Source organism: Nonomuraea sp. LPB2021202275-12-8, from assembly GCF_037044575.1.
Lineage (GTDB): Bacteria > Actinomycetota > Actinomycetes > Streptosporangiales > Streptosporangiaceae > Nonomuraea.
The window spans coordinates 1-49,017 of sequence record NZ_JBAHWD010000051.1 but is presented as its reverse complement, the minus strand read 5'-3'; the positions used below and the strand labels follow the sequence as shown (position 1 = coordinate 49,017).

At 70.9% G+C, this 49,017-nt stretch carries 50 protein-coding genes, 1 tRNA gene and 1 pseudogene; 9 read left to right on the top strand and 43 right to left on the bottom strand.

Features of this window, described 5'->3' with window-relative positions; translation table 11 throughout:
- Nucleotides 1–7: 7 nt before the first annotated feature.
- From V5E28_RS45625 to V5E28_RS45595, 7 genes are all read right to left on the bottom strand, one after another.
- Entirely contained in the window at nt 8–547 is a 540-nt protein-coding gene (locus tag V5E28_RS45625; protein WP_336216505.1) for a Clp protease N-terminal domain-containing protein, read from the bottom strand.
- A gap of 4 nt (nt 548–551) precedes the next feature.
- Nucleotides 552–767: a helix-turn-helix domain-containing protein gene (locus tag V5E28_RS45620; protein WP_336216504.1), complete on the bottom strand. Its 216-nt coding sequence runs from the start codon at nt 765–767 to the stop codon at nt 552–554.
- Nucleotides 768–881: 114 nt separating this feature from the next.
- A complete protein-coding gene (locus V5E28_RS45615; RefSeq protein ID WP_336216502.1) occupies nt 882–1,640 on the bottom strand; it encodes a metal-dependent hydrolase in 759 nt (252 codons plus the stop codon).
- Between the two features lie 70 nt (nt 1,641–1,710).
- Complete coding sequence (locus V5E28_RS45610) at nt 1,711–2,931, bottom strand: CynX/NimT family MFS transporter (protein ID WP_336216500.1); 1,221 nt, start codon at nt 2,929–2,931, stop codon at nt 1,711–1,713.
- A 123-nt stretch (nt 2,932–3,054) separates the two neighbouring features.
- The gene (locus V5E28_RS45605; protein WP_336216499.1) at nt 3,055–3,660 is read right to left on the bottom strand and encodes an SRPBCC family protein; all 606 of its coding nucleotides are present in this window, start codon (nt 3,658–3,660) and stop codon (nt 3,055–3,057) included.
- A gap of 31 nt (nt 3,661–3,691) precedes the next feature.
- Nucleotides 3,692–4,072: a hypothetical protein gene (locus V5E28_RS45600; RefSeq protein ID WP_336216498.1), complete on the bottom strand. Its 381-nt coding sequence runs from the start codon at nt 4,070–4,072 to the stop codon at nt 3,692–3,694.
- Nucleotides 4,069–4,434, bottom strand: coding sequence for a hypothetical protein (locus V5E28_RS45595; protein ID WP_336216497.1), 366 nt, complete (start codon nt 4,432–4,434; stop codon nt 4,069–4,071). The genes V5E28_RS45600 and V5E28_RS45595 overlap by 4 nt, the downstream gene beginning before the upstream one ends.
- A 120-nt stretch (nt 4,435–4,554) precedes the next feature.
- Here V5E28_RS45595 and V5E28_RS45590 point away from each other — a divergent pair, with 120 nt between their 5' ends.
- Nucleotides 4,555–5,049 carry a DUF523 domain-containing protein gene (locus V5E28_RS45590; RefSeq protein WP_336216496.1) on the top strand — a complete coding sequence of 165 codons (495 nt, stop codon included), beginning with the start codon at nt 4,555–4,557 and terminating at the stop codon, nt 5,047–5,049.
- Here the strand turns inward: V5E28_RS45590 and V5E28_RS45585 are convergent.
- Complete coding sequence (locus tag V5E28_RS45585) at nt 5,025–5,405, bottom strand: hypothetical protein (protein WP_336216494.1); 381 nt, start codon at nt 5,403–5,405, stop codon at nt 5,025–5,027. The two genes, V5E28_RS45590 and V5E28_RS45585, sit on opposite strands and share 25 nt — an antisense overlap.
- Before the next feature lie 306 nt (nt 5,406–5,711).
- Here V5E28_RS45585 and V5E28_RS45580 point away from each other — a divergent pair, with 306 nt between their 5' ends.
- The gene (locus tag V5E28_RS45580) at nt 5,712–7,082 is read left to right on the top strand and encodes a Dyp-type peroxidase (RefSeq protein WP_336216493.1); all 1,371 of its coding nucleotides are present in this window, start codon (nt 5,712–5,714) and stop codon (nt 7,080–7,082) included.
- Between the two features lie 82 nt (nt 7,083–7,164).
- On the opposite strand, the gene V5E28_RS45575 is transcribed toward V5E28_RS45580, so the two are convergent.
- Nucleotides 7,165–8,688, bottom strand: a complete 1,524-nt coding sequence (locus tag V5E28_RS45575) for a M28 family peptidase (protein ID WP_336216491.1) — start codon at nt 8,686–8,688, stop codon at nt 7,165–7,167.
- A 155-nt stretch (nt 8,689–8,843) separates the two neighbouring features.
- Between V5E28_RS45575 and V5E28_RS45570 the strand changes: the two genes are divergently transcribed.
- From V5E28_RS45570 to V5E28_RS45560, 3 genes are all read left to right on the top strand, one after another.
- Nucleotides 8,844–8,984: a hypothetical protein gene (locus tag V5E28_RS45570; RefSeq protein WP_336216490.1), complete on the top strand. Its 141-nt coding sequence runs from the start codon at nt 8,844–8,846 to the stop codon at nt 8,982–8,984.
- 66 nt (nt 8,985–9,050) lie between these two features.
- Nucleotides 9,051–10,847 (top strand): Na+/H+ antiporter NhaA, encoded by a 1,797-nt coding sequence (nhaA, locus tag V5E28_RS45565; RefSeq protein WP_336216488.1) that lies wholly within the window; start codon nt 9,051–9,053, stop codon nt 10,845–10,847.
- Between the two features lie 39 nt (nt 10,848–10,886).
- A complete protein-coding gene (locus V5E28_RS45560) occupies nt 10,887–11,315 on the top strand; it encodes a hypothetical protein (protein WP_336216487.1) in 429 nt (142 codons plus the stop codon).
- On the opposite strand, the gene V5E28_RS45555 is transcribed toward V5E28_RS45560, so the two are convergent.
- Entirely contained in the window at nt 11,306–11,509 is a 204-nt protein-coding gene (locus tag V5E28_RS45555; protein ID WP_336216485.1) for a hypothetical protein, read from the bottom strand. The two genes, V5E28_RS45560 and V5E28_RS45555, sit on opposite strands and share 10 nt — an antisense overlap.
- Before the next feature lie 124 nt (nt 11,510–11,633).
- A pseudogene (locus V5E28_RS49890) lies at nt 11,634–12,080 on the bottom strand (SDR family oxidoreductase); the annotation flags it as partial.
- Nucleotides 12,081–12,165: 85 nt separating this feature from the next.
- On the opposite strand from V5E28_RS49890, the gene V5E28_RS45550 reads away from it, so the two are divergent.
- A complete protein-coding gene (locus tag V5E28_RS45550) occupies nt 12,166–12,438 on the top strand; it encodes a hypothetical protein (RefSeq protein WP_336216484.1) in 273 nt (90 codons plus the stop codon).
- Here the strand turns inward: V5E28_RS45550 and V5E28_RS45545 are convergent.
- Nucleotides 12,425–12,877 (bottom strand): hypothetical protein, encoded by a 453-nt coding sequence (locus V5E28_RS45545; protein WP_336216482.1) that lies wholly within the window; start codon nt 12,875–12,877, stop codon nt 12,425–12,427. The genes V5E28_RS45550 and V5E28_RS45545 overlap by 14 nt on opposite strands.
- A gap of 44 nt (nt 12,878–12,921) precedes the next feature.
- Here V5E28_RS45545 and V5E28_RS45540 point away from each other — a divergent pair, with 44 nt between their 5' ends.
- The gene (locus tag V5E28_RS45540) at nt 12,922–13,899 is read left to right on the top strand and encodes a helix-turn-helix transcriptional regulator (RefSeq protein WP_336216480.1); all 978 of its coding nucleotides are present in this window, start codon (nt 12,922–12,924) and stop codon (nt 13,897–13,899) included.
- Between the two features lie 16 nt (nt 13,900–13,915).
- On the opposite strand, the gene V5E28_RS45535 is transcribed toward V5E28_RS45540, so the two are convergent.
- The 8 genes from V5E28_RS45535 to V5E28_RS45500 form a co-directional block, all read right to left on the bottom strand.
- A complete protein-coding gene (locus V5E28_RS45535) occupies nt 13,916–14,938 on the bottom strand; it encodes an ABC transporter ATP-binding protein (protein WP_336216479.1) in 1,023 nt (340 codons plus the stop codon).
- Nucleotides 14,935–15,936: an ABC transporter ATP-binding protein gene (locus V5E28_RS45530; protein WP_336216478.1), complete on the bottom strand. Its 1,002-nt coding sequence runs from the start codon at nt 15,934–15,936 to the stop codon at nt 14,935–14,937. The genes V5E28_RS45535 and V5E28_RS45530 overlap by 4 nt, the downstream gene beginning before the upstream one ends.
- The gene (locus V5E28_RS45525; RefSeq protein ID WP_336216477.1) at nt 15,933–16,784 is read right to left on the bottom strand and encodes an ABC transporter permease; all 852 of its coding nucleotides are present in this window, start codon (nt 16,782–16,784) and stop codon (nt 15,933–15,935) included. The genes V5E28_RS45530 and V5E28_RS45525 overlap by 4 nt, the downstream gene beginning before the upstream one ends.
- The gene (locus V5E28_RS45520; RefSeq protein ID WP_336216476.1) at nt 16,781–17,761 is read right to left on the bottom strand and encodes an ABC transporter permease; all 981 of its coding nucleotides are present in this window, start codon (nt 17,759–17,761) and stop codon (nt 16,781–16,783) included. Before V5E28_RS45520 ends, V5E28_RS45525 begins: the two co-directional genes overlap by 4 nt.
- Entirely contained in the window at nt 17,758–19,362 is a 1,605-nt protein-coding gene (locus V5E28_RS45515; RefSeq protein WP_336216475.1) for an ABC transporter substrate-binding protein, read from the bottom strand. Before V5E28_RS45515 ends, V5E28_RS45520 begins: the two co-directional genes overlap by 4 nt.
- Nucleotides 19,363–20,067 carry a PIG-L deacetylase family protein gene (locus V5E28_RS45510; RefSeq protein ID WP_336216474.1) on the bottom strand — a complete coding sequence of 235 codons (705 nt, stop codon included), beginning with the start codon at nt 20,065–20,067 and terminating at the stop codon, nt 19,363–19,365.
- A complete protein-coding gene (locus V5E28_RS45505) occupies nt 20,064–20,999 on the bottom strand; it encodes a GNAT family N-acetyltransferase (RefSeq protein WP_336216473.1) in 936 nt (311 codons plus the stop codon). Before V5E28_RS45505 ends, V5E28_RS45510 begins: the two co-directional genes overlap by 4 nt.
- Nucleotides 21,000–21,153: 154 nt before the next feature.
- Nucleotides 21,154–22,083, bottom strand: a complete 930-nt coding sequence (locus V5E28_RS45500) for an MBL fold metallo-hydrolase (RefSeq protein WP_336216472.1) — start codon at nt 22,081–22,083, stop codon at nt 21,154–21,156.
- Between the two features lie 146 nt (nt 22,084–22,229).
- Between V5E28_RS45500 and V5E28_RS45495 the strand changes: the two genes are divergently transcribed.
- On the top strand, nt 22,230–22,814 hold the full coding sequence (locus V5E28_RS45495) for an AAA family ATPase (RefSeq protein ID WP_336216471.1): 585 nt from the start codon (nt 22,230–22,232) through the stop codon (nt 22,812–22,814).
- Nucleotides 22,815–22,828: 14 nt separating this feature from the next.
- On the opposite strand, the gene V5E28_RS45490 is transcribed toward V5E28_RS45495, so the two are convergent.
- The 4 genes from V5E28_RS45490 to nadD all read right to left on the bottom strand — a co-directional run bounded on the left by V5E28_RS45490 (nt 22,829) and on the right by nadD (nt 24,852).
- Nucleotides 22,829–22,901 (bottom strand) — tRNA-Ala (locus V5E28_RS45490).
- Nucleotides 22,902–23,020: 119 nt separating this feature from the next.
- Nucleotides 23,021–23,656: a histidine phosphatase family protein gene (locus V5E28_RS45485; protein ID WP_336216470.1), complete on the bottom strand. Its 636-nt coding sequence runs from the start codon at nt 23,654–23,656 to the stop codon at nt 23,021–23,023.
- A complete protein-coding gene (gene rsfS, locus V5E28_RS45480; RefSeq protein WP_336216469.1) occupies nt 23,653–24,048 on the bottom strand; it encodes a ribosome silencing factor in 396 nt (131 codons plus the stop codon). Before rsfS ends, V5E28_RS45485 begins: the two co-directional genes overlap by 4 nt.
- Before the next feature lie 183 nt (nt 24,049–24,231).
- A complete protein-coding gene (nadD, locus tag V5E28_RS45475; protein ID WP_336216467.1) occupies nt 24,232–24,852 on the bottom strand; it encodes a nicotinate-nucleotide adenylyltransferase in 621 nt (206 codons plus the stop codon).
- A gap of 87 nt (nt 24,853–24,939) precedes the next feature.
- Here nadD and V5E28_RS45470 point away from each other — a divergent pair, with 87 nt between their 5' ends.
- The gene (locus V5E28_RS45470) at nt 24,940–25,971 is read left to right on the top strand and encodes a M48 family metallopeptidase (RefSeq protein ID WP_442945982.1); all 1,032 of its coding nucleotides are present in this window, start codon (nt 24,940–24,942) and stop codon (nt 25,969–25,971) included.
- A gap of 99 nt (nt 25,972–26,070) precedes the next feature.
- Here V5E28_RS45470 and V5E28_RS45465 read toward each other — a convergent pair whose 3' ends face one another.
- The 19 genes from V5E28_RS45465 to V5E28_RS45375 form a co-directional block, all read right to left on the bottom strand.
- Complete coding sequence (locus V5E28_RS45465; RefSeq protein ID WP_336216464.1) at nt 26,071–27,981, bottom strand: protein kinase domain-containing protein; 1,911 nt, start codon at nt 27,979–27,981, stop codon at nt 26,071–26,073.
- 82 nt (nt 27,982–28,063) lie between these two features.
- Nucleotides 28,064–28,240, bottom strand: a complete 177-nt coding sequence (locus tag V5E28_RS45460; protein WP_336216463.1) for a hypothetical protein — start codon at nt 28,238–28,240, stop codon at nt 28,064–28,066.
- 66 nt (nt 28,241–28,306) lie between these two features.
- Entirely contained in the window at nt 28,307–29,587 is a 1,281-nt protein-coding gene (locus tag V5E28_RS45455) for a glutamate-5-semialdehyde dehydrogenase (protein ID WP_336216462.1), read from the bottom strand.
- A 59-nt stretch (nt 29,588–29,646) separates the two neighbouring features.
- On the bottom strand, nt 29,647–30,765 hold the full coding sequence (proB, locus tag V5E28_RS45450) for a glutamate 5-kinase (RefSeq protein WP_336216461.1): 1,119 nt from the start codon (nt 30,763–30,765) through the stop codon (nt 29,647–29,649).
- 45 nt (nt 30,766–30,810) lie between these two features.
- Nucleotides 30,811–32,163 carry a GTPase ObgE gene (gene obgE, locus V5E28_RS45445; protein WP_336216460.1) on the bottom strand — a complete coding sequence of 451 codons (1,353 nt, stop codon included), beginning with the start codon at nt 32,161–32,163 and terminating at the stop codon, nt 30,811–30,813.
- Between the two features lie 173 nt (nt 32,164–32,336).
- The gene (rpmA, locus tag V5E28_RS45440) at nt 32,337–32,594 is read right to left on the bottom strand and encodes a 50S ribosomal protein L27 (RefSeq protein WP_049575729.1); all 258 of its coding nucleotides are present in this window, start codon (nt 32,592–32,594) and stop codon (nt 32,337–32,339) included.
- A gap of 15 nt (nt 32,595–32,609) precedes the next feature.
- Entirely contained in the window at nt 32,610–32,912 is a 303-nt protein-coding gene (gene rplU, locus V5E28_RS45435; protein WP_189144683.1) for a 50S ribosomal protein L21, read from the bottom strand.
- 228 nt (nt 32,913–33,140) lie between these two features.
- Nucleotides 33,141–36,128, bottom strand: coding sequence for an Rne/Rng family ribonuclease (locus V5E28_RS45430; protein ID WP_336216457.1), 2,988 nt, complete (start codon nt 36,126–36,128; stop codon nt 33,141–33,143).
- A gap of 135 nt (nt 36,129–36,263) precedes the next feature.
- Nucleotides 36,264–37,031, bottom strand: coding sequence for a TIGR03936 family radical SAM-associated protein (locus tag V5E28_RS45425; protein ID WP_336216456.1), 768 nt, complete (start codon nt 37,029–37,031; stop codon nt 36,264–36,266).
- Nucleotides 37,032–37,182: 151 nt separating this feature from the next.
- On the bottom strand, nt 37,183–39,093 hold the full coding sequence (locus tag V5E28_RS45420; protein ID WP_336216455.1) for a TIGR03960 family B12-binding radical SAM protein: 1,911 nt from the start codon (nt 39,091–39,093) through the stop codon (nt 37,183–37,185).
- Between the two features lie 42 nt (nt 39,094–39,135).
- A complete protein-coding gene (gene rodA / locus V5E28_RS45415; protein ID WP_336216454.1) occupies nt 39,136–40,302 on the bottom strand; it encodes a rod shape-determining protein RodA in 1,167 nt (388 codons plus the stop codon).
- On the bottom strand, nt 40,299–42,344 hold the full coding sequence (gene mrdA / locus V5E28_RS45410) for a penicillin-binding protein 2 (protein WP_336216452.1): 2,046 nt from the start codon (nt 42,342–42,344) through the stop codon (nt 40,299–40,301). The genes rodA and mrdA overlap by 4 nt, the downstream gene beginning before the upstream one ends.
- Nucleotides 42,341–42,808, bottom strand: a complete 468-nt coding sequence (mreD, locus tag V5E28_RS45405) for a rod shape-determining protein MreD (protein ID WP_336216451.1) — start codon at nt 42,806–42,808, stop codon at nt 42,341–42,343. Before mreD ends, mrdA begins: the two co-directional genes overlap by 4 nt.
- A complete protein-coding gene (gene mreC / locus V5E28_RS45400) occupies nt 42,805–43,683 on the bottom strand; it encodes a rod shape-determining protein MreC (RefSeq protein ID WP_336216450.1) in 879 nt (292 codons plus the stop codon). Before mreC ends, mreD begins: the two co-directional genes overlap by 4 nt.
- On the bottom strand, nt 43,683–44,714 hold the full coding sequence (locus V5E28_RS45395; protein ID WP_336216449.1) for a rod shape-determining protein: 1,032 nt from the start codon (nt 44,712–44,714) through the stop codon (nt 43,683–43,685). Before V5E28_RS45395 ends, mreC begins: the two co-directional genes overlap by 1 nt.
- Before the next feature lie 261 nt (nt 44,715–44,975).
- Nucleotides 44,976–45,386 carry a nucleoside-diphosphate kinase gene (gene ndk, locus V5E28_RS45390; protein WP_157246518.1) on the bottom strand — a complete coding sequence of 137 codons (411 nt, stop codon included), beginning with the start codon at nt 45,384–45,386 and terminating at the stop codon, nt 44,976–44,978.
- Between the two features lie 156 nt (nt 45,387–45,542).
- Nucleotides 45,543–46,952, bottom strand: coding sequence for a hypothetical protein (locus tag V5E28_RS45385; RefSeq protein ID WP_336216448.1), 1,410 nt, complete (start codon nt 46,950–46,952; stop codon nt 45,543–45,545).
- A 74-nt stretch (nt 46,953–47,026) separates the two neighbouring features.
- Nucleotides 47,027–47,380, bottom strand: a complete 354-nt coding sequence (locus V5E28_RS45380) for a DUF4233 domain-containing protein (RefSeq protein ID WP_336216447.1) — start codon at nt 47,378–47,380, stop codon at nt 47,027–47,029.
- Nucleotides 47,380–48,699, bottom strand: coding sequence for a bifunctional folylpolyglutamate synthase/dihydrofolate synthase (locus V5E28_RS45375; RefSeq protein WP_336216446.1), 1,320 nt, complete (start codon nt 48,697–48,699; stop codon nt 47,380–47,382). Before V5E28_RS45375 ends, V5E28_RS45380 begins: the two co-directional genes overlap by 1 nt.
- Nucleotides 48,700–49,017 lie beyond the last annotated feature (318 nt).

Below are 49,017 nucleotides of genomic sequence, written 5' to 3'. Positions count from 1 at the left end.
CGCGGCTTCAGGCTGTACAACGCCGCCGGCGCGTGGGGATGCCCGCCTCTTCGACGAGCGCCGGCACCTCGACGCCGACGGCGCGGAGGATGCGCCCGGCGCCGTTCGAGCCGTCCGCGAGGAGGCCCCAGAGCAGGCGCTCCCCCGTCACGGGCCCGGGCCGCCACATCGCCACCTCGACCGCCTTCCTGGCGTGCATGGCCAGCGGGACCTCGCCGAGCGGGCCGTACAGCACGACCCGCAGCGGTTTGAAGGGGGTGCGGGCGAGCCGCCACCGTGCCGGGTCGTCGGCGCCCCCGCGCGTGCGGCGGCGCACCTCGTCCAGGTCGATGCCGAGCGTGGCCAGCAGCCCGCGGGCGTCGCCGGTGTCGACGTGCTCGCGCACCGCCTCGGGGGTGGCGGTGAAGGTGCCGAGGACGAAGGGCCGCGTCTCGGCCAGGGCCAGCAGGAGCAGGCCGGTGTCGAGCGTGGGGCGGCCCGCGTCGAGGGCGAGCGTCCCCGCCCTGACCATGGCCCGGCGGGCGGCGCCGGTGAATCTGGTGAGCACCCTGCTACCTCCCGATCCGGCGGGCGTGCTTGCGATGGGCGGACTGCCGCTTGACGCCGAGGGCGTCTGCCACCTGTTCCCAGGACCAGCCCTGAGCTCTGGCGTTGGACACGTGCATGGCTTCGAGCTCCTCCAGCAGGGCCCGCAGCGCGGCGACGGCGGCCAGGCCGGCGCCCGGGTCGCGGTCGGCGGCCGCCTCGGCGAGTTCGGTGACTCTCATGGCGTCAGCATGTGCTGACAAGCGTGTGCTTGTCAACACGTGCTGACGTACACGTGCTGACGTGCGCGTCAGGCGAGCGCCTTCTGGTAGCAGCGGTGATCCGACCGCCCGGCCCTAGCGGGTCACCGTGGTGCGCATGGTGAGCGCCTGATCGGCCAGGGTGAGCTCGACCGTGACCTGGCCCAGCTCGGCGGCGTCACGGACATGGGTGCCGCCGCACGGGATCGACACCTCGGCGTCCGGCAGGGCGCAGTGCCAGGTGCGGCGGGCGGTGAGCTCCGGCCCCGGCACGTCGAGCCGGACCGGGGCGCCGCCCGTGACCCACGTTTTCAGCCGCTCGTCGACCTCGCGCGCGACCTCGGCGACGTCCAGCCCCTCGGCCGCGAAGCCCTTCTTGCGCAGCGACTTGCCGAGCCGGTACTCGTCCAGGCTGGCATTCGGAGTGATCCGCGAGGAGGTGATCGCGCTCTGGTCGAAGTCGGGGTGCCCGAGGCCGTCGAGCGTCACCTGCTTGCGCCACCGGCCGGCCAGGGCGGCGTTGAGCGCGAGGGCGGCCAGGTGGCAGGCGGTGTGACCGGCCGACAGCGCAGCCCGGTAGGGGGCGTCGACCTCCAGCTCCACCTCGGCGCCGACGGGCAGCGGGCTGCCGGTCACGTGCACGACCAGCCAGTCCCAGCCGTCGGCGCCGCGCCGTACCGGAATGTCGGTCCCCAGGAAGATCTCGCCGTCGGCGGACCGCGCGCCCGTCACGCAGTCGAGGACGGGCAGGCCGCCGATGGCGCCGCGGTCGGCGGGCTGGTCGGGCCAGGTGTGGTCGAGCGGGTGGAACGGGGTCTCGGTGACGACGAGGCCGTGCCGCTCCCCCGACGGCACGGCCCCGACGATCTGTGAACGGCCACTGACATGACCGTTAGGGAAGGTGACAACTGTCGAATTCACAGCGTCATCCTGGCAGAAGTGCTTCCCGCTCGTCCTCCAGGTAGCGGTTGCGTCCCGCGTAAAGGCCGGTCAGGAGCTGCACGACGAGCACTCCGAAGATCAGCGTGTACGGCAGCGCCCAGCCGCCGCTCGTCTCGTGGAGCACGCCCACCAGGAGCGGTCCGGCGCCGGCGATGAGGTAGCCGGCGCTCTGCCCGAAGGCGGACAGCGCGCCGGTCGACTCGGGCGTGCGGGTGCGCAGCGCGAGCATGGTGAGCGCCAGCGGGAAGGAGCCCATCCCGATCGCCACGAACACCACCCAGACCGGCGCGGTCGAGGCGGGCGCGGCCCAGAGACCGGCGAAGCCGATGGCGTAGGCGATGACGAGACCGACCACGACGGGTCTCTGGTCGCGGAAGCGCGCGGCGATGACCGGCACCAGGATGGAGACGGGGATGTTCAGCGCGGTGAACGCGCCGAGGATCACCCCGGCCTGGTCGGTGGTGTAGCCGCCGTCGGTGAGGATGGTGGCGAGCCAGCCGAACATGATGTAGGCGATCATGGACTGGGTGCCGAAGTAGATCGCGACCGTCCAGGCCAGCTTGCTTCTGGCAAGCCGGCGGATGCCCGCGTCCCCCTGCCCGGCGCGCCGCTCCGGCTCACTGCGCAGCAGCGCAAGCCACGGAATGGCGGCGACGGCGGCCAGGGCCGCCCAGACCCCGAGCGCGATGTGCCAGTCGCCCGACGCGCGCTCGATCGGCACGGTGGCCGCGGCGGCGAGCATGGTGCCGACGGCCAGCGCGGTGGTGTAGACGGTGGTCATGATCCCGGTTCGGGCCGGGAAGTGGCGCTTGATCAGCGAGGGGATCAGCACGTTGCCGACGGCGCCGCCCGACAGCGCGACGGCACTGCTGACCAGGAACAGCGGCGCGGAGCCGGCAAGCGACCTGACCAGCATGCCGGCGCCGAGCGTGACGAGGGCGAGCAGCAGCAGCCGGTGCTCGCCGACGCGGCGGGCCAGCGTGGGCGTCACCGCGCCGACCGTGGCGAAGGCCAGCACCGGTAGCGTGGTGAGCAGGCCGGTCCCGACGCTGGTCATGCCGAGCGCGCTGGAGAGCTGGTCGAGCAGGGGGCCGACGCTGGTCACGGCGGTGCGAAGGTTGAGCGCCGCGAGGACGATGCCGAGCACGAGGAGCCAGGCGAGAGAGTTCGTGCTGCCTCTTGACTCCGGGGCGATCACACTCATGCCGGGACCAGTCCTCCACTCATCAAGTCATGGGATGAATCGCCATCCTAACAGTCCAAAAAGGTACATATATTCCCTGGACATGACGAAGCCCCCGGCAGTGCCGGGGGCTCCTGAGTGGCCTTACAGGACCGGTCGCGGCCCCTGGGGCGGGTCGTTGCGCGGGGGCACGGGGCCGGGAGGCGGGAGCGTCCCCTCCTGAGGGAATCCGGTGCCGCCGATCGTGCCGGGCGGCACGGGGTCGTCACTGACGCCGAGGCCGGAGCCGGGCTGGTGCGCGCCGGGCACGTCACCCCGCCAGCCGCCGGTCTCGCTGCCCCGGGACTCGATGAACGACTTGAAGCGTTCCATGTCGTTCCTGATGCGCAGCTTGACGATCTGCAGCCAGTCGCCGGCCTTCTCGACGAACCCCTCGGGGTCGTACTCCATCTGGAGCGTGACCCTGGTCGTCTCGGGGTTGATGTGGTGGAAGGTGACCACACCGGCCTGGTGCGGCTTGTCGATCGACCGCCAGGCGATGCGCTCGTCCGGGTGCTGCTCCGTGATCTCGGCCTCGAACTCGCGCTTCACGCCCGCGATCTCGGTGATCCAGTGCGTGCGCGTGTCGGTGACCTGTTTGATGGATTCGACGCCCTCCATGAACTCGGGGAAGCTCTCGAACTGGGTCCACTGGTTGTACGCGACCCTGACCGGAACATTGACGTCTACGGAGTGTTCGATCGTACTCATGAGATTCGTTGCTGCCCCGGCGCGCGCGCCGTTAACGTCGGCGCCACAGCCAGTAGAGGCCCACGAGGGGCAGCACCAGCGGAATGTACAGGTAGCCCCGGCCGTAGCCCGACCAGACGGTGTCGTCGGGAAAGGCCGCCGGGTCGAGCACGCTGACCGTACCGATCACGAGCACCCCGGCCAGCTCGATGCCCAGCGCCACGAGCGCGAGCCTGCGCGCTCCGCGCACCAGGGCGACGGTGAGCAGGACGTAGACGAGGGCGGCGAACGCCGACAGCGAGTAGGCCAGCGGCGCCTCGCCGAACCTGGTCAGGATCTGCACGGTGGCGCGCGCCCCGGCGGCCAGCGCGAACAGTCCGTAGACGCCGACGAGCGCGCGGCCGGGCCCCTTGCCGAGTGCGGTGTCGCTCATCCGGCGCCCTGCCAGATCTGCAGCAGGCGGCCCGTCATCACGGCGACCGCGAAGGCGGCCACGACCAGGATGGCCGGCCCCCACCGGCTCCGCTCGGCCAGCGCGAGGAAGACACCCGCGGGCGGGATGACCGCCGTGCCACCGAGGTAGCCGAAGAGGGTGGCCCGGCCGCCGGCCGGCTCCTGCCCGCCGATCACCGCCGCGACCACCAGCCCGGCCTGAACCAGGATCGCCACCTCCAGCACGGCGAACGCGACGAGCAGGACCATGCCCATGGACCGGTCCCGGATCGCGGTGATCAGGCTCGCCAGCGCGAGCAGCAGCGAGCCGGCGATGACGATCGTGGCGACGGTGGTGTTCATCGGGGAAAAGGCTATCGCCCGGACAGGTCGCCCTCGATTCCGTCCGGCACCCGTGCGGGCCCGGCCGACGGCTCGCTGGTCCCGGCCGCGCTCGTAGGATCGGCTCGTAGGATCGAAGGCGTGGAGAGGATCCTCGTCAGCGCGTGCCTGATGGGCCGTCGGGTGCGCTACGACGGCGGCGCCAAGACCAGCTCCGACGAGCGGCTCGCCGCCTGGCTGCGGGAGGGACGGCTGGTGCCCTTCTGCCCCGAGGTGGCGGGCGGGCTGGCGATCCCGAGGCCCGCGGCCGAGATCGAGGGCGGGGCGGGCGGGGCCGCCGTGCTGGCCGGGGCGGCCAGGGTGATGGCCGCCGACGGGTCGGACGTCACGGCCGAGTTCCTGGCGGGCGCGCGGGCCGCGCTGGCGGCCGCCCGTGCCTGCGGCGCGCGGCTGGCCGTGCTGAAGGAGGGCAGCCCGTCGTGCGGGGCGCTGGCGATCTACGACGGGACGTTCACCGGGCGCCGCGCTCCCGGCCAGGGCGTCACCACCGCGCTGCTGGAGGGCGACGGCATCCGCGTCTTCACCGAGGACCACGTCGACGCCGCCGCCGCCTACCTGCGCACCCTGGAGACGTAGAAGGCGCCGCCGAGGCCGAGCGCGAGCAGCGTCGCGATGGTGCGGTGGTACCAGGTGTGCAGAGGTGTGGCCGCGGCCCCGCCCAGCGCGAGCGCGAGGATCCCGAGCAGCACCCCGGCCAGCGCGACCGCCTGCGCGTAGATCAACCCGTCCCAGGCCCGCGCCCATCCGGCGAGCGCGCCGTAGCCGCCTGCGAGCACCGCCGCCCCGCACACCGTCTCCACGATCGCGGCCGGCGCGATCACCGGCTCGGCCAGCGGCGCGAGCGCGATGCCGGCATGCGTCAGCGCCGCCACCAGGAAGATGAGCCCGTAGACCAGGCAGGCGACTCCCAGGGCTTTGCGCAACACGTCCATGCCCTCACGGTGACACCCCGCGCGGCACGGCGAATCATCCCTGAGTCGGTGGCCCGGGTACGCCGCCGGCAGTAGAGAGCGCGCGTCTCACCAGAAGAAGGGGCCCGGGCTGCCGCGCCCGCGAGGCGGACCAGAGGCGATCGGGAAATCGAAAAGTCCTTATTCCGGAAACCATCGCGTCTTATTTGCAGTCATACAAGTTGGACGCGCCTAATTACGTGGGAACTTTGGGCATTTGTCATCCGCTCATAGGCGTGACCGGGGGCCCGGACGATCATCGACGCAACGGGGAGAGGACACTCGGCAATGCCAGTCGACCTGACCAACGAACGACCCCTGGCCTGGGATTCGGCCACGCTCGACGCGGACACCAAGAAAATGCTCGACAACCTGCAGCCCAACATCCTCAGGGCGCACGTTCGCGAGTATCTTTCCGTGCTGTTCGTCCGCTTCAATGATGTCGCCGAGGGCAGGCGGTATCTCAGGAAGATCGCCGACACGAAGATGAAATCGGCCCTCCGGCACCTCCAAGAGGTGCGCGACTTCGCCAATGCCCGCCGCCGCGGCACGCCGTATGTGGGCATCGGCATCAGCAAAGCCGGATACCGCGACCTCGGCCACTCGGTCGACGACATGCGCAAGTTCGGCGACCTGGTGTTCCGCGACGGCATGAAGCGCCGCATCGGCGAAGTGAGCGACCCGCCGGTTGAGGAGTGGGACAGGTGCTACCAGCGGGAGATCCACGCCGTGATCCTTATCGGTGACTCCGAGCGGGAGCCGGTCGAGGCGCTGCGCAAGGAGTTCCTGCGCGACCTGCCCGGCAGTGCCAGGGTGCTGGGCGAGGAGACCGGGCAGGGCATGCGCAACCCCGCGGGCGACGGCATCGAGCACTTCGGCTACGTCGACGGCCGCAGCCAGCCGCTGTTCGTCAAGGACGAGGTGGACAAGGAGCCCAAGAAGCACTGGAACCCGGCGTTCCCGCTGAGCAACGTCCTGGTCGCCGACCCGCTGGCGCCGGACCCCGATCGCCACTTCGGCAGCTACTTCGTCTTCCGCAAGCTGGAGCAGAACGTCCGCGCCTTCAAGGAGATCGAGCAGAACCTGGCCGACAGCCTGGGCCTGGCCGACGGTGACCGCGACCGCGCGGGCGCTCTGCTCGTCGGCCGGTTCAAGGACGGCACGCCCGTGACGCTCAAGGCGAAGGCGGGCGGCGGCACGGTCGTCAACGACTTCACCTTCGAAGCCGACGAGGGCAGCAAGTGCCCGTTCAGCGGCCACATCAGGAAGACCAACCCGCGCTCGTTCGGCCGCGACGTGCTCATGGCCAGGCGCGGCCAGACCTACGGGCGGCGAAGCGACGACCCGTGGGACGACTCCCCGCCCGAGGCGCGGCCCAGCGGCGAGGTGGGCCTGCTGTTCATGGCGTTCAACAGCAGTCTGATCAGCCAGTTCGAGTTCACGCAGCAGAGCTGGGCGAACGCCCCCGACTTCGAGGCCCCGTCCACCGGCCACGACCCGGTCATCGGCCAGGGGGACCGGGAGATCAAGGTCGTCTTCCCCAAGGTGTGGGGCAAGCCCGGGATGTCGCCGCCGCACAGGCAGGTGGCCCAGACCGTCACCATGAAGGGTGGCGAGTACTTCTTCATGCCGTCGCTGGCCTACCTGCGCGCGCTGTGACCGTCGGGCGCGCGGGAACCCGCTCTCCCGCGCGCCCCGGCGGCCGTCCCCGCCACCGGCGGGGACGGCCGCCGGGAGCGGATCACTGACGCGTGATCCTGACGTCGTCCACCCCGGCCTCCACCAGGCTCGCCGTCGAGGCGTCGGCCGCCTCGACGAGGATCCGCACGCTCTGCCCGGCGAACGCGGAGATGTCGGCGCTGACCGTGCCCCACACGGCGTCACGGTCCACGGCCGCCCCGAGCCGCTGGAACACCGTGGCGGTGGTGCTCCCCACGACCTTCACCCGGAAGAAGTCGGCGCTGGAGGAGTTGCTGCCGTGCGCGAGATACCACCCCAGCGACAGGTTCAGCACGCCGTCCGCCGGCAGGGTGATCGCCGGTGACTGGATGGAGGTCACGCCGCCGTCGAGGTCGCCGGCTCCGGCGCTGGAGCCCGCGAGGCGGCCGGTGACCAGGCCGTTGACGCCGCTCAGGGTGGTGCCGAGCTGCTTGGCGCCACTGGAGGTGGTGGCCTGGGGGTCGCCGCGCTCCCACTGGCCGGTGGTCGCGGTGTCGCCGCCGTTCGGGTTCACCGTCCAGCCGCTCGCGCTCTCGAAGGTGTCCGACCAGACGGTGGCGGGCGGCACCGCGGTGCCGAGCGTCCAGACGGCGTGCGCGATCGCGTCGGTGTTGCGGTCCAGCGCCGTGTCGTTGATGTTCGAGGTCGTGTCGCACGAGCGGTGATAGCAGGGGTCGAACGCCTGGCCCGCGGTGCCGCCCCACAGTTGCGCCTGGGCGCTGGTCTTGACGCCCTCCGCCCCGGTGAACGTGCCGCCCGCCGGGATTCCCGCGCTGATGAACGGGCCGTAGTCGGAACGGCCGTCGAAGTCGGTGCCCCGGGTGGGGACGCCGATGGAGGTGAAGTAGCTCGCCAGGGTCTGCTCGAGCTGTGCCGAGCCGGCGGGGCCGGGTCCCGATCCCACGCCGTCGGAGTTGTCCCCGTCATAGAGGAAGTAGCCGGCGTTGGGCGAGCCCACCATGTCGAAGTTCAGATACGCCTTGATCCTGGCGCGCTCGGCGGCGGGCAGGTTGTTGACGTAGAACTGCGAGCCGCGCAGGCCCAGCTCCTCAGCGCCCCACCAGGCGAAGCGCAGGTGCTTGGCGGGCTGCAGCGCCTGCCGTGACACCTCCAGCGCCACCTCCAGGATGGCCGCCGACCCCGAGCCGTTGTCGTTGATGCCCGGCCCCGCTGTGACGCTGTCGAGGTGGGCGCCGGTCATCAGGATGTCGTCCGGGTCGCCGCCCGGCCAGTCGGCGATCACGTTGTAGCCGGTGGCGCCGTTGTAGACGAACGACTGCAGGGTGGTGGTGTAGCCGGCCGCGTCGAGCAGGCCTTTGACGTAGTTGGCGGAGGCCAGATAGCCGGGCCGGCCGTGTGCTCTGGAGCCGCCGTTGCTGGTGGCGATCGACTGTAACTGGCTGAGATGGGCCTTGACGTTCGCGAGGGGAATGTCCGGGGGTGCCGCCGAGGCCGCGGGCGCCGTCAGCACCAGGGTGAGCGGGAGGGCGAGGACCACTGCCAGGGTTGCGGCGCGGGCCATGCCCTTGGGGAGGTGGAAGCGCATGTGGCTCCTCCGCGAGAGTCAGGAGATGGGGTCGATCCCGATGTGCGCGGTTGGAACGTAACGAGCGCACAGCATCCTGAATAGACCCATATATCCGGACCGTCTGAGGGCTCAGCTCGCCCCAGGTCGGCTTCTTCGCCATCTCCGACACCTTCATGGACTGGGCGCGCGCGTCGACCAGGATGACGTCCGCGTCGTACTTGTCGGCGTTCTCCCAGCTCAACACCTCCCAGAAACCCCCCTCGCTCTCGGTGGGCCTGGCCGGGGAGACGACGTTCACGCCGAGCCTCACCTAAGTAGGAAGCGCCTGCTCCCCCGTTGAGAGCCCCATCTAAGATCGGGCACTAAGGGGGAAACAGGGCATGCTGCGGGCTTTCTTCAGAAACGAGGCAGGCAGCACCACGGTGCTCCTCGCCGCCACGCTCCTGGCGTTGCTGTGGGCGAACTCGCCCTGGGGCGAGACCTACGAGGCCTTCTGGCACATCGACATGGGGCTGTCCTTCGGGGACGCGACCTTCTCCCTCGACCTGCGCCACTGGGTCAACGACGGGCTGATGACGATCTTCTTCTTCGTCATCGGGCTGGAGATCTCCTACGAGGTGCGGCTGGGCCAGCTGCGTGACCGGCGGCTCATCGCCGTGCCCGCCGTCGCGGCATTCGGCGGGATGGTCGTCCCCGCGGCCGTCTATCTGGCCTTCAACGCGGGCGGGCCCGGCGCCGTCGGCTGGGGCGTGCCGATCGCCACCGACACCGCGTTCGTGCTCGGACTGCTGGCCGTGGTGGGTGCGCGCTGCCCCGAGCCGCTCCGGGCGTTCCTGCTCACCCTGGCCATCGTGGACGACATCCTGGCCATCGCGATCATCGCGATCTTCTACACGGAGAGCCTGTCGATCCCCTCACTGATCTCCGCCGTCGCACTGCTGGCGGCGATCGTGACGCTGCGGTGGCTGAAGCTCTGGCGGGCGCCCGCGTACATCGTGCTCGGGTTCGGGCTGTGGGTGGCCACGCTGGAGAGCGGCGTGCATCCGACCCTGGTGGGCATCGCGCTGGGCGTCCTGGTGTTCGTCTACGCGCCCAGCGACCAGAAGCTGCTGCGCGCCGGGGAGGCCATGCAGGAGCTCACCAGCGCTCCCAGCCCGCAGGCCGCCGCACAGGCAACCCGGCTGGTGCGGATGGCCGTCTCCGTCAACGAGCGGCTGCAGCTCCGGCTCCACCCGTGGAGCAGCTACGTGATCGTGCCGCTGTTCGCGCTGGCCAACGCCGGAGTCCGCCTGGACGCGGAGACGCTGCGCGCCGCCGCCACCTCTCCCATCGCCATCGGCGTGGCGCTCGGCCTGCTGCTCGGCAAGATCGTCGGCATCACGATCGGCACCTGGCTGCCGCTGAGGCTCAACTGGGGGGTGCTGCCCGGCAACCTGGTGTGGGGCCAGCTCCTGGGCGGCGCGGCGGTGTCCGGCATCGGGTTCACGGTCGCGCTGTTCATCGTGGACCTGGCGTTCGAGGACCCGCGCCTGCACAGCGAGGCCAAGATCGGCATTCTGGCCGGATCACTGCTGGCGGCGCTGCTCGGCTCGCTCATCTTCCGGCTGGCGTGGGACCGTGGCGGCGTCTGCGCCCCGCCCGAGGCCGAGCCTGAGGAGGTGCTGCCCTTGCTGCTGAGCGAGCCCGTCGGACCGGACGACCTCGTGCGCGGGCCGAAGAAGGCGGCCGTCACCATCGTGGAGTACGGGGACTTCGAATGCCCCTACTGCGGCCGGCTCCACCCCGTCCTGCAGACACTGCTCCAGCGCCACAAGGACCTGCGGGTCGTCTTCAGGCACTTCCCGCTGCGCACGCTGCACCCGCGCGCCATGCCCGCCGCGCTGGCCGCGCAGGCCGCGGCCGAGGCCGGCCGGTTCTGGGAGATGCACGACACCCTCTTCGACAACCAGCGCTTCCTCACCGACGAGGACCTCGCCCGTTACGCGGCCGAACTCGACGTGGACCTGTGGTCGGACCTGCGCGGACGCACCGAAAGGATCGCCCGCGACGAGGCGTCCGGCCGCGCGAGCGGGGTGCGCGGCACTCCCACGCTCTTCATCAACGGCGTGCGCTACCAGGGCGGGCTGGACCTGAATTCGATCAGCCGCGCAGTGGATCAATCCCGCCCCAGCCCGTAACGTCAGCGCCACGCCCTCTAACGGCTGGAGACCTGTCGCATGTCCAACTCGCTGGCGAACCTCGTCAACATCCTCACCACAGGTCTGCTGTGCGTGCTGCTCTTCGTCGGTGTCGTGGTGTCAGGGATGGCCAGGCGTCAGCATGGACGCGCGGCGACCATCGGGATGGCGGGCTTCCTCCTGCTGTTGCTGGAGGCGATCCTCCGGCTCGTCCAGGTCCTGACGTTCGAGCTGGTCATCGAATCGGTCGGGCCGGCGCTCATGGACACCGTCTTCATGCTCGAGTCCCTGCTCGGCTTCCTCTTCACCGCGATCGGCGTCGGCCTGCTGATCTGGGCCGTGGTCGCCCGCCGCACGCCGCCTCCGCCTCCCCAGCCGCCACAGCCCCAGGGGTGGCAGCAGCCGGGGTGGCAGCAGCCGCCTGGTCCGCAGCCCGGCTGGCAGCAGCCCGGCAGCGGTCAGGGCTGACCTGAGAGATAGTCCCGCCAGGTGATCTCCCCGGCGGGACGCGCCGCGGTGGTGAGGTGCCCGGCCCGGAAGGCGCGGCCGAGCCTGCCGGGCACCCGCAGCCGCAGCACCGGGCGGCGCACCCCGCGGGCACGCAGCCACTGCCCGGCGGCCTCGGCCATGGACAGCACCTCCGGCCCTCCATACTCCTCCACCGCCTCCCCGGGCCCCCCGGCTGACCAGGGAGAGCAGGTGCGCTGCCACGTCGCGCACGTCCACCGGCTGGGCGGGGATCCCCGGATCGGCGACCAGCGCGCCGAACCTGGCCGGGCCGGCGAACGCCAACGCGACGAACTCGTGAAACTGCGTCACCCGCACCACCGTCCACGGCACGCCGCCCGCCCGGACCAGTCCCTCGCCGCGCAGCTTGGTCCGGTAGTAGCCCAGCGGCACCCGGTCCACACCCACGATCGAGATGTAGAGCACATGCCCCACCCCCGCCGCGCGGGCCGCCGCCAGCAGCGCCGTGGTGCCGTCGAGTTCCACCCGGCGCGTGTAGCGGCCCTTGTACGGCGCGGAGGCCAGGTGCACGATCACGTCCACCCCGGCCACGGCCTCGGCCACGCCCCGGCCGGTGGACAGGTCCGCGACGACCCACCGCACGCCGTCCGTCCCCTCGCGGAGCCGGCGGCTGGTCGCCCGTACCTCCAGCCCACCGGCGGCGAACCTGTCCACCACGGCACGTCCGAGCCGCCCGCTTCCGCCTGTCACCAGTACGCATGTCATGGCGACAGGACGAGACACCGGCAGGAAATGTGACAGTGTTGGAAGATAAAGGCAAAATCCGTACTGCTGCGCGTTTGAGGGGCTCATGAACCGAGAGCAGCCCGACCCGGATCAGACCATCTGGCATCGCCGGCCCCGTCCGGCCCCGCAGCCGGCGCCCCCGCCTCCCGAGGGCGCCTCCTCCACGCAACGCCTGCCGTACACCCCGGACATGCTCCCCGACGTGCCCGCCTACGAGGCCGCGCCCGCCAGGTCGGGCTGGTGGTGGGTGATCCTCGTGGGCGGGATCGCGCTGCTGGTGACGGCGCTGGCCGTGGGCGTGGTGCTGTGGGCGGGCGGCGAGTTCACGCCCTGGTGAGGTCCATGGTCCAGTTGGTCTCCCAGGTCTGCTCCCCGTCCACCGAGAAGGCCTGCTCCCAGCGGGCGGAGTCCTCGCCGTGCACGGTCCAGATGAAGCGGCAGCGCACCGGCGTGCCCTCGTAGGAGTCGTCTGCGTAGAACTCTCCCCGGTCGCCGTCGAAGGCGCCCACCATGGGCGGCAGGTCGAGCACGCCCCTGGCGCTGCTGGACCAGTAGATGGACCACTGCCGCGTCTCGGGGTTGAAGATGCGCACGGTCAGGCCGTAGAACCCCTTGGTGGGGAAGGCGATCTCGTCGAAGCTCGCCGCGCCGTCGAAGTGCCGGGTGGCGACGGTCCGGCCGGGGAACTCCTCCCAGTCGTCGCTGCCGACCAGAGCCTTGCTCAGCCTGCGGTTGGTCACGTTCCAGGTGCCTGCGAGGAAGTCGAAGTCGTTCATGCGAGGAATGTAGGGCAGGTTCACTGACAGGTAGTGTCAGCGGAATGCGCGCTTCTCGCCTCGTTTCGATCCTGCTGCTCCTGCAGACGCGTGGCCGGATGACCGCCCAGGAGCTGGCCGATCGGCTGGAGGTCTCGGTGCGGACCATCTACCGGGACGTGGAGTCGCTGCACTCCGCCGGGATCCCGCTCTACGGCGACGCCGGCCACCGGGGCGGCTACCGGCTGCTCGACGGCTACCGGACCAGGCTGACCGGGCTGACCACCGACGAGGCGGAGTCGCTGTTCCTGGCGGGGCTGCCGGGGCCCGCGGCCGAGCTGGGACTGGGCGCGGTGGTGACGGCGGCGCAGCTCAAGCTGATGGCCGCGCTGCCCGTCGAGCTGCGCGACCGGGCCGGTCGGATTCAGGAGCGCTTCCACCTCGACGCCCCCACGTGGTACCGGGACCCCGAGCCGGTCACCCACCTGCCCGCCGTGGCCGACGCCGTGTGGAACGAGCACCGGCTCCAGGTCCGCTACCGCCGCTGGAAGGCGCCCCAGGAGGTGGAGCGCCGGCTGGAGCCGTACGGGCTGGTCGTCAAGGCCGGGCGGTGGTATCTGGTGGCCCGCTGCGGCGAGGACGTGCGCACGTACCGGGTGTCGCAGATCCTCGACCTGCACCCGCTGCCCGAGAGCTTCGCCAGGCCGGCCGGTTTCGACCTGGCGGCCTACTGGCGGTCCTACCTGGAGGAGTTCGAGGCCAGGCTGCGGCGGGGCGAGGCGGTGGCGCGGCTGTCACCACGCGGGCTGGAACGCCTGGCCGACCTCATGACACCCGGCATGGTCAGCGCGGCCCGGCAGAGCGCGGAGCCGCCCGACGAGGAGGGCTGGACGCGGGTGACGGTGCCCATCGAGTCGATCGACCACGCGGAGGGCGAGTTCCTCAGGCTGGGCGCCGACGCCGAGGTGATCTCCCCGGCCGAGCTGCGCGAGCGCGTGGCCGGCAGCGCCGAACGGCTCGTGCGGCTCTACCGGCGGGCTTGACGGCGAGCCGCGATGGTCACTGAGCGGTCGTCCCGCCGGCCGGGACGGCGCCTCCGGCCTCCCGCTCGGCCTGCCAGCAGTGGGTCCAGCGCCCGTCGCCCAGCTCGGTGCGGCCGGGCACCCGCGTCGAGCAGGCCGGCAGCGCCACCGGGCACCGGGGATGGAACCGGCAGCCGCCGGGCGGATCGACGAGACTCGGCGGCTCGCCGTGCCGCTTCGCCTCTCTGGGCGTCACCCGGTCGGGGTCGGGCGCCGACTCCACCAGGAGCCGCGTGTAGGGGTGGCGGGGCGACTGGGTGAGCGCCTCGCTGGGCCCGCTCTCGATCAGCCGCCCGGCGTACATGACCGTGATGTCCTCGGCGAAGTATCGGGCGCCGGCGATGTCGTGCGTGATGTACAGCAGCGCCATCCCGCTCTCGTCGGCCAGCTTCTCCAGCAGCCGCAGCACCCCGAGCCGGATCGACACGTCCAGCATGGAGACCGGCTCGTCGGCGATCAGCGCGATCGGCCGCACCGCCAGCGCGCGGGCGATCGCGACCCGCTGGCGCTGACCGCCCGACAGCTCGTGCGGCAGCTTGTCCATGAACTGCTCGACCGGTGTCAGGCTGACCCGCTCCAGCAGTTCGGCGACCAGCTCCCGCTCGTGCGCGTCGGAGCGCGCGTGCCCGTGCACGCGCAACGGCCTGGCCAGGTGATAGCGGACCCGGTGGAACGGGTTCAGCGAGGCGAACGGATCCTGGAAGATCAGCTGCACCTGCCGCCGGTAGTCACGGAACGCGGCCCCGCGGTGCGCCCGCACGGCCTCGCCCCGCAGCAGCACCTCGCCGGAGGTGGCCGGGTAGACCTGGGCGAGCAGCCGCGCGACCGTGCTCTTCCCGCAGCCGCTCTCCCCCACCAGCGCGCTCACCCGGCCGGCCCGCAGGGCCAGCGACACCTCCTCCACCGCCCGCACCGGCGGCCGCCTGCCCCACCGCCCGCCGCGCGCCGCGATGAAGTGCTTGGTGAGGTTCCGCCCCTGCAGGACGATCTCTCCGCTCACGACGCCTCCTGTACGGTGTCCGCCCCGGTGCCGTCGTTGAGCAGGCACGCCACCTCGCCATCGGGCCCGGGCCGCAGCTCGGGGCCACGGCTGGAGCAGTCGGCGAAGGCGTACCGGCAGCGGGGATGGAAGGCGCAGCCGGAAGGCGGCGCCCGCAGGTCGGGGGGTGTGCCGGGGATGCCGAGCAGCTCCTCGCGCGGCCCGTGCAGGCGCGGGAAGGAGCGCAGCAGCCCGAGCGTGTAGGGGTGCCGGGGCGCCTTGTGCAGCGCCCTGGCCGTGCCGGTCTCCACCACCCGGCCCGCGTACATCACCGCGATCCGGTCGGAGATCTCCATGAGCAGCGACAGGTCGTGGGTGATGAAGACGACGGCGAAGCCGTACTCCTCGCGCAGGGCGCTGATCTCGAGCAGGATGTCGCGCTGCACCACCACGTCGAGCGCGGTGGTCGGCTCGTCCATGATGACGACCTCGGGGTTGAGCGCGAGCGCGATGGCGATGGCGGCCCGCTGCCGCATGCCGCCGGACAGCTCGTGCGGGTAGGCGCGCCGCCGGTCGGCGCTGATGCCGACGCGCTGCAGCAGCTCGGCCGAGCGGGCCTGGCGCTCCTTGCGGGTCATGGCGGGGGCGTGGATGCGCAGCACGTCCTCGATCTGGGCGCCGACGGTGCTGACCGGGTTGAGGGAGTTCATGGCGCTCTGGAAGACGACCGCCAGCTCCTTCCAGCGGAAGGCCCGCAGCTCCTTCGGCTTCAGGCCCAGCACGTCGACCGCCGAGCCGTCCCTGCGGTGGTAGACGACCGAGCCTGAGGTGATCACGGCGGGCGGGCGCAGCAGCCGGGCGACGGCGTTGGCCAGCGTGGACTTGCCGCTGCCGCTCTCTCCCGCGAGGCCGAGGATCTCGCCCCGGCGCAGGTCGAGCGAGACGTCGGCGACGGCGTGCACGGCTCCGCCGGCCGACAGGTAGTCCACACCGAGTCCGCGCACTTCCAGGACGTTCACGACTGCGCCTTTCCTGCGAGGGCGGCGGCCTTGCGCGGGAGCTTGACCGTGCGCAGGCGGGGGTTGGCGATCTCGTCGATGCCGAAGTTCACCAGGGCCAGCCCGGTGCCGATCAGCGCGATGCACAGGCCGGGCGGGAGGAACCACCACCACGCCCCGATCAGCAGCGCCTGGCCGTTCTGCGCGAAGTAGAGCATGCTCCCCCAGCTCACGGTGGACAGGTCGGCCAGGCCGAGGAAGGACAGCCCGGCCTCGGCCAGGATCGCCGCCACCACGGTCGCCAGGAAGCTGGTGGCGATGACCGGGAGCAGCACGGGCAGGATCTCGAAGAAGACGATCCTGAGCGGCCCCTCCCCGCCGGCCCTGGCCGCCTCCACGAAGTCGCGGCGCCGTACCGACAGGGTCTGGGCGCGCAGCACGCGCGCGCCCCACGCCCACCCGGTGACGGCGATCACCACCGCGACGGAGGCGACCCCGCGCTGCGGCAGGTAACCCGCCAGCACGATGATCAGCGGCAGCGCGGGCAGCACCAGGAAGATGTTGGTGAGCACGGACAGCACCTCGTCCACCGCGCCGCCGACGTAGCCGCCGACCAGCCCCACAGCGACGGCCAGCACCGTGGCGATCACCGCCGACAGCACGCCGACGCCCATCGACACGCGAGCCCCGTGGACGAGCTGGGTGAGGACGTCCTGGCCGGTCTGGGTGGTGCCGAGCCAGTGCTCCGCCGAAGGCCCCTGCAGGCCGTCCGCGCTGGTCGCGGCAGGGTCGGTGCCGATGAGCAGCGGCCCGAAGATCGCGGTCAGCGTGAAGAAGGCGAGGATCACCGCACCGATCTTGATTTTCACCGGGCCTCCTGCCGGGTCCTGGGGTCGAGGATCACGTAGGCCAGGTCCGCCAGGAAGTTGGCCACCAGCACGGCCAGCGAGATGACCAGGAAGATGCCCTGCATGAGCGGGAAGTCCTCGTTCTCCACGCCCTTGAGCAGCATCGAGCCGATGCCCGGATAGGAGAAGACGATCTCGGTCAGCACCGAGCCCCCGACCACGAAGCCGAGCGAGAGGGCGAAGCTGGTGATGTTCGGCAGGATCGCGTTGCGGGCCGCGTAGGCCCACATGACGCGGCGGCTGGTCAGTCCCTTCGCCTCGGCCATCACCACGTAGTCCTCGCCGAGCGTGGTGACCATGACGTTGCGCATGCCGAGGATCCGGTCGGCCATCGAGGCCAGCACGATGGTGATCGCGGGCAGCGCCGCGTGATAGGCGACGCTCGCGGCGAACTCCCCGGTCAGGCCGGGCGCCACGTCCAGCGCGTAGGCGCGGCCGACCGGGAACCACTCCAGCGTCACCCCGAAGACGAACACCAGCGCCAGCGCCACCCAGAAGTACGGCACCGCGTGCATGAACGTGGCGGCGGGCAGCACGCCGTCGAGCCAGGTCCCGCGCTTCCACGCCATCAGCACCCCGAGCGAGGTGCCGATCACGTAGCTGATCAGCGTCGCGACCCCCACCAGTCCGATCGTCCACGGCAGGCTGTCGGCGATGACCGTGGACACCTCGGTCGGGAAGAACGTGATCGACCTGCCGAGCTCCCCGCGTGCCAGGTTGCCCAGGTAGTCGGCGTACTGCTGCCACAGGCTCGCGTCGCTGATCCCGAACGCCCGCTTCATCGCGTCGATGGCGGCCGGGTCCACGTTCCCCTTCAGGCGGGCGACGAGCAGGTCCACCGGATCCCCCGGCATGAGCCGGGGGATGAGGAAGTTGAGCGTGACGGCGGCCCAGGCCGTCAACAGGTAGAACCCGAGCCGCCGCGCCAGGAACCTCACGCCGGCTTCAGCCGCAGCAGGACCACGGCCGCGTCGGGTGAGGTGTAGGGCGACGGCATCGCGTAGGGGTCCTGCTCGGAGGGCCACCCGACATACTTGTCGGTGCGGTACTGCGCCCACGCCGGGCTGTAGAAGAGCGGGAGCGCGGGCAGCTTCTCCACCATGATCCGGCCGAGCTCCTGGGTGGCCCGCTGCTGCTCGGCCTCGTCCTCGGTGGCGGCGTACTCGTCGATCAGCCGGTCGGTCTCGGCGTCCTTCCACCGCTGGTAGTTGCCGGTGGCGGACTCGCCGACGGGCGCGGCGAGCTTGCCGTAGAGCAGCGAGCGCATCTGGAAGTACGGCGCCGCCCCGGCGGGCGTGGCCCTGATCGACAGGTCGTAGGTGCCCTTGCCCACCTTCGACACCCAGTCCTGGAACGCCACCCCCCGGGTCTCGACCGTGATGCCGACCTTGGCCAGGTCCTCCCTGATGAGTTGCGCGGCGTTCACCCAGTCGGTGAACGGCGACGGCACCAGCAGCGTGAACCTGAGCTTGGCCGGATCGACGCCCGCGAGCAGTTCCTTGGCCTTGGCCAGGTCCACCTTGTAGGCGGCGTCCTTGTGCTCGGGCGGCAGGTACGCCTCCCCGCCCGGCGTCGGGATGCCGGTCGGGTGCGCCACCTTGGTGTAGCCCCGTTCGGCCACCTCGACGATCTTGTCCCGGTCGATGGCCAGGCTGATGGCCTGGCGCACCTCCGGCTTGGACAGGATCGGGTGGGTCAGGTTCGGCAGCAGCGTCACCACGCCCTCGGCCGGGAAGTAGTACTTGTTCGTCTCCGGCTTGCCCTGCACGTAGATCTTGTCGATGTCGGGCACGAACGCGCCCGCCCAGTCGACCTCTCCCTGCCGCAGCGCCGTCTGCACGCCGTTGGCCGTGTAGGCGGGGAACTTCAGCGCCGGCACCTCCGGCTTGCCCGGCTGCCAGTAGGCGGGGTTCTTCTCCATCTCGTAGAGCTGCGAGCTGAACGACGACAGCTTGTACGGCCCGGTGCCGACGGGCTGGGGATTGGTGAAGGTGACCGGGTCCTGCTTCTCGAACAGGTGCTTGGGCACGATCGGCGTGCTGCCCGCGATGTTGAACAGCTTGGCGTAGGAGGTCGTGGCGAAGTCCACCCGGACCTTGTCCAGCGCGAGCGCCTCGGCGCCCTCCAGCTCCAGGGCGCTCTTGTTGAGCTCGGGATGCTTTCTGAGCACCTCGAAGGTGTAGGCCACGTCGTCGGCGGTGAACGGCTTGCCGTCGGTCCACTTCACCCCCTGGCGCAGGGTGAAGGTGAGGGACTTGCCGTCCTTGGACCACTCGTGCTTGAGGGCGAGCCACGGGGCGACGTCGCCGGGCCTGAGCTTGTTGAAGAACAGCAGCGTCTCGTAGATCATCCCGCTGGTGCCGAAGTTCACGCCTTCGAGGTGGAACGGGTTGAAGTTCTCCTGGAACGTCCCCGAGTCGATCGCGTGGATGATCAGGGGCGGCGCGCTCGCCGTGCCCTTCCCCTCGCCGGCGCCGCCGCCCGCGCACCCCGCCATCGCCAGGACCAGGACGGCCGCGGCCGCCAGTGCTCGTCTCACCTAGGACGCCTTCCCGAAGTAGCTGGTGCGCAGATCACGCGAGCCCCTGGGCGCGGCGAACGCCTGCGCCCGCCGGAACCCCGCGGGGGCACCGCGCACGATCGTCAGCGCGCGGTAGTAGTCGACGTACGGGAAGCCGTAGGTCTCCCCTCGGGCGTAGGCGTAACCGGTGATGGCCTGCGACCAGATCTCGTACGCCTCCTCGCTCAGCTCGACGAACACGTCGGGCACGTAGCCGTCGGCGTCCTCCCAGTTGTCCGCGTAGTAGAGCTCGCCCGCCCAGTACGCCGGCCGTTCGCGCGCCAGCGTCTTCAGCCCGCCGTAGAAGCGCGCGTCCTGCACGATCCGGTGGGTGCGGGCATGGTCCTTGTGGATGGACTCGCCCCAGTGCGTCAGGATCACGTCAGGCCGCAGCTCCCTGATCAGGTCGCCGACGCGCATCTTGACGTCCTCGTCCTCGGGCAGCAGGCCGTCCTCGTAGTCGAGGAACCTGACGTCCGCGCCGATCCGCTCGGCGAACGTCTCGGCCTCCTGCCGCTTCTGCTCGGCGTAGTCGGCCACGGGCAGCCGCGGGTGGCCGCGCTCGCCGAGCGTGAGGTGCAGCAGGCTCGCGCGGTCGCCGCGCAGGACGTGCTGGGCGAGCACGGCGCCCGCGGTCAGGTCGAGGTCGCCCGCGTGGGCGCCGATGGCCAGGACGTGGGTCATGGCGACCGCCTCATCACGTGGAACCGCCTGGTGACCTCGTATCCGGCCCTCGCGTAGAGGTGGCCTGCCGGGCTGGCCTCGCCGGTCCACAGGAACCACGACGAGTGCAGCCCCTCGGCGCGCATCATGGTCATGGTGTGGTGGAGCAGGATCTTGCCGAGCCCGGTGCCGCGCTCCTCCGAGTCCACCCCGAACGGCCCGAACCTCTCAGGAATCCCTCGGTAAGCCCCGAAAACCGCGAACCCCACTATGTGATCTTTTTTCGCGATAACCATGCGCTTGGGGTCCGCGTGTCGCCTGATCGCCTCGCCCCAGTCCGGGTTGAAGGCACCGGCCGCGAACCGGATGAGCTCGGGCAGCTCGCCGTCGGCCGAGGAGCGGAACGCGTACCCCTCGCTCTCGCGCACGCTCCGCAGCTTGCGCACCTCGTCGGGCGTCACGTAGCCGACCAGCGTGCGGTCCATGGCGACCGGCGAGTAGAGGGTCCGGAAGCCGAGCCCGTTCAGCAGCCTGAACCCGTCGGGATAGAGCTCGGCATCGGCCCCGGGCAGCACATAGTTGGGCGTGTAGGAGGCGAAGTCGACGGTCGTCCTGCCCTGCTCGCGCAGGAAGTCCAGCGCCTCGCCGAGCAGCCGCCGCCCGAGCCCGCGCCCCCGCTGCTCGGGCGCCACGAAGAAGAAGGGGATCCAGCCGGTTTCCGGCTCCAGATCGGTCCCGGGGGCGAGCGGCGTCAGCCTTCGCACGCCGTACGCGCACCCCACCACCCGGCCGTCGGCCACCGCGACCCGCAGCCCCTCGGGATCGAAGTTGGGGTCGAGGAGCACGCAGTCGCGCAGCCACCCGGAGGTCGTGGGGTCGCCTGGCATGCTCCGGTTCCAGGCGTCTAAGAGGGAGAGCTCGTCTCCCGCTGCGAACGCGCGGACAGTGACCATCGCCGGTCCTTTCACCTGGGCTTCCCGTCCAGCTTTCCGAGAGTTAACCCCTGTGGTCAATAAGTTCCGGGCAGAAATTTTCCTCGCGCGTTACTGTCTTGAAACTTTCTTTCGTGTCCGGTAAGTATGGAATGTTGACCGGTATGCGCACTGGTCAGACGGAGGTCGGCAGCGGCCCGCCCTTCCACGTCATGGCGTCCATGAAGGCGGTGATGAGATCCACCTCGGTGCCCTCCGCCTCGGCGTAGGCCCTGTGCAGGTTGAGCACCAGCCTCTCGGCGTCCGCCCAGCCGGCGAACTCCCCCAGGTCGGCGTCCTGCGCCGCCTGCAGCGGCGTGAGCCCGCGCTGCCGCCCCGTCCGCGCGACCTCGAGAACGAACCGGTAGTAGCGCTCGTGAGCCGCCAGGATCCCCGGCAGGGCGGCCGCGTCCGCCAGCGGGCCATGGCCCGGCACGACGTGCTCGGGCTCGAAGCTCGCCAGCCAGTCCAGCGACCTCAGCGCACCGTCCACCGACCCCATCATCACCAGCGGGGTGAGCCCGTGGAACAGCAGGTCACCCACGAACAGCACGCGTTCCTCCGGCAGCCACGCCACCACGTCACCCGGCGTGTGCGCGGCATGGCCGGGATGCCGCAGCTCTATCCGCCTCCCCCCGCCGAAGAGGGTCAGCTCCGACGAGAACACCACCGCAGGCGTACGGCGCGTCACGTTCCCCCAGTCGGGCACCGGCGCCCAGAACGGCGGGCACCCGTCGATCACCGGATCGACGAGCAGCGCGGCCCGCATCAGCTCGTGCCCGAAGATCACCGTCTCGTCGGGCAGCAGGCTGTTGCCGTAGGTGTGGTCGCCGTGCTGGTGGGTGTTCACCGCCATCCGCACCGGCGCGCCGGCGGTCGCCTCGGCGACGGCGCCCAGGAACCGGCGGGTGCGCCGCTCGGTCGCGCAGGTGTCGACCAGCACGGTCCCGCCGTCGCCGGTCACCGCCCCCGCGTTGTTGACCCACCAGGTGCCGTCGGGCTGCACCCAGGCGAACACCCCGGGCGCGATCTCGTGCAGCCTCGCCTCGTCCGTCCCGTTCTCCACGTCTGTTCCTCCCAGCCTTCGCTCGTGCGGATGCCGCCGGCTCCGCCCCGAAGCCGGCGCGGTGTCAAGGCCGCAGCCTGGCACAACGCCTCCTCCAGCGAACACCGAAACGGCCGGATGTCCATCGGCATGGCAGTATCGCGGCCATGCTGATCGTGATGAGCGGCCTGCCGGGCGCCGGCAAGAGCGCGGTGGCGGCAGAGCTGGGCCGCCGGATCCCCGCGCCGGTGCTGTCGGTCGACCCGGCCGAGGCCGCGATGTGGCGGGCGGGCGTCGACCGCGACCAGCCGACGGGCCTGGCGGCCTACGTGGTGGTGGAGGCGCTCGCCGGCGAGATCCTCGCACTCGGCCAGCCGGTGATCGTCGACGCGGTGAACGACGCCGAGGAGGCCCGCGAGCAGTGGCGGGCCCTGGCCCGCCGCAGTGGCGCCGCGCTGCGCCTCATCGAGGTGATCTGCTCCGATCCGGAGGTGCACCGGCGGCGCCTGGAGGGCCGCCACCGTGAGACGCACCTACGTGCGGCTCACCCCGGATGGGCGGCAGGCTTTCCAGCGGCACGCGGCGGCACTGGAGCGGATCGTCGCGATCGCGCGTACGCCGGCGGTCCGCTCCCCGCAGGACGGCGAAGCCCAGGTGACCCACTGAGACGAGCAGACCGGAAAACGACGAGATCCCGCCCGATCAAGATGATCGGACGGGATCTCGTCGGACTTCCCGCAGAGCCTTCCTGAGAACGGCCCTGAGGTGGAGCTATGGGGATTCGAACCCCAGACCTCCTCCATGCCATGGAGGCGCGCTACCAACTGCGCCATAGCCCCTGGTCACCGCGCGGAGTGCAGCTCTTTGCGGCGCTCGGAGAGCATATAGCCATCCAAGTGATTCGCCTAATCGGGCCGGACAGCCCGCACGGCGCAGGCCGTACGGGCTGCTCGAACCCCTACTGACGCCCTTCGGCGTCGGGACTGTCGTCGCTGCTGATCGGCTCGGGCAGGGTGCCGGCGTTGTGCTCCAGCAGCCGCCACCCCCGCCGCCCTTCCTCCAGCACGGACCAGGAACAGTTGCCGACCCCGCCGATGGCCGACCACAGCTCCTGCGGGAGCCCGAGCAGCTCGCAGATGCCGAGCCGCAGCGCCGCACCGTGCGAGGCGACGACCAGCAGCCCGTCGCCGTCGAGCTTGGCCGCCCAGCGCCGCATGGCCGCGGCCACCCGGGCGGCCACGTCCGTCACGGACTCGCCGTCGGGCGCTTCCCAGGCCACATACTCCTCGGGCCAGCGCTTGGCGATCTCCTCGCGGGTCAGGCCCTCCCACTGGCCGCCGCCGCGCTCGCGGAAGTCCTTGTCGACAGCCACGTCGAGGCCGGCGACACGGCCGAGCGCGAGCGCGGTGTCGTTGGCCCGCTGGAGGTCCGAGGAGACGATGAGGGTGGGTCGCAGCGAGGCGAGCAGCGACGCCGCCCTGGCGGCCTGAGCGAAGCCGGTCTCGTCGAGCGGGATGTCGGAGTGGCCCTGGAAGCGCTGCTCGACGTTCCACAACGTCTGCCCGTGCCTGAGACAGACGATCCGCTTGCTCAAGTGCGGGCCCTTTGGATGTTGGCCTGCGTCACGCTCTCCGGCAGACCGATGGGCGGGCAGTCCTTCCACAGCCGTTCCAGGGCGTAGAAGGTGCGGTCTTCCTCATGCTGGACGTGCACGACGATGTCGATGTAGTCGAGGAGCACCCAGCGGCCTTCGCGCTCGCCCTCGCGGCGCACCGGCTTGGCGTCGGCCTCGGTGCGCAGCCGGTCTTCGATCTCGTCGACGATGGCGCGGACCTGGCGATCGTTCGTTGCGGAGCAGAGCAGGAACGCGTCGGTGATGACGAGCTGCTCGCTGACGTCGTAGGCGAGAATGTCGTCGGCCAGCTTGTCGGCCGCGGCCTCTGCGGCGATCTGCACTAGCTGGACGGCTCTGTCGGATGCGGTCACGATGCGGGTCGGTCCTCCTGTGTCGGCAACATGCCCTATGTTGAGGGTACCCGTTACGGCCGCGACGCCCCACGTGTGGCGCAACCCGCGTTCAGCCCCCGGGATGACACGGCCCGCGCTCGCCGACGTGACGCACACCGACGCCAGGTGAAGGTCACCTCCAACCGCCCGGCTTGCGCCCGCTCAGTCCTCGACCGGCCGGTACATCCCGCGCTTGTTGATGTACTGCACGATCCCGTCGGGCACGAGGTACCAGATGGGCTCGCCCTCCTCCACCCGCTGCCTGCACTCCGACGAGGAGATGGCCAGCGCGGGGATCTCCAGCAGCGTCACCTTGCCCTCGGGCAGCCCGGGGTCGTGCAGCGTGTGCCCGGGCCGGGTGCAGCCGACGAAATGGGCCAGCTCGAACAGCTCGTCGGCGTCCTGCCAGCCGAGGATGGCGCCCAGGGCGTCGGCTCCGGTGATGAAGTACAACTCCGCCTGCGGCCCGTAGATCCGGGAGACGTCACGCAGGGTGTCGATGGTGAAGGTCGGCCCCGGGCGGTCCACGTCCACCCGGCTCACGGAGAAGCGGGGGTTGGACGCGGTGGCGATGACCGTCATCAGATAGCGGTCCTCGGGCGCGGAGACCTCACGCCCGGACTTCTGGTACGGGCGGCCCGTGGGGACGAACACGACTTCGTCGAGGTCGAAGTGATGTGCCACCTCGCTGGCTGCGACCAGGTGACCGTGATGGATGGGGTCGAAGGTCCCTCCCATCACACCTATGCGGCGCTTCCCCCTGACACCAGGCGCGTTCATCATGAAACGGACCTTACGCGGATGCCTTATCACAACATGACGGGACCCCCCTCCGTGATGACCGCGCATCACCCCCGTTGCGGACGTAGCATGCCGGGCATGACGACCACCCCGGACCGCAACCGCGTCCAACTGCCCGGCATCTCGTCCCGTGCCTACGAACACCCCGCAGACCGGTCGGCCCTGGTCGCTCTGCGCAAGTTGAGCGGGTTCGACACAGTTCTCAAGCAGATGTCCGGCCTCATCAGCGAGCGCCGCCTGCGCCTGATGTACCTGGCCTCGGCCGTGCGCGTGAGCGAGACCCAGTTCCGCTCCCTCTACGACATGGGCCGCGACGCCGCCTACATCCTTGACCTGCACCGGATCCCCGAGATCTACGTCCAGCAGGACCCGCAGGTCCAGGCCAAGGCGATCGGCTTCGACGACCCCTTCATCGTCGTGACCACCGGCCTGCTCAACCTCATGAACGAGGAGGAGCAGCGCTTCGTCATCGGCCACGAGACGTCGCACATCCTGTCGGGCCACGCCGTCTACCGGACGATGCTCGACATCCTCACCCGCCTCGCCGCACGCGTCGCGTGGATCCCGCTCGGCTACATCGGCCTGCGCGCGATCGTGGCGGGACTGGAGGAGTGGTATCGCAAGTCGGAGCTCTCCTCCGACCGCGGCGGCATGCTCACCGGCCAGGACCCCGAGGCGGCCAAGCGCGCGCTGATGAAGCTCGCCGGCGGCGACTACACGCACGAGATGAACATCGAGGCGTTCCTGGCCCAGTACCAGGAGTACGACACCGCGGGCGACCTGCGCGACGGCTTCCTCAAGGTGCTCAACCTGCTCGGCACCACCCACCCGTTCGCCGTGGTGCGCGTGGCCGAGTTGGACAAGTGGCAGCGCAGCGGCGAGTACGACCGCATCATCGGCGGCGACTACCCGCGCCGGGAGGACGACGCCAGCGCCAGGGTCAGCGAGGAGGTCAAGGCGGCCGCTGAGTCCTACCGCAGGTCCTGGTCGGAGTCCCAGGACCCGTTCATCGGCGTCCTGCGCGACGTGGCCGAAGGCGCCGTGAACGCGGGCGAGCGCATCTTCAACAGGTTCGCGCGCCGCGACGGCGGCCAGGGCTGACGAGCATGACCGGCCCGCACAGGTCCGCCGGGCCGGTGCACTCCCCGGTTCAGCGCAGCCGTCAGGCAGCCCACCCGCCGGTTCACCGGCGCGGGCGGGTCAGAGCAGCAGGGCGATAGCGCGCACGGCAGCCGCGCACAGGGCGACGAAACCGCCCAGCACGGCCAGTGCGCGCAGTCCTTCCCTGCGCAGCTCCGGCATCCGGGCGCCGATCCGCTCGATCTCCCGCCCGGTGATGCCACCGCACAGCATGCCGAACACCACGCCCGCGGCGGTGACCGGCGCGGGCTGCTGCCACCAGGACGAGTCGATCACGCCGCCGCCGGTGATCCAGAGCGCTCCGCCCGCCGCCACGGCGACGGGCACCCCGGGCCACACGACCGCGGTCGTGGCCGCGCCCACCAGCGCGAACGGGAACATCAGCACCCGCAACAGCACCCGCACCCGCTGTGACGCGCGCTTGCGGACCATCCAGTGGCCCATCCACAGCGTCCTGGTCAGCACCACGAACACGGCTGTGATACCGATGGAGGCGATCGGCCACATCACCGACGCCACCACGCACGGCACGGCCAGCACGGCGAGCAGCAGCAACGCCGTGTTGCCCGCCGGCAGCGTGGTGGTCTCCGCTCTGAGCCTGGAGTCGCGCGCGGCCGTCTGCGGCTTGGCGCGGACCCGCGCGACCGTCTGAGCCTTCACACCCACCCGGCTGCGCTCCGCCGCGCCCTTTCCGTCGGCGCCCGGCCGGCTCCGCGGCGGCGGCGTCTTGGCCTCGTCCCCGCCACGGACCCGAGCCGACGCCGCCTTCCCGTCCTCACCCGCGCGACTCCGCGGTGACGGCACCTTCCCTTCCTCGCCCGCGCGGCCTCGGGACGAAGCGGCCCGACCGTCCTCACCGCCACGGCTCCGGGGGGTGGCCGCCCTGCCGTCCTCCCCCGCGCGACGCGAAGGCGAAGCCCCTCTCCCCTCGTCGCCCGCGCGTCCACGCGGCGAGGGCACCTTCCCGTCCATGCCCGTCCGGCCGCGCGGCAGCGCCTTGCCGTCCGCGCCCGTACGGGCTCGAGGTGGGGGCACCTTGCCGTCGGAGCGCGGCCGCGAGGTGCCGGGCTTGGAGTCCTCGCCGACGCGGCCACGCGGCGGCACGTCCTCTGCCGTACGGCCGCGCGCCTCCTCCGCGGCAGGCACTGCCCGGCTCCCCGCGTCGGCTTCGGCGGCGCTGGTCGCCTTGGCCAGCCGCGCCAGCCGGTCGGCCAACAGTGCCGCGGTGGGCCGCTTGCCCGGCTCGCGGTTGAGCGCCGCCCGCACCAGCGGCAGCAGCGCCACCGGGACGCCCTTCAGGTCGGCCTGGCCGTTCAGCACCGCGTACATCTGCGCCTCAGCCGTGCCGCGCCCGAACGTCGGCCGCCCGGTCGCGGCGAACGCCACCGTCGCCGCCCAGGCGTGCACGTCGGCGGGCGACTCCACCTGCTCGTCGGCGAAGATCTCGGGGGCGGTGTAGCCGGGCGTGCCGAGGAACGTGCCGGTCATGGTCAGCCGGGTGGCGTCGAGCACCTGGGCGATGCCGAAGTCGATGAGGACCGGGCCGTCGGCGCCCATGAGGATGTTGCCGGGCTTGAGGTCGCGGTGCACGATCCCGGCCGCGTGGATGATGGCGAGCGCGGTGGCGATGCCCTGCGCGAGCTCGACGAGCTGCGTCAGGTCGAGCGGCCCCTGCTGACGCACCAGGTCCAGCAGCGTGACGCCCTCGATGTGCTCCATGACCAGGTAGGGCCGGGCACACGACAGGTCGGCGTCGAGGACCTTCGCCACGTACGGGCTCTCGACCCTGCGCAGCGCGCGGACCTCGCGTTCGAGCCTGATGCGTGAGGAGTCGTCCTCGCTGAGGTCGTGCAGCACCTTGAGTGCGACACGCTCTCCACGGCGAGCGCTGGCGAGGTAGACCTCACCCATGCCGCCTCGGCCGAGCCGCTCGAGCAGGGTGTAAGGCCCGACCTTGCCGAGCTTGCTCACCGTCCCTCCCCGCTCGGCGCGCCCATAAGGGACACAACCCTAGCGCTGTGACGGTGGTTGACGCCTGCGGCACGCCGAAGGTTTATCGGCGTGGTTGCTCGGACAGCAGGCTGTCGAGCTCGGCGGCGGGCTCCTTGCTCAGGTCCTTACGGTCTGTCCTGCGCCAGTGGACGTGGCCCCGGCCCTCCAGCCAGAGCATCAGCCGGTCGGCGCCGAACAGTACGGCGCCCGCGAAGGCCAGCGCGATGACGATCTCCATGGGCCCCAGTCAAGGCAGCCCGCGCCCGGCCGCACACGCCGACACGCCGCCCGCGACCCGATCCGGTCAGCGGCCTGACCCGGCGATGACCGTACCCTCTGACGTGCGCAGATGCCCCTCACCCGTGTAGACCCACTTGGTGGAGGTCAGCTCCGGCAGGCCCATGGGGCCGCGCGCGTGCAGCTTCTGGGTGGAGATGCCGATCTCCGCGCCGAAGCCGAACTCCCCGCCGTCGGTGAACCTGGTGGAGGCGTTGACCGCGACGGCCGCCGAGTCCACCAGCGACACGAACCTGCGGGCGGCCTGCTGGGAGCGGGTGACGATGGCGTCGGTGTGACCGGAGCCGTAACGCCTGATGTGCGCCACGGCCTCCTCCAGGGAGCCGACGACGGCCGCGGCGATGTCGAGCGAGAGGTATTCGGCGGAGAAGTCGTCCTCGGTGGCGGGCACCACCCCGGGGTGGCGGGCGATCCGCTCGTCGCCGTGCACGGTCACGCCCGCCGCGGCGAGCGCGTCGAGCGCCTTCGGTACGAACTCCTCGGCCACCCGCGCGTGCACCAGGAACGTCTCCGCCGCGTTGCACACCGAGGGCCGCTGCGCCTTGGCGTTGACCAGGATCTCCACGGCCAGGTCCAGATCGGCTTCGGCGTCGACGTAGACGTGGCAGTTGCCGACGCCGGTCTCGATCACCGGCACCGTGGACTCCTCCACGACGGAGTTGATCAGCGACGCGCCGCCTCGTGGGATCAGCACGTCCACGAGCCCGCGAGCGCGCATCAGCTCCTTGACCGAATCCCGGGTCAGGCCCGGCACGAGCTGCACGGCCCCGGCCGGGACCTCGGTGCCCGCCAGCGCCTCCTGCATGACCCTCACCAGCGCCGTGTTGGAGGAGTAAGCGCTGGACGAGCCCCGCAGCAGCACCGCGTTGCCGCTCTTGAGGCAGAGCGCGGCGGCGTCGACGGTCACGTTGGGGCGGCCTTCGTAGATGATCCCGATGACGCCCATCGGCACCCTGAGCTGGCGCAGCTCCAACCCGTTGGGCAACGTGGAGCCCCGCACCACCTCGCCCACGGGGTCGGGCAGGTCGGCCACCTGGCGCACCGCCTCGGCGATGGCGGCGACCCGGTCCACGTCGAGCCGCAGCCGGTCGACCATGGCCTCGGAGGTGCCCTGTGCCCTCGCCTGCTCGACATCCTTGGCGTTGGCCTCGACGATCTCGGCGGCATGGGTGACCAGGGCGTCGGCGACGGCACGCAGCGCCCGGTCCTTCGGCGCCCGCGGCAGCGGGGCCAGCTCGGCGGCGGCCTCTCGTGCCGCGTGGGCGACCTTCAGGAACTCTGTGCTCATGGCTCCGCTCCGCTCCGCTGCTCAGGGCTCTGGGAACCCCGTTCTTCCCTCGTCGGGCTCTAGCTGTGGGACTCCAGTATGACGATGTCGTCGCGGTGGATCAGCTCGCGTTCATATTCCGGACCGAGCTCGCTGGCCAGCTCCCGGGTGGAGCGCCCGAGCAGCCCCGGGATCTCGCCGGCGTCGAAGTTGACCAGTCCGCGGGCCACCACGCGCCCGCGCGGCCCGCACAGGTCCACCGGGTCGCCCGCCGCGAACTCGCCCTCGACCGAGGTGACACCGGCGGGCAGCAGCGACTTGCGCCGGCTGACGACGGCCTCCACCGCGCCGTCGTCGAGGTGCAGCCGCCCGCGTCCGGTGGCCGCATGGGCCAGCCACAGCAGGCGGGTGCCCGGGTGGCGGCCTCCAGGGTGGAAGAAGGTGCCGACATCTGCTCCGGCCAGCGCCTGGGCGGCGTGCGCCGCCGCGGTCAGCACCACCGGCACGCCGGCGCCGGTGGCGATCCTGGCCGCCTGCACCTTGGTGACCATGCCGCCGGTGCCGACGGCCCCGCCACTCTTGCCCAGCTCGACCCCGACCAGGTCCTCGGGGCCACGGATCTCGGCGAGCCGGCGCGACCCGGCGCGGCTGGGCGGCCCGTCGTACAGCGCGTCCACGTCGGAGAGCAGGACCAGCGCGTCGGCCCTGATGAGGTGCGTGACCAGAGCGGCCAGCCGGTCGTTGTCGCCGAAGCGGATCTCGTCGGTGGCGACGGTGTCGTTCTCGTTGACGATCGGCACGATGCCGAGCTCCAGCAGCCGGTCCAGGGTCCGCCGGGCGTTGGCGTGGTGGGCGCGGCGCATCATGTCGTCGGCGGTCAGCAGCACCTGACCGACGCGCAGGCCGTAGCGGGCGAAGGAGGAGGTGTAGCGGGCGACCAGCACGCCCTGGCCGACCGAGGCGGCGGCCTGCTGCGTGGCGAGGTCGCGTGGCCGGGCGGGCAGCCCGAGCGGGCCGAGGCCCGCCGCGATCGCTCCCGACGAGACTAGGACGAGCTGCGTGCCGGCCCGGCACCGCGCCGCGAGCACGTCGACGAGCGCGTCGACCCGGTCCACGTCGATCATGCCCTGAGGCGTGGTGAGCGACGACGAGCCGACCTTGACGACGACCTTCGACGCTGAGCTGATCCGTTCGCGCACAGTCAAAACCCTATCCGTAGCCGCCCGTCCGCCTCTCGGCCGCTGTCACACCAGCCTGTTGTCGGAGCCGCGCGGCCCCTGCCGCACAGCCTCGGCGTTGAGCGTCGGCTGCCAGTCGAAGACGTAGCCGCCCTCCATCGGCCCGATCACCACCTCGGCCCCGGCCGTGGCGCCGGCCTTGACCAGCTCCTGCTCCACGCCGAGCCGCTCCAGCCGGTCGGCCAGATAGCCCACGGCCTCGTCGTTGGTGAAGTCGGTCTGCCTGATCCACCGCTCCGGCTTCTCGCCGGTCACCTGGAACATGGTGTCGTTGACCCGGCGCACCCGGAACCCGGCCTCACCGAGCTGCTTGGGCCTGATGACGAGTCGCGTCGGCTCCTCGACCGGCCGGTTGGCCCGGGCCGCCGCCACCCACTCGCCCATCGCGAAGGTCAGCTCGCGCAGCCCTTCGTGCGTGGCGGCGGACACGGTGAAGACCTGCAGCCCCCGCTCCTCGAACTCGGCGCGCACCAGCTCGGCCAGCTCTCGGGCGTCGGGCACGTCCGCCTTGTTCAGCACCACCATGCGCGGCCGGCCTTCCAGCTTGCCGTACGCCTGCAGCTCGGCCTCGATCACCTGATAGTCGGTGAGCGGGTCGCGGCCGGGCTCCATGGTGGCGCAGTCGATGACGTGCACGAGCATGTCGCACCGCTCGACGTGACGCAGGAACTCGTGCCCGAGCCCCTTGCCCTCGGAGGCTCCGGGAATCAGCCCCGGCACGTCCGCCACGGTGAAGATGTGGTCGCCTGCCGTCACCACGCCCAGGTTGGGGATCAGCGTGGTGAACGGGTAGTCGGCGATCTTCGGCTTGGCCGCGCTCAACGCCGCGATCAACGACGACTTGCCCGCGCTGGGGAAGCCGACCAGCGCCACGTCGGCGACGCTCTTGAGCTCCAGCATGACGTCCAGCGCGTCACCGGGCTCTCCCAGCAGCGCGAATCCCGGAGCCTTCCGCTTGGTACTGGCCAGCGCGGCGTTGCCGAGGCCGCCGTGCCCGCCCTGCGCGATCACGTAACGCGTCCCGGCGCCCACCAGGTCGACGAGCACCTCGCCGGTCCGGGTGTCCTTGACGACGGTCCCGTCAGGCACCGGCAGGACCACGTCGCCGCCGTTTGCCCCGTCCCGGTTGGAGCCCTGCCCCTGCTTGCCGCTGTCGGCCTTGCGATGCGGCCGGTGGTGGTATTCGAGCAGGGTGCTGGTGTTGGAATCCACCTCCAGGATCACGTCGCCGCCACGCCCGCCGTTGCCGCCGTCGGGGCCGCCCAGCGGCTTGAACTTCTCCCGGTGGACGGAGGCGCAGCCGTTCCCCCCGTCACCGGCCCTGACATGCAGGATCACCTGGTCCACGAAGTCCGGCATTTACGTTCTCCTCCATCGGCCCCCTGGGGGCGCTTCGTCCAAACCCCCGCCATCACCGGCGGGTCCTGCCCTAAGCAGAGGCGCGGCGCCGGTAACGGCACCGCGCCTAGAAAGCAGCAAAGGGGTGGATCGGCAGGCGATCCACCCCTTTTACAACCCGCGACGCTGAGGATTTACTCCGCGACGGGGACGATGCTCACGGCGCGGCGACCGCGCTTGGTGCCGAACTGCACGTGGCCCGCGGCCAGCGCGAACAGCGTGTCGTCGCCGCCACGGCCGACATTGTCGCCGGGGTGGAAGTGGGTGCCACGCTGACGGACGATGATCTCGCCCGCGTTGACCAGCTGGCCGCCGAAGCGCTTGACGCCCAGGCGCTGAGCATTGGAGTCGCGGCCGTTCCGGGTGGACGACGCGCCCTTCTTGTGTGCCATCTCTCTAACTCCCGATCAGGCCTGGTCGATACCGGTGATCTTCACCTGGGTGTACCGCTGACGGTGACCCTGGCGCTTCTTGTAACCGGTCTTGTTCTTGTACTTGAGGATGCGGATCTTGGGACCCTTGGTCTCGCCGAGGATCTCGGCGCTGACCATGAACTTGCCCGCCTCCGTGGTCACATCGCCGTCGTTGACGACGAGCACCGTCGGCAGCGAAACCGAAGAGCCGACGTCGCCGGCGACCTTGTCCACCTCGAGGACGTCACCGACGGAGACCTTCTGCTGCCTGCCGCCGCAACGAACGATCGCGTACACCGCGGAACCCTTCTACTGACTCACTGTTGCGATCCACCGGCCACCCCGTGCGAGGCGGCCGCTGACTCCGAATGCTGCGCCCGTCATTCGGCTCATCTGGAACCGACGAACCGTGGGGCGCGCCAACAGGGCACGTCACCTGACGCACCGGTTCACTAGGGTACCGGATTAACGGCACCCTAGGCGAACCGGACGATTCATCGGACAGTCCACCGAGCAGCGGCTGGGCTACTCGGCGGACCTGGCTCGGCGGGAGCGTCGCCGCCCCCTGCCGGAAGTCTGACCGGCCTGGTCGTCCTCAGTCGGGACGTCTTCAAGCGCACCGGTCACGGTATCACGGCCCGCAGAGTCCTTGGCCGCGGAAACCTTGTCCGAGACCGCCTTCTCCACGGCCATCTTGCCCTGTGTGCCACGCGGCTCCGGCTTGTGCTCGACCGGCTCCGTGGAGACGATCAGACCACGCCCGTTGCAGCAGTCACACGGCGTCGAGAACGCCTCCAGCAGCCCCTGACCGACCCGCTTACGCGTCATCTGCACCAGGCCCAGCGACGTCACCTCGGCCACCTGGTGCTTGGTCCTGTCGCGCGCCAGGCACTCCAGCATCCGCCGCAGCACCAGATCGCGGTTGGACTCCAGCACCATGTCGATGAAGTCGATGACGATGATGCCGCCGATGTCGCGCAACCTGAGCTGGCGGACGATCTCCTCAGCCGCCTCCAGGTTGTTGCGGGTGACGGTCTCCTCGAGGTTGCCGCCCTGGCCGGTGAACTTGCCGGTGTTGACGTCGACGACGGTCATCGCCTCGGTCCGGTCGATCACCAGGGAGCCGCCGCTCGGCAGCCACACCTTGCGCTCCATCGCCTTGCCGAGCTGCTCGTCGATCCGGTACGACTCGAACACGTCGCCCTGCTCGCCGTCCCACTTCGACAGGCGCTCACCCAGGTGCGGCGCGACGTACTGCACGTACTCGTCGACCGTCTCCCAGGCGTCCTCGCCCTGCACGACCAGCGAGGTGAAGTCCTCGTTGAAGACGTCGCGGACCACCCGGATGGTCAGGTCGGGCTCGGCCGAGAGCAGCTCGGGCGGGCTGGCCGACTTGGCCTTCTTCTGGATGGCCTCCCACTGCGCCGACAGGCGGGCCACGTCGCGGGCCAGCTCCTCCTCGGAGGCGCCCTCGGCCGCGGTGCGCACGATCACGCCGGCGTTCTCCGGCATGACCTTCTTCAGAATGCTCTTGAGCCGGGTGCGCTCCTTGTCGGGCAGCTTGCGGCTGATGCCGGTCATCGAGCCGTCGGGCACGTAGACCAGATAGCGGCCCGGCAGGCTGATCTGCGAGGTCAGGCGCGCGCCCTTGTGCCCGATCGGGTCCTTGGTGACCTGCACCAGCACCGACTGGCCGGACTTCAGCGCCGACTCGATGCGCTTGGGCTGGCCTTCCATGCCCGCGGTGTCGAAGTTCACCTCACCGGCGTACAGCACGGCGTTGCGGCCCTTGCCGATGTCGACGAAGGCGGCCTCCATCGACGGCAGCACGTTCTGGACCTTGCCCAGATAGACGTTGCCGACATAGGACTGGCTGGCCTCGCGGTTGACGTAGTGCTCGACGAGGACGCCGTCCTCCAGCACCGCGATCTGCGTGCGGTCACCCTGGCGGCGCACCACCATCATCCGGTCCACGGACTCCCGGCGGGCCAGGAACTCCGACTCGGTGATGATCGGCGGACGCCTGCGGCCGAGCTCGCGCCCCTCGCGGCGGCGCTGCTTCTTCGCCTCCAGCCGGGTGGAGCCGCGCACGCTCTGCACGCCGTCGGTGGCGGTGTCATGCGAGGGCGCCCGGCCCGAGCGGGGCGCGCGGATGCGCACGACCGTGTTGGGCGGGTCGTCCCCCGCGGGCTCGGCGACCTCCTCGTCGGAGCCGCGCCGGCGCCTGCGGCGACGCCGCCGGGAGCTGGCGCCCTCGTCCTGGGCCTCCTCGGGCTGCTCCTCGTCGCCGTCCTCCTCGGACTCCTCGCCGTCGTCGGCGTCGTCACGCTCGCGTGACTTGCCGCGGCCGCGACCGCCCCTGCGGCGCCGCCGGCGGCGGCCGCCGCCCTCGTCCTCCTGCTCATCGGAGCCGTCGAGGTCGGCCTCGTCCTCGGCGACGACCTCGTCCGCCGTCTCCTCGGCCACCTCTGCGACAGGCTCGGGCTGCGGCTTGGGCTGCGGCTCCGGCCGCACGGGCTTGGCCTGCGTCGGGTCGGGCGCCTGGAACAGCGGCGCGAAGATCGCCGCCGGCCGCTGGAACGCGGTCCCCGGCTGGTCCTGCCTGCGCACGGTCAGCCCGAACGGGTCGGCGAGCAGGCTCGGCTTGCCCCCCTCTTCCTCGTCCAGGTCCTCCCCGGCGGGCTCGTCGTCGAGCGGCTCGTCCTCGGGCAGGATCTCCAGGATGTCCTCGTCCGCGTCGGCTCCTCCGGCCCGCTCCGCGGCGGCCTCGCCGACACCGGCGGCGACCTCGGCCGCCACCCCTTCGCCCGCGGCGACCTCCGCCGGAGCGCTCGCGGCACGCGCGGAACGTCCCCGACGGGCCGAAGCACGCGCGGAACGACCCGACCGGCCGGTCTCGGCCTCCGCCGGGCCCGCCTCGTCGGTGCCGGCGACGTCCGTGGCGACCGCCTCGGCCGTCTCTGTCTCCGGCTCCACCTTCTTGCGCGAGCGCCGCCGCTTGGCGGGGGCCTCGGCGGCCTCCTGGCCTGTCTCGGCGACGCCCGGCGCGGTCGCGCTCTCGACCACACCGGCAGCGCCGGAGGCGCTCTGCGTGTCACTGAGGGCGCTCTCGGCCGTCCCGTCGGCCTCTTCGGCCTTCTTGCCGGCACGGCGGCGCGTCGTGGTCGCGGCCGACCGGGTCCGGGCGGCTCGCTTGGGCTGGTCCGCCTCGACGGCGGCGGCCACGGCCTCCTCGACCGGGCTGGTCACCTCCGCAGGCGTACCAGCGGACTCGTCGGGCATACCGGCGGCGCGCTGCGCCGCCGTCCTGGGCACGGACCGTCCCTCGGTCACCGAGGGGGCGGCCTGTGCGGCTGGTGCGGTGACCGGAGCCGCGACGGGCTGCTCGGGCAGCTCCGGCGGCGGACCCGCGGGTCGGCTGGCCGCGCGGCGGTGCCTGGTCACCTTGGGCTGTTCTGTTGTCTCCCCGTCAGGGCCAGTGGCCCCGGCGTTGGGCTCGTTCTCGTCGAGCATGCGGGCGCTCTCCCGTCAGCCCCCGGGCGCGTCGCCGCGCCGCGCAGGAGCCATCGTGTCTCGTTGTTCGCCACGTCCCCTTCCGGGGGCATGGCGCCAAGTCCTGTCAGTGGCAGCGCCCCGCAGGGCGCTTCCTTAACCGACGTTGTGCTCACCCGCCGGTCCCGCCTCGCCGCCGCGCGTAGTCTCGCGGTCCAGGTCGAGCGGGTCGGCAAGCGCACCGGTGCTTGCGTCCAGTGGCCCCTGCGCCAGCCTGGTCACCTCGGGGGGAACCGGCGGCGCGAAGTCGGCCACAAGGCGCAGCCCTGTGAGCACATCGTCGGGTCGAACGGCAGGCGTCATGTGCCGAACAACCATGCGCAGTATGACACACGACTGTCCAGGCACCTGAGCTGCTGTTCTGTCTGTCCCTTCGGGCACCGTGAGCCTCAGCACGGCCTCCCGCGCGTCGAAACGGCGCGGGCCCTTCTTCATGAGGCGCTCGACCTCCACCGTGCCTGCCGCGAGAAACTTCTCCACCGCCACCTCGGCGAGCTCGCGGTCGGCACCGGGCAGCCGCACCTCCCACTCGGAGACTTCCAGGCGGTCGGCCAGCGCGCCGGGGCCGGCCTCGACGACGTCGAGCACATCAAGGCCCGGCGGCAGCGATCCATCGAGGTCGGTCCTGACCTGCTGGGGATCGCACGGCGTCGTGACGCCGATCTCGAGGTATTCGGCTTCGCTGGCAACGCCGGTCGGCGCCGCTCCCGCGTAGGAGATCTTCGGATGAGGCGAGAAACCCGCACTGTAGGCCACCGGGATGCCGGCACGGCGGACCGCTCTTTCCACGGCCCGCGAGATGTCGCGGTGGCTGGTGAAGCGCAGGCGTCCGCGCTTGGCGTAGCGTACGCGCAGTCGCTGCACCGTTGGCGCGGGCGGGGGCCCATCGGGAACAGGTTTCAGAGCCTTGTCGTCCTTCCCGTGTCAGAGTTCCTTCTTCTCAGGATAAGCCGCCCTGAGGCCTGCACGTCTCAGGATCATGTACGGCGAGGCACCGGCCGCGCACTCAGCGCCGCTAGACGACCGTGAGGGGAAGGAGTTTCTTACCGGTCGGACCGATCTGGATCTCGGTCCCCATGGTGGGGCAGACGCCGCAGTCGTAACAGGGAGTCCAGCGGCAGTCCTCGACCTCGGCGCCGGAGACGGCCTCCTGCCAGTCCTGCCAGAGCCATTCGCGGTCGAGCCCCGCGTCGAGGTGGTCCCAGGGCAGGACCTCGTTCTCCTCGCGTTCGCGCACGGTGTACCAGTCGACGTCGACGCCGGCCTTCGCGGCTGCCGCCGTCCACCGCTCGTAGGAGAAGTGCTCGCTCCAGCCGTCGAAGCGCCCGCCGTCCTCCCAGACACCCCGGATGACGGCGCCGACCCGGCGGTCACCGCGCGAGAGCAGGCCCTCGACGATCGACGGCTTGCCGTCGTGGTAGCGGAAACCGATGGCTCTGCCGAACTCCCTGTCGCCCCTGAGCGAGTCGCGCAGCTGCTTGAGCCGCCTGTCGACGGTCTCGTGGTCGGTCTGCCCCGCCCACTGGAACGGGGTGTGCGGCTTGGGCACGAAACCGCCGATGGAGACGGTGCAGCGGATGTCGCGCGAGCCGCTGGCCTCGCGGCCCGCCTTGATGACCTTCTTGGCCAGGTCGGCGATGCCGAGCACGTCCTCGTCGGTCTCGGTGGGCAGGCCGCACATGAAGTAGAGCTTCACCTGCCTCCAGCCCTGCGAGTAGGCGGCGGTCACGGTGCGGATGAGGTCTTCCTCGGTGACCATCTTGTTGATCACCTTGCGGAGGCGCTCAGAACCGCCTTCGGGTGCGAAGGTCAGGCCGGAACGCCTGCCGTTGCGGGAGAACTCGTTGGCCAGGTCGATGTTGAAGGCGTCGACGCGGGTCGAGGGCAGCGACAGCGAGGTGTTGGTGCCCTCGTACTGGTCGGCCAGGCCCTTGGCGACCTCGCCGATCTCGCTGTGGTCGGCGGATGACAGAGACAGCAGGCCGACCTCGTTGAAGCCGGACTCCTTGATGCCGTTGGCGACCATGGCGCCGATCGTGGTGATCGAGCGCTCGCGGACCGGACGGGTGATCATCCCCGCCTGGCAGAAACGGCAGCCACGCGTGCAGCCGCGGAAGATCTCCACGCTGAACCGCTCGTGCACCGTCTCGGCCAGCGGGACCAGCGGCTTCTTCGGGTAGGGCCACTCGTCGAGGTCCATGACCGTGTGCTTGTGCACGCGCCACGGCACGCCGGCCCGGTTGGGCGCGACGCGCTTGATGCGGCCGTCAGGGTGATAGTCCACATCGTAAAATTTCGGGACATATACCCCGCCAGACTCGGCCAGCCGCATCAGCAGCTCATCCCGCCCGCCCGGCTTGCCCTCGGCCTTCCACTCGCGGATGACCTCGGAGATGGCGATCGCGATCTGCTCGCCGTCGCCCAGCACGGCCGCGTCGAGGAAGTCGGCGATCGGCTCGGGGTTGAAGGCGGCGTGGCCGCCCGCGAGCACGATCGGATCGTCCTCGCCCCGGTCGGCCGCCACCAGCGGGATGCCGGCCAGATCCAGCGCGGTCAGCATGTTGGTGTAGCCGAGCTCGGTGGAGAACGACAGACCGAGCACGTCGAAGGCGCGCACCGGCCGGTGGGCGTCGACGGTGAATTGCGGCACGCCCTCGGCACGCATCAGCGCCTCGAGGTCGGGCCAGACGGCGTAGGTGCGCTCGGCCAGCGTGGCGGGCAGCTCGTTGAGGATCTCGTAGAGGATCGCGACGCCCTGGTTGGGCAGCCCGACCTCGTACGCGTCCGGGTACATCAGCGCCCATCGCACGTCGGCAGCGTCCCAGTCCTTCACCGTCGAGTTGAGCTCACCCCCGACATACTGGATGGGCTTCTGCACCTTGGGCAGCAGCGCTTCCAGGCGGGGAAAAATCGACTCGACAGGCATACCTTTCAGGGTAGCGGCGCCTGGGAGGTGGCGGGGACAGGGCTACTCGAACGACTGCCGGCGCACCCTGATGGCCTGCAGGAGCCCCACCGCGATCAGGTTGGCGAAGGTCGCCGTGCCGCCGTAGGAGACGAACGGCAGCGGCAGGCCGGTGATCGGCATGATGCCGATCGTCATCCCCACGTTCACGAACGTCTGGAACGCGAACCAGCACACGATCGTGCCCGCGACCAGCGTCCCGAACCTGTCCTCGCACTGCCGGGCGATCTTCAGCCCGCGGAGCAGCACCACGCCGAGCAGCAGCACGACCGTCACCGCCCCGAGGAAGCCGAACTCCTCGCCCGCCACCGTGAAGATGAAGTCGGTGTGCTGTTCCGGCACGAACCGGCCGGTGGTCTGCCCGCCGCCGAGCAGCCCCTTGCCGAACAGCTGCCCCGAGCCGATCGCGATGAGCGACTGCGTGCTGTTGTAGCCGACTCCGCGCGGGTCGACGTTCGGGTCGAGGAAGGCGGTGAAGCGCGCGAGCTGGTACGGCTCCAGCATCTCGAAATAGAACACGCTGAACACCCCGGCCGCACCGATCAGCGTCAGCAGGGCGATCAGCCGCTTGCGTACCCCCGAGATCACCAGTGCGGAGGCCGAGATCGCCGCCAGCACCAGCGCCGTGCCGAGGTCGGGCTGCATCATCACCAGGGCCAGCGACATCCCCGCGGCCACCAGCGCCAGCATGACGTCGAAGCCGCGCGGCCGGTCGGTGCCCTCGACGGGCTGGGCGAGCAGCATCGCCGTGATCAGCACCAGGCCCACCTTGGCGAACTCCGACGGCTGCACCGCGAACCCGCCGCCCAGCAGGATCCACGAATGCGAGCCGTTGATCGTCGCCCCCAGCGGCGTGAGCACCAGGCCCAGCCCGATCAGGGATACCAGGAACACCAGCGGCGCGTACGCCCGCACCGCCCGGTGGTCCATCATCGCGACCGCGGCGCACAGGAACACCCCGATGCCCTCGTTGAGGAGGTGCTTCTTCAGCAGCCCCGTCGAGCCCGGCGCCCAGGTCCTGGTGGACGACCACACCAGCAGGGTCCCGATCACCGACAGCGCGATGACCGCCACCAGCAGCACCCCGTCCAGCCGCCACAGGGCCGACTCCGCGCCGAACGCCCGCTGGGCGTACGAGCGCCGCCTGCCCGCCAGCGCCCCTCCGGTCATTCCGCTATCACCATCCCGTCGGGCGTGAATCGCGGCAGCCGTGACACGGGCTTGCCTTCCGGCAGCGCGGCCGGCCGCTTGATGCCGAAGATGCCCTCGTAGATCGCCCGTGCGGCGGGCGCGGCGGTCTGGGAGCCCATCCCGCCCTGCGAGACCATGACGACCACGACGAAACGTGGGTTCTTGGTGGGCGCGAACGAGGCGAACCATGAGGTGTCCTGCTTGCCCCAGACCTCCGCCGTACCGGTCTTGCCGCCGATGCGAACCTTGTCCATCGGGAAGCCGCTGAACGCCCCGGCCGCGGTGCCGTCGGAGGCAACCTGGCTCAGCGCGTTCTTGATGTAGAGGCGCTCCTTCTCGGTGATCGGCAGCTTGCCCACCACCGGCACGGGGACGGTCCTGACCACCTTGCCGTCGGGCCGCACCAGTGCCCACCCGATGCGCGGGCTGCGCACCTTGCCGTCGGTCACCAGCGCCGCGTACGCCCTGGCGAGCTGGAGCGGCGTCACCAGCACGTCGCCCTGACCGATCGAGAAGTTGGCCGAGTCACCGGGCCGCAGCACGAAGCCCTCGGTGCAGTTCTCGTGCGCCAGGCGCTTGAGGAACGCCGCCCGCGCGCCGTCCTTCACCTCGGGATAGCCGGTGCTGGCCCGCTTGCAGTTGGTGCCGCTGGTCAGCGCCCACATGTCCTTCTTCCACCGGCGGTCGGGAATGCGCCCCGACGACTCGCCCGGCAGGTCGATCCCGGTCGGCTCGCCGAACCCGAACCCCCTGGCCGTGTTGGCGAACACCTCCTTGACCGACTTCTTCGGGTTGCGCCCGCCGTCCCGCAGATACTGCTCGTAGGCCGACCGGTAGAAGATCGTGTCGCACGACTTCACCAGCGCCAGGTGCAGGGACAGCGTGCCCAGGCCGATGCCGCGGAAGTTGTTGAACGCCCGGTCGCCCACCATGTACGAGCCCGGGCAGCTGTACTTGCCGTTCAACGGGTAACCGGCCCGCAGCATCGCCGCCACCGACGACACCTTGAACGTCGAGCCGGGCGCGAACTGGCCGTTGATCGCCCGCGACACCAGCGGCTTGCCCGACTTCTCCGACAGCAGGTGGCGGTACATGCGCTCGGAGATGCCGCCCGCCCACACCGCCGGGTCGTAGCCGGGCGCACTGGACAGCGCGAGCACTCGCCCCGTCTTCGGATCGAGCACCACGGCGGCGCCTCCGTCGGCCCGGGGCGCCGACTTCATCGCGTTCTGCAGCGCCTTCTCCGTCACGGCCTGGATGCGAGAGTCGATGCTGGTCACCAGATGGTCGCCACTGACAGGCTCCACCTGCTGCTCCACGCCGAGCGCCTTGCCCATCCGGTCCACCTGCACCCGGCGCAGCCCCGCCTTGCCGCGCAGTTCCTCGTCGTAGACGTACTCGATGCCGTCACGCCCGGCCAGGTCCACACCGGAGAACGTGGCCTTCAGCCCGACACGCTTCTCCAGCTCGGCCTCGGTGACCGGCGACAGGTAGCCGAGCATCTGCGCCCCCGCGCGGCCTCCCGGATACTGCCTCACGGCATGGATCTCCGCCGAGACGCCGGGAAACTCCTCCTGCCGCTCCAGGATCTGCAGCGCCTCACGGGTGTCGACCTTCTCGTCCAGCGGAACCGGCTGGTACGGGGACCCGGTCCAGCACGGCTTGCCCACGCCGGGCCCGCACGGCGTGATCCGCTTCTGCAGGTGGGCGACCGGCCTGCTGAGCACGTCCGACAGCTTGCTCAGCACCGACAGCCCGTGGTCCTTCATCCTGATGAGCCCGGTCCTGTCCACGGAGACGACCAGCGCGGTCTTGTTGCGTACCAGCGGGCGGCCCGAGGAGTCCAGGATCTGCCCCCGGACGGCCGGCACGATCACTGCCCGCGTCCTGGTCTCGGTCGCCCGGTTCATCAACTCGGGCCCGCGGACGACCTGCACCTGCCACAGCCGCACCGCCAGCGCCGCGAGCAGGGCCAGCACGAGCACCTGCAGCACGAGCAGCCGGGTCCGCGTCCGGTTCATATCGTGTACCTCGGCTGCTGCCTGGCGCGCGAGGTCAGCCAGATCACCACCGGCGCTACGACGAGCGTGTAGACGATGGTGACGGGCACCTGCTCGGTCAGCGTGGCGATCGTGACCCTCGGGTCGGACAGCAGCCCGCCGACCGCCGCGGCCAGCAGCGGCGCGAGCAGCACGCACAGGACGACCGTGGTGACCTGGCCACCCGCGCCGCGCCCGGCCAGATAGCCGACCAGCGCGAACACGAACGCGTACAGCCCCGCCACGTGTGCCGTCGGCGGCACGATGTCCACCAGCAGCCCGCTGCCGAACCCGATCACCGCGCCGGCCACCGGCCCCCGCACCAGCGCCACCCCCACCACCGCCAGCAGCACCAGATCCGGCGCCCCACCGGCCGGCAGCGGCAGCCGGTTCACCAGCATCAACTGCACCAGCAACGCCGCGACGACGACCACGGCCCCCGTCATCGTGCCCCCTCCCTGCGCGGCAGCACCGCGTCCCTCGGGTCACGCGCTGGCGCCCGCACCACCACGCCGACCACGTCCAGCGCCGTCAGGTCCGCGTACGGCTTGGCGTACGCGATCCGGGTCAGTTCGCCCGGCGTCGGCTCCACCCGTTCGATCACCCCGATCGGCACTCCGGGAACGTACGGCGCGCCCCGGTGGGAACCGAAGCTGACCAGGCGCCCGCCCCTGGTCACCGGTGCCGTCGAGTCGAGGAGCCGGAAGCGCAGGAGCCGCCCGTTCTCCCCCACGCCGTGCACGACGCCGATCTCGTGGCCGCCCTCCAGCCGCGCGCCCGCAGCGGAGGCCGGATCGCTCAGCAGCACCACGCTCGACGTGCGACTGGACGCGCGGACGACCCGGCCGATCAGACCGTCGCCGTTGAGCACGGTCATCTCGGCCCGCACGCCGTCGTCGGTGCCGGCGTCGATCTCGACGGCGTCCTCGAAGCCGGGCTGGCCGCGCCTGGCGATCACGTTGGCCGCCACGACCTTGTAGCCGCCGATCCCGGCGAGTCCGAGCAGCCGTTTGAGCTCGGTGGAGCGCGCCGCGTCCAGCTTGTTCGCCGCCAGCCCCGAGCGCAGTCTGGCGTTCTCCGCCTTGAGCCGCTCGATGTCCTCGCGCGCGCTCGGAGCGGTGGCGACCGCGTGCACGAATCCGCCGACGGAGCGGGCCACGACCCCGCCCACCTGCTCCGCCGTACCGAACACGAACGCGCCGGCGGCGCGCAGCGGCCGCAGCGGTGAGCCCTCGCCGCTGCGGTGGTCCACGGTCAGGATGACCAGCGCCGCCGTCAGCAGCATTCCCAGGATCAGCCGTGCGTGGCGCGAGTCTCTCATCAGCGTCGCGACTCCGGAACCAGCACCTGCTGCAGCGCCTCGAAGTCCTCCACGCACCGGCCCGAGCCGAGCGCGACGGAGTCCAGCGCGTTCTCCACCAGATGTACGGGCATGCCCGTCTCCGCCTTGACCCGCTCGTCCATGCCCCTGAGCAACGCACCGCCGCCCGTGAGGGCGATGCCCCGGTCCATCAGGTCGCCGGACAGCTCGGGCGGGCACCTGTCGAGGGTCGTCTTGACCGCGTCGACGATCGCGTTGACCGGCTCCTCGGTGGCCTTGCGGATCTCCTCCTCCGACACGACGATCGTCTTGGGCAGGCCGCTGACCAGGTCGCGTCCGCGGACCTCGGCATGCGCCTCCCCGTCGCCGGGGAAGGCCGAGCCGATCGCCATCTTGATCTCTTCGGCGGTGCGCTCGCCGAGCATGAGCGAGAACTCCTTCTTGATGAAGGTGATCACCGCCTGGTCCAGCTCGTCACCGCCGACCCTGATCGACTGGCTGGTCACCACGCCGCCCATCGAGATGATCGCGACCTCGGTGGTGCCGCCCCCGATGTCGACCACCATGTTCCCGGTCGGCTCGTGCACCGGCAGCCCCGCCCCGATCGCCGCGGCCATGGGCTCTTCGACGATGTAGACCTTCCGCGCCCCCGCCTGGTAGCCCGCCTCCTTGACGGCCCGCTGCTCCACGCTGGTGATGCCGCTGGGCACGGCGATGATGATGCGCGGCTTGGCGAAGTGACGGCGTTTGTGCACCCGTTGGATGAAATATCGCAGCATTCGCTCGGTCACGTCGAAGTCCGCGATCACACCGTCCTTGAGCGGCCGGACGGCGACGATGTTTCCCGGTGTACGCCCGATCATGCGCTTGGCCTCGATGCCGACCGACACGATCTTCCCGCTGCTCGTGTTGATCGCCACGACCGACGGCTCGTTGAGCACGATGCCGCGGCCGCGCACGTACACCAGTGTGTTGGCGGTGCCGAGATCGACCGCCATGTCACGGCCGAGAAAGGCGAGCTTGCTGCCCATGGGGAACGGAGCCTTCCGTGACGTCGTTCGCGAGTGACTACGGATCGAATTCGAATCGTAACGTGACGTACCCACCAGGCCACGCAATGAGCCCGTGCGCCCCACAAAAATCTCGCGCCCCTCCGCCAACCCCGATTTTGCCCTTAATGCGAAATAACACCCTGAGAGCTGGGTAGCGCCGGTCCGGAAACGCGAAGTGCCCGCTCGGCAAGAGGCCGGCGGGCACCTGTGTGCGGCGGGGAGAGCTGCTCCCCGCGAGGACTAGAAGCGGTCCGGGAAGAAGATCTTGATCTCCCTGGCGGCCGACTCGGGCGAGTCGGAACCGTGGACGACGTTCTCGCCGATCTCGAGGGCGTGGTCGCCGCGGATCGTGCCGGGGGCGGACTTGACCGGGTCGGTGAGACCGGCCAGGGCGCGGAACGCCTCGACTGCCCGGGGGCCCTCGAGCACCAGCGCGACCAGCGGCGCCGAGGTGATGAACTCGACGAGCTCGCCGAAGAACGGCCGCTCGGAGTGCTCGGCGTAGTGTGCCTTGGCGGTGTCGACGTCGAGGGTGCGCAGGTCCATCGCCACGACCTTCAGGCCCTTGCGCTCCACGCGGGCGATCACGTCACCGATGAGGCCGCGCTTCACCCCGTCGGGCTTGATCAGGACAAGAGTGCGCTCGGACACTTGAGGTTCTCCTTTGAACAGGGTCTGGTCGCGAACGCGGCTCACAGCCTGACTCAGGGCGGATGCCCCGCCGCGCGCAGGCCGCCGCGTCGCTGAAGCTGCGGCTCAGCTTACCGTCCCGTGACGGTCCTCCCGTTTCCATCGCCGACCGGCTCCCTACGCCGGCGTGCCGTCCTCCGGCGACTGCGCGGGCGCCGGGACAGGCGGCACGTCACCGTCCTCGGCAGGCTCCTCCTGCGAGGTGTCCTGCCCTTGCTCCGTGACCTGGGCACGGCGGGCCAGCACGGCGGCCAGGATGATCACCACGACCACGAAGAACCCCCCGACCAGGGCCCACAGATGCAGGGCGGAGACGAAGCTGTCGACGAGCTCCTGCGCCGAGGTGACGTCCCTCAGCATCGTCATCTGCACGCCGGTGCCCAGCAGATAGCCGGCGAGCACGCCGGGGAAGCACAGCGCCAGGCCGAACATCGCCGCCCCCACCCCGGCCTGGCTGAGCGCCGCCGTGAGCGCCACCGAGGCGCCGACCGCCAGCAGGGCGAACGGCACGACCAGCACCATCCCCTCCGCCGACGGCGCCACGACCCGCACCGAGCAGAGGCCCACGACCATGGACAGCAGGCCGAGCGGCGTGACCCACCTGTTGTCGGCCGCGAACAGCCGCACCACGACGGCGGCCGCCACCGCCAGCAGCCCAGCCATGCAGAACGGAATCCACAGCCCCTTCAACCCCGGCCCGCCGAGCCCGCCCATCTCCACATATGTCACCTGGGCGACGCTGGGCAGCAGCACGACGCCGACCGCCACCATCGCGTAGGCGAACGTACGGCTCTCGCGGGTGCCGATGGACGCCAGCGCGAGCAGCCCCGCGATGGCGAGGACCGCCAGCAGGATCACCAGCCCGGCACGCCAGTCCTCGCTCGCGGTGCTGATGGCCACGACCGCGATGCCCGCCGCCGGCACGGTGGCGAGCAGCAGCCGGCTGCGCTCTTTGGGCCGCGGGGTCGGCGTGGCGGGCCGGCCGGCGGCCATCCACAGCACGAAGTAGACGGCCGCGAGCGCGAGCGCGATGCCTGTCAGGAGCGGGAACGGCTGCAGCGTGACCTGCCAGCGCGTCGCCCCGTCGAGCGGCCAAAGCGCCAGCGCCTGGGCGCCCATCAGGCTGAGCGCCAGCATGCCGGTCCACAGGGCGCGCAGCGCGCGGGGCCGCTCCCAGACCGCGACCAGCGTCGCCGGCAGCAGCAGGCCCGCCCCGATGCCGTGGGCCACCCGCAGCACCCCGACCAGGAAGGCCGAACCTGCGTAACCGCCCGCGGCGTCGGCGACGGCCAGCAGCGCCAGCCCGCCCATCAGAAGGTGGGCGACCTTGACCCACCGCAGCGCCACGGCGGCCAGCGGCACGGTCAGCATCATCGCCGGAAGCGCGAGCCCGTGGGCCCGCATCAGCTCGACCCGGTCGATACCGTCGGGCAGCAGCGCCGCGACGACGGACACGGTGTTGGGGATGGCGACGATCGCCAGCGGCAGGGCGGCCACGATGAGCAGCCCGAGGACGGTGTCGGACAACCACCCGAGCCTGGCGGCTGGCGTGGCGATGTCCGGGGACCGCTGAATTGGAGGGACGGCCATGAGGCTTGACTTTAGCGGGAAGTCACGCCCTCGACACGGCGAGCAACGAATATCGCAGTGATCCACAGCGCCGCGAAGATCGCCCCGAGGAAGAACATCGCCGACACCATGAACCCGGTGCAGATCGCCAGGACCTGCACGACACTGCCCAGGATGTAGCCGAAGGGGCGTTTGAGCAGCCCCGCCGCCACCACGCAGAGCACGGCCAGCCCGATGCCGACGGTCACCGCCAGCGCCGGCGCGACCCCGCCGACGGAGATCGCCACGGGAGTCACCAGCGCGGCGACGATCGCCTCCATGCCGAGCACGCTGGCGCCCAGCCTGCGCATGCCGGGCGTGACCTCGAACGCGAGCAGCGACCTCATCAGGTGCCCTCCGCCTTCAGCAGGTGGCGGGCGTCTCCCGCCGTGACCACGGATCCGGTGATCAGCACCCCGGTGCCGCTGAACTCCCCTTCGGCGTCGGCGATGCCGATGGCCAGGTCGATGGCCTCGTCCAGACGCTCGACGACATGCACCCGCTCCTCACCGAAGAGCGGCACCGCCAGCGCCGCCAGCTCCTCCGGCGACAGCGACCTGGGCGAGGAGTTACGCGTGACGACGATCTCGTCCACCATCGGCTCCAGCAACTCCAGCAGCGCGTCGACGTCCTTGTCCGCCATGACCCCCATGACCGCGACGAGCTTGGCGAACCCGAACGCCTCCTGCAGCGCCTCCAGGGTCGCCTCCATGCCACCCGGATTGTGCGCCGCGTCCACCACCACCGACGGATTGCGCCGTACGACCTCCATCCGGCCGGGCGAGGACGCCTGCGCGAACGCCTGCCGCACCAGCTCGACGTCCAGCGGATCGTCACCCCCGGTCAGCGCCTCCACCGCGGCCAGCGCGCACACGGCGTTGCTCGCCTGATGGGCGCCGTAGAGCGGCAGGAAGACCTCGTCGTAGACGCCCTTCAGGCCGCGGAGCGTGAGCAACTGCCCGCCCATCGCCACCTCACGGCTCAGCACGCCGAACTCCAGCCCTTCCCGGGCCACGACGGCGCCTTCCTCGGCCGCGCGCCGCATCAGCACCTCGGCCGCCGCGAGCTCCTGCTGCGCCAGCACGGCGGTGCTGCCCGGCTTGATGATGCCGGCCTTCTCGTTCGCGATGCTCGCGACGTCGGGCCCCAGCCGGTCGGTGTGGTCCAGCGAGATGGGGGTGATGACGGACACGGTCCCGTCCGCGACGTTCGTGGCGTCCCAGGAGCCGCCCATCCCCGCCTCGACGACCGCCACATCGATCGGCGTGTCAGCGAATGCGGCGAACGCCATGGCCGTGAGCAACTCGAAGAACTGGATCCGCCGCCCCTGCGTGTCGGCCAGCTCGACGTAAGGGGCGATCTCCTCATAGACCTCAACGAAGCGCTCTTCGCTCAGCGGCTCTCCGTCAACCGTGATCCGCTCACGCATCGACACCAGATGCGGGCTGGTGAACCGCCCCACCCGCAGGTTGCGCTCCTTGAGCAGGGCTTCGGTCAGCCGCGCCGTGCTCGTCTTGCCGTTGGTCCCCGCGATGTGAATGACGGGATAGGCCCGCTGCGGCGAGCCGAGCAAGTCCAACAGCGCCGCGATCCGGTCCAGCGTCGGCTCGAACTCCCACTCGACGCCCCGCTCCAGGATCGCGCGTTCAACCGCACGAAAGTCCACCCCTCAACCCTACTGACCACCCGGACCGCTTCCCACGCGGGGCGTGATCCCCCTGGGACTTCCCGCAGTCGCATGCCGGCGCACTGGGTCGGGGAGTGCACCGATCACAAGGGCCTGCTCCCCCGGAACGCAAAAAAGGGGGCTCCCCGCGGTGACGCGGGAAACCCCCAAAAAGCTGCAGCAAACGCCGGCACGAAAGCCCCCGCAGTACTCCGGCACCAACCCCGAGCCCGGCCGTGCAGGCGCGTGAGGTCCGGCGGTACCCGGCACAAAAGGGTCCGGGCTGTCCCTCGCACTAAACCCCAGATAGGGGCACAA

What these genes read in the sequence shown, in the direction of transcription:
- V5E28_RS45620 (WP_336216504.1), bottom strand. Translation starts at nt 767, where the DNA reads ATGAGAGTCACCGAACTCGCCGAGGCGGCCGCCGACCGCGACCCGGGC.
- V5E28_RS45610 (WP_336216500.1), bottom strand. Translation starts at nt 2,931, where the DNA reads ATGAGTGTGATCGCCCCGGAGTCAAGAGGCAGCACGAACTCTCTCGCC.
- V5E28_RS45605 (WP_336216499.1), bottom strand. Translation starts at nt 3,660, where the DNA reads ATGAGTACGATCGAACACTCCGTAGACGTCAATGTTCCGGTCAGGGTC.
- V5E28_RS45600 (WP_336216498.1), bottom strand. Translation starts at nt 4,072, where the DNA reads ATGAGCGACACCGCACTCGGCAAGGGGCCCGGCCGCGCGCTCGTCGGC.
- V5E28_RS45595 (WP_336216497.1), bottom strand. Translation starts at nt 4,434, where the DNA reads ATGAACACCACCGTCGCCACGATCGTCATCGCCGGCTCGCTGCTGCTC.
- V5E28_RS45585 (WP_336216494.1), bottom strand. Translation starts at nt 5,405, where the DNA reads ATGGACGTGTTGCGCAAAGCCCTGGGAGTCGCCTGCCTGGTCTACGGG.
- V5E28_RS45580 (WP_336216493.1), top strand. Translation starts at nt 5,712, where the DNA reads ATGCCAGTCGACCTGACCAACGAACGACCCCTGGCCTGGGATTCGGCC.
- V5E28_RS45575 (WP_336216491.1), bottom strand. Translation starts at nt 8,688, where the DNA reads ATGCGCTTCCACCTCCCCAAGGGCATGGCCCGCGCCGCAACCCTGGCA.
- V5E28_RS45570 (WP_336216490.1), top strand. Translation starts at nt 8,844, where the DNA reads ATGGACTGGGCGCGCGCGTCGACCAGGATGACGTCCGCGTCGTACTTG.
- nhaA (WP_336216488.1), top strand. Translation starts at nt 9,051, where the DNA reads ATGCTGCGGGCTTTCTTCAGAAACGAGGCAGGCAGCACCACGGTGCTC.
- V5E28_RS45560 (WP_336216487.1), top strand. Translation starts at nt 10,887, where the DNA reads ATGTCCAACTCGCTGGCGAACCTCGTCAACATCCTCACCACAGGTCTG.
- V5E28_RS45550 (WP_336216484.1), top strand. Translation starts at nt 12,166, where the DNA reads ATGAACCGAGAGCAGCCCGACCCGGATCAGACCATCTGGCATCGCCGG.
- V5E28_RS45545 (WP_336216482.1), bottom strand. Translation starts at nt 12,877, where the DNA reads ATGAACGACTTCGACTTCCTCGCAGGCACCTGGAACGTGACCAACCGC.
- V5E28_RS45540 (WP_336216480.1), top strand. Translation starts at nt 12,922, where the DNA reads ATGCGCGCTTCTCGCCTCGTTTCGATCCTGCTGCTCCTGCAGACGCGT.
- V5E28_RS45510 (WP_336216474.1), bottom strand. Translation starts at nt 20,067, where the DNA reads ATGACCCACGTCCTGGCCATCGGCGCCCACGCGGGCGACCTCGACCTG.
- V5E28_RS45505 (WP_336216473.1), bottom strand. Translation starts at nt 20,999, where the DNA reads ATGGTCACTGTCCGCGCGTTCGCAGCGGGAGACGAGCTCTCCCTCTTA.
- V5E28_RS45495 (WP_336216471.1), top strand. Translation starts at nt 22,230, where the DNA reads ATGCTGATCGTGATGAGCGGCCTGCCGGGCGCCGGCAAGAGCGCGGTG.
- nadD (WP_336216467.1), bottom strand. Translation starts at nt 24,852, where the DNA reads ATGATGAACGCGCCTGGTGTCAGGGGGAAGCGCCGCATAGGTGTGATG.
- V5E28_RS45470 (WP_442945982.1), top strand. Translation starts at nt 24,940, where the DNA reads ATGCCGGGCATGACGACCACCCCGGACCGCAACCGCGTCCAACTGCCC.
- V5E28_RS45460 (WP_336216463.1), bottom strand. Translation starts at nt 28,240, where the DNA reads ATGGAGATCGTCATCGCGCTGGCCTTCGCGGGCGCCGTACTGTTCGGC.
- V5E28_RS45455 (WP_336216462.1), bottom strand. Translation starts at nt 29,587, where the DNA reads ATGAGCACAGAGTTCCTGAAGGTCGCCCACGCGGCACGAGAGGCCGCC.
- obgE (WP_336216460.1), bottom strand. Translation starts at nt 32,163, where the DNA reads ATGCCGGACTTCGTGGACCAGGTGATCCTGCATGTCAGGGCCGGTGAC.
- rpmA (WP_049575729.1), bottom strand. Translation starts at nt 32,594, where the DNA reads ATGGCACACAAGAAGGGCGCGTCGTCCACCCGGAACGGCCGCGACTCC.
- V5E28_RS45430 (WP_336216457.1), bottom strand. Translation starts at nt 36,128, where the DNA reads ATGCTCGACGAGAACGAGCCCAACGCCGGGGCCACTGGCCCTGACGGG.
- V5E28_RS45420 (WP_336216455.1), bottom strand. Translation starts at nt 39,093, where the DNA reads ATGCCTGTCGAGTCGATTTTTCCCCGCCTGGAAGCGCTGCTGCCCAAG.
- rodA (WP_336216454.1), bottom strand. Translation starts at nt 40,302, where the DNA reads ATGACCGGAGGGGCGCTGGCGGGCAGGCGGCGCTCGTACGCCCAGCGG.
- mrdA (WP_336216452.1), bottom strand. Translation starts at nt 42,344, where the DNA reads ATGAACCGGACGCGGACCCGGCTGCTCGTGCTGCAGGTGCTCGTGCTG.
- mreD (WP_336216451.1), bottom strand. Translation starts at nt 42,808, where the DNA reads ATGACGGGGGCCGTGGTCGTCGTCGCGGCGTTGCTGGTGCAGTTGATG.
- mreC (WP_336216450.1), bottom strand. Translation starts at nt 43,683, where the DNA reads ATGAGAGACTCGCGCCACGCACGGCTGATCCTGGGAATGCTGCTGACG.
- V5E28_RS45395 (WP_336216449.1), bottom strand. Translation starts at nt 44,714, where the DNA reads ATGGGCAGCAAGCTCGCCTTTCTCGGCCGTGACATGGCGGTCGATCTC.
- V5E28_RS45380 (WP_336216447.1), bottom strand. Translation starts at nt 47,380, where the DNA reads ATGAGGTCGCTGCTCGCGTTCGAGGTCACGCCCGGCATGCGCAGGCTG.